This window comes from Nonomuraea mangrovi (assembly GCF_042681425.1).
GTDB classification, from domain to species: Bacteria; Actinomycetota; Actinomycetes; order Streptosporangiales; family Streptosporangiaceae; genus Nonomuraea; species Nonomuraea mangrovi.
The window spans coordinates 1-56,113 of sequence record NZ_JBHUFV010000024.1; the positions used below are offsets into that span (position 1 = coordinate 1).

51 protein-coding genes and 1 pseudogene are annotated in these 56,113 nt (G+C 69.2%); 28 read left to right on the forward strand and 24 right to left on the reverse strand.

Annotation, left to right across the window (positions count from 1 at the left end):
- Positions 1–532: 532 nt before the first annotated feature.
- Positions 533–1,186 (reverse strand): dihydrofolate reductase family protein, encoded by a 654-nt coding sequence (locus tag ACFSKW_RS16530; protein ID WP_379573128.1) that lies wholly within the window; start codon positions 1,184–1,186, stop codon positions 533–535.
- 755 nt (positions 1,187–1,941) lie between these two features.
- On the opposite strand from ACFSKW_RS16530, the gene ACFSKW_RS16535 reads away from it, so the two are divergent.
- From ACFSKW_RS16535 to ACFSKW_RS16555, 5 genes are all read left to right on the forward strand, one after another.
- Positions 1,942–4,296 (forward strand): ATP-binding protein, encoded by a 2,355-nt coding sequence (locus ACFSKW_RS16535; RefSeq protein ID WP_379573129.1) that lies wholly within the window; start codon positions 1,942–1,944, stop codon positions 4,294–4,296.
- A gap of 184 nt (positions 4,297–4,480) precedes the next feature.
- Positions 4,481–4,987 (forward strand): hypothetical protein, encoded by a 507-nt coding sequence (locus ACFSKW_RS16540; RefSeq protein WP_379573130.1) that lies wholly within the window; start codon positions 4,481–4,483, stop codon positions 4,985–4,987.
- 242 nt (positions 4,988–5,229) lie between these two features.
- Entirely contained in the window at positions 5,230–5,637 is a 408-nt protein-coding gene (locus ACFSKW_RS16545) for a hypothetical protein (protein WP_379573131.1), read from the forward strand.
- A gap of 56 nt (positions 5,638–5,693) precedes the next feature.
- Positions 5,694–6,794, forward strand: coding sequence for a serine hydrolase domain-containing protein (locus ACFSKW_RS16550; RefSeq protein ID WP_379573132.1), 1,101 nt, complete (start codon positions 5,694–5,696; stop codon positions 6,792–6,794).
- 113 nt (positions 6,795–6,907) lie between these two features.
- Positions 6,908–8,218, forward strand: coding sequence for a serine hydrolase domain-containing protein (locus tag ACFSKW_RS16555; RefSeq protein ID WP_379573133.1), 1,311 nt, complete (start codon positions 6,908–6,910; stop codon positions 8,216–8,218).
- Positions 8,219–8,418: 200 nt separating this feature from the next.
- On the opposite strand, the gene ACFSKW_RS16560 is transcribed toward ACFSKW_RS16555, so the two are convergent.
- The gene (locus tag ACFSKW_RS16560) at positions 8,419–8,973 is read right to left on the reverse strand and encodes a dihydrofolate reductase family protein (RefSeq protein ID WP_379573134.1); all 555 of its coding nucleotides are present in this window, start codon (positions 8,971–8,973) and stop codon (positions 8,419–8,421) included.
- 118 nt (positions 8,974–9,091) lie between these two features.
- Here ACFSKW_RS16560 and ACFSKW_RS16565 point away from each other — a divergent pair, with 118 nt between their 5' ends.
- Positions 9,092–10,072, forward strand: coding sequence for a LysR family transcriptional regulator (locus ACFSKW_RS16565; RefSeq protein WP_379573135.1), 981 nt, complete (start codon positions 9,092–9,094; stop codon positions 10,070–10,072).
- A 121-nt stretch (positions 10,073–10,193) separates the two neighbouring features.
- On the opposite strand, the gene ACFSKW_RS16570 is transcribed toward ACFSKW_RS16565, so the two are convergent.
- A complete protein-coding gene (locus ACFSKW_RS16570) occupies positions 10,194–10,676 on the reverse strand; it encodes a GNAT family N-acetyltransferase (RefSeq protein WP_379573136.1) in 483 nt (160 codons plus the stop codon).
- 264 nt (positions 10,677–10,940) lie between these two features.
- Between ACFSKW_RS16570 and ACFSKW_RS16575 the strand changes: the two genes are divergently transcribed.
- The 6 genes from ACFSKW_RS16575 to ACFSKW_RS16600 all read left to right on the forward strand — a co-directional run bounded on the left by ACFSKW_RS16575 (position 10,941) and on the right by ACFSKW_RS16600 (position 17,524).
- The gene (locus ACFSKW_RS16575; protein ID WP_379573137.1) at positions 10,941–11,654 is read left to right on the forward strand and encodes an ABC transporter ATP-binding protein; all 714 of its coding nucleotides are present in this window, start codon (positions 10,941–10,943) and stop codon (positions 11,652–11,654) included.
- Complete coding sequence (locus ACFSKW_RS16580) at positions 11,651–12,340, forward strand: ABC transporter permease (RefSeq protein ID WP_379573138.1); 690 nt, start codon at positions 11,651–11,653, stop codon at positions 12,338–12,340. The genes ACFSKW_RS16575 and ACFSKW_RS16580 overlap by 4 nt, the downstream gene beginning before the upstream one ends.
- A gap of 4 nt (positions 12,341–12,344) precedes the next feature.
- On the forward strand, positions 12,345–13,430 hold the full coding sequence (locus ACFSKW_RS16585) for a sensor histidine kinase (protein ID WP_379573139.1): 1,086 nt from the start codon (positions 12,345–12,347) through the stop codon (positions 13,428–13,430).
- Entirely contained in the window at positions 13,430–14,026 is a 597-nt protein-coding gene (locus ACFSKW_RS16590; RefSeq protein ID WP_379573223.1) for a response regulator, read from the forward strand. Before ACFSKW_RS16585 ends, ACFSKW_RS16590 begins: the two co-directional genes overlap by 1 nt.
- Before the next feature lie 120 nt (positions 14,027–14,146).
- A complete protein-coding gene (locus ACFSKW_RS16595; RefSeq protein ID WP_379573140.1) occupies positions 14,147–14,497 on the forward strand; it encodes an Mth938-like domain-containing protein in 351 nt (116 codons plus the stop codon).
- Positions 14,498–14,806: 309 nt separating this feature from the next.
- Positions 14,807–17,524 (forward strand): AfsR/SARP family transcriptional regulator, encoded by a 2,718-nt coding sequence (locus ACFSKW_RS16600; protein ID WP_379573141.1) that lies wholly within the window; start codon positions 14,807–14,809, stop codon positions 17,522–17,524.
- Positions 17,525–17,538: 14 nt separating this feature from the next.
- On the opposite strand, the gene ACFSKW_RS16605 is transcribed toward ACFSKW_RS16600, so the two are convergent.
- The 6 genes from ACFSKW_RS16605 to ACFSKW_RS16630 form a co-directional block, all read right to left on the reverse strand.
- Complete coding sequence (locus ACFSKW_RS16605; protein WP_379573142.1) at positions 17,539–20,370, reverse strand: AfsR/SARP family transcriptional regulator; 2,832 nt, start codon at positions 20,368–20,370, stop codon at positions 17,539–17,541.
- A gap of 17 nt (positions 20,371–20,387) precedes the next feature.
- Positions 20,388–22,205, reverse strand: coding sequence for a CASTOR/POLLUX-related putative ion channel (locus ACFSKW_RS16610; protein ID WP_379573143.1), 1,818 nt, complete (start codon positions 22,203–22,205; stop codon positions 20,388–20,390).
- Positions 22,206–22,207: 2 nt separating this feature from the next.
- Positions 22,208–23,065 carry a hypothetical protein gene (locus tag ACFSKW_RS16615; protein WP_379573144.1) on the reverse strand — a complete coding sequence of 286 codons (858 nt, stop codon included), beginning with the start codon at positions 23,063–23,065 and terminating at the stop codon, positions 22,208–22,210.
- Positions 23,066–23,550: 485 nt separating this feature from the next.
- The gene (locus tag ACFSKW_RS16620; protein ID WP_379573145.1) at positions 23,551–25,005 is read right to left on the reverse strand and encodes an FAD-binding oxidoreductase; all 1,455 of its coding nucleotides are present in this window, start codon (positions 25,003–25,005) and stop codon (positions 23,551–23,553) included.
- A gap of 9 nt (positions 25,006–25,014) precedes the next feature.
- Complete coding sequence (locus ACFSKW_RS16625) at positions 25,015–25,392, reverse strand: hypothetical protein (protein WP_379573146.1); 378 nt, start codon at positions 25,390–25,392, stop codon at positions 25,015–25,017.
- Positions 25,393–25,485: 93 nt separating this feature from the next.
- Positions 25,486–27,402 carry an NB-ARC domain-containing protein gene (locus ACFSKW_RS16630; protein ID WP_379573147.1) on the reverse strand — a complete coding sequence of 639 codons (1,917 nt, stop codon included), beginning with the start codon at positions 27,400–27,402 and terminating at the stop codon, positions 25,486–25,488.
- Between the two features lie 129 nt (positions 27,403–27,531).
- Here ACFSKW_RS16630 and ACFSKW_RS16635 point away from each other — a divergent pair, with 129 nt between their 5' ends.
- Both ACFSKW_RS16635 and ACFSKW_RS16640 read left to right on the forward strand, forming a co-directional pair.
- Positions 27,532–29,313, forward strand: coding sequence for an AfsR/SARP family transcriptional regulator (locus ACFSKW_RS16635; RefSeq protein WP_379573148.1), 1,782 nt, complete (start codon positions 27,532–27,534; stop codon positions 29,311–29,313).
- A gap of 138 nt (positions 29,314–29,451) precedes the next feature.
- Positions 29,452–30,276 carry a DUF4344 domain-containing metallopeptidase gene (locus tag ACFSKW_RS16640; protein WP_379573149.1) on the forward strand — a complete coding sequence of 275 codons (825 nt, stop codon included), beginning with the start codon at positions 29,452–29,454 and terminating at the stop codon, positions 30,274–30,276.
- On the opposite strand, the gene ACFSKW_RS16645 is transcribed toward ACFSKW_RS16640, so the two are convergent.
- The gene (locus ACFSKW_RS16645; protein ID WP_379573150.1) at positions 30,266–32,077 is read right to left on the reverse strand and encodes a BTAD domain-containing putative transcriptional regulator; all 1,812 of its coding nucleotides are present in this window, start codon (positions 32,075–32,077) and stop codon (positions 30,266–30,268) included. The two genes, ACFSKW_RS16640 and ACFSKW_RS16645, sit on opposite strands and share 11 nt — an antisense overlap.
- 388 nt (positions 32,078–32,465) lie before the next feature.
- On the opposite strand from ACFSKW_RS16645, the gene ACFSKW_RS16650 reads away from it, so the two are divergent.
- From ACFSKW_RS16650 to ACFSKW_RS16665, 4 genes are all read left to right on the forward strand, one after another.
- A complete protein-coding gene (locus tag ACFSKW_RS16650; protein WP_379573151.1) occupies positions 32,466–32,612 on the forward strand; it encodes a hypothetical protein in 147 nt (48 codons plus the stop codon).
- Between the two features lie 130 nt (positions 32,613–32,742).
- Positions 32,743–32,913 carry a hypothetical protein gene (locus ACFSKW_RS16655; protein WP_379573152.1) on the forward strand — a complete coding sequence of 57 codons (171 nt, stop codon included), beginning with the start codon at positions 32,743–32,745 and terminating at the stop codon, positions 32,911–32,913.
- Entirely contained in the window at positions 32,910–35,051 is a 2,142-nt protein-coding gene (locus ACFSKW_RS16660; RefSeq protein ID WP_379573153.1) for a peptidase domain-containing ABC transporter, read from the forward strand. The genes ACFSKW_RS16655 and ACFSKW_RS16660 overlap by 4 nt, the downstream gene beginning before the upstream one ends.
- 139 nt (positions 35,052–35,190) lie before the next feature.
- Positions 35,191–35,964 carry an alpha/beta fold hydrolase gene (locus ACFSKW_RS16665; RefSeq protein WP_379573154.1) on the forward strand — a complete coding sequence of 258 codons (774 nt, stop codon included), beginning with the start codon at positions 35,191–35,193 and terminating at the stop codon, positions 35,962–35,964.
- 143 nt (positions 35,965–36,107) lie between these two features.
- On the opposite strand, the gene ACFSKW_RS16670 is transcribed toward ACFSKW_RS16665, so the two are convergent.
- The 5 genes from ACFSKW_RS16670 to ACFSKW_RS16690 form a co-directional block, all read right to left on the reverse strand.
- Positions 36,108–37,256, reverse strand: coding sequence for a MalY/PatB family protein (locus tag ACFSKW_RS16670; protein ID WP_379573155.1), 1,149 nt, complete (start codon positions 37,254–37,256; stop codon positions 36,108–36,110).
- 426 nt (positions 37,257–37,682) lie between these two features.
- Positions 37,683–38,126 carry a hypothetical protein gene (locus ACFSKW_RS16675; RefSeq protein ID WP_379573156.1) on the reverse strand — a complete coding sequence of 148 codons (444 nt, stop codon included), beginning with the start codon at positions 38,124–38,126 and terminating at the stop codon, positions 37,683–37,685.
- Between the two features lie 11 nt (positions 38,127–38,137).
- On the reverse strand, positions 38,138–39,349 hold the full coding sequence (locus tag ACFSKW_RS16680) for a phage baseplate protein (protein WP_379573157.1): 1,212 nt from the start codon (positions 39,347–39,349) through the stop codon (positions 38,138–38,140).
- A gap of 23 nt (positions 39,350–39,372) precedes the next feature.
- Positions 39,373–40,050, reverse strand: coding sequence for a hypothetical protein (locus ACFSKW_RS16685; RefSeq protein ID WP_379573158.1), 678 nt, complete (start codon positions 40,048–40,050; stop codon positions 39,373–39,375).
- A gap of 240 nt (positions 40,051–40,290) precedes the next feature.
- Positions 40,291–40,830: a hypothetical protein gene (locus ACFSKW_RS16690; protein ID WP_379573159.1), complete on the reverse strand. Its 540-nt coding sequence runs from the start codon at positions 40,828–40,830 to the stop codon at positions 40,291–40,293.
- Positions 40,831–40,977: 147 nt separating this feature from the next.
- Here ACFSKW_RS16690 and ACFSKW_RS16695 point away from each other — a divergent pair, with 147 nt between their 5' ends.
- From ACFSKW_RS16695 to ACFSKW_RS16715, 5 genes are all read left to right on the forward strand, one after another.
- Positions 40,978–42,225 carry a hypothetical protein gene (locus ACFSKW_RS16695; RefSeq protein ID WP_379573160.1) on the forward strand — a complete coding sequence of 416 codons (1,248 nt, stop codon included), beginning with the start codon at positions 40,978–40,980 and terminating at the stop codon, positions 42,223–42,225.
- A gap of 644 nt (positions 42,226–42,869) precedes the next feature.
- Positions 42,870–43,274: a YbaB/EbfC family nucleoid-associated protein gene (locus tag ACFSKW_RS16700; protein WP_379573161.1), complete on the forward strand. Its 405-nt coding sequence runs from the start codon at positions 42,870–42,872 to the stop codon at positions 43,272–43,274.
- Positions 43,267–43,755 carry a hypothetical protein gene (locus tag ACFSKW_RS16705; protein ID WP_379573162.1) on the forward strand — a complete coding sequence of 163 codons (489 nt, stop codon included), beginning with the start codon at positions 43,267–43,269 and terminating at the stop codon, positions 43,753–43,755. The genes ACFSKW_RS16700 and ACFSKW_RS16705 overlap by 8 nt, the downstream gene beginning before the upstream one ends.
- A complete protein-coding gene (locus ACFSKW_RS16710) occupies positions 43,652–46,450 on the forward strand; it encodes an ADP-ribosyltransferase (RefSeq protein ID WP_465264725.1) in 2,799 nt (932 codons plus the stop codon). The genes ACFSKW_RS16705 and ACFSKW_RS16710 overlap by 104 nt, the downstream gene beginning before the upstream one ends.
- 16 nt (positions 46,451–46,466) lie before the next feature.
- Positions 46,467–46,838 (forward strand): hypothetical protein, encoded by a 372-nt coding sequence (locus ACFSKW_RS16715; protein WP_379573164.1) that lies wholly within the window; start codon positions 46,467–46,469, stop codon positions 46,836–46,838.
- A 182-nt stretch (positions 46,839–47,020) separates the two neighbouring features.
- Here the strand turns inward: ACFSKW_RS16715 and ACFSKW_RS16720 are convergent, their stop codons facing one another.
- From ACFSKW_RS16720 to ACFSKW_RS16730, 3 genes are all read right to left on the reverse strand, one after another.
- Positions 47,021–47,362 (reverse strand): hypothetical protein, encoded by a 342-nt coding sequence (locus ACFSKW_RS16720; protein WP_379573165.1) that lies wholly within the window; start codon positions 47,360–47,362, stop codon positions 47,021–47,023.
- A gap of 355 nt (positions 47,363–47,717) precedes the next feature.
- Positions 47,718–48,773, reverse strand: a complete 1,056-nt coding sequence (locus ACFSKW_RS16725) for a hypothetical protein (RefSeq protein ID WP_379573166.1) — start codon at positions 48,771–48,773, stop codon at positions 47,718–47,720.
- A 565-nt stretch (positions 48,774–49,338) separates the two neighbouring features.
- Entirely contained in the window at positions 49,339–49,995 is a 657-nt protein-coding gene (locus tag ACFSKW_RS16730) for a DUF4386 domain-containing protein (protein ID WP_379573167.1), read from the reverse strand.
- Positions 49,996–50,311: 316 nt separating this feature from the next.
- Between ACFSKW_RS16730 and ACFSKW_RS16735 the strand changes: the two genes are divergently transcribed.
- Positions 50,312–50,893 (forward strand): P-loop nucleotide/nucleoside kinase family protein, encoded by a 582-nt coding sequence (locus ACFSKW_RS16735; protein ID WP_379573168.1) that lies wholly within the window; start codon positions 50,312–50,314, stop codon positions 50,891–50,893.
- A gap of 76 nt (positions 50,894–50,969) precedes the next feature.
- Here ACFSKW_RS16735 and ACFSKW_RS16740 read toward each other — a convergent pair whose 3' ends face one another.
- Complete coding sequence (locus ACFSKW_RS16740; RefSeq protein WP_379573169.1) at positions 50,970–51,326, reverse strand: VOC family protein; 357 nt, start codon at positions 51,324–51,326, stop codon at positions 50,970–50,972.
- Positions 51,327–51,407: 81 nt separating this feature from the next.
- Between ACFSKW_RS16740 and ACFSKW_RS16745 the strand changes: the two genes are divergently transcribed.
- Both ACFSKW_RS16745 and ACFSKW_RS16750 read left to right on the forward strand, forming a co-directional pair.
- Positions 51,408–51,845: a MarR family winged helix-turn-helix transcriptional regulator gene (locus ACFSKW_RS16745; protein ID WP_379573170.1), complete on the forward strand. Its 438-nt coding sequence runs from the start codon at positions 51,408–51,410 to the stop codon at positions 51,843–51,845.
- Positions 51,846–51,902: 57 nt separating this feature from the next.
- Complete coding sequence (locus ACFSKW_RS16750) at positions 51,903–52,046, forward strand: hypothetical protein (RefSeq protein ID WP_379573224.1); 144 nt, start codon at positions 51,903–51,905, stop codon at positions 52,044–52,046.
- Positions 52,047–52,114: 68 nt separating this feature from the next.
- Here ACFSKW_RS16750 and ACFSKW_RS16755 read toward each other — a convergent pair.
- Together ACFSKW_RS16755 and ACFSKW_RS16760 are read right to left on the reverse strand one after the other, a co-directional pair.
- Positions 52,115–52,381, reverse strand: a pseudogene (locus ACFSKW_RS16755) (hypothetical protein); the annotation flags it as partial.
- Positions 52,264–52,662, reverse strand: coding sequence for a nuclear transport factor 2 family protein (locus ACFSKW_RS16760; protein ID WP_379573171.1), 399 nt, complete (start codon positions 52,660–52,662; stop codon positions 52,264–52,266). The gene ACFSKW_RS16760 and the pseudogene ACFSKW_RS16755, both read right to left, overlap by 118 nt.
- An 88-nt stretch (positions 52,663–52,750) precedes the next feature.
- On the opposite strand from ACFSKW_RS16760, the gene ACFSKW_RS16765 reads away from it, so the two are divergent.
- Positions 52,751–53,371 (forward strand): TetR/AcrR family transcriptional regulator, encoded by a 621-nt coding sequence (locus ACFSKW_RS16765; RefSeq protein ID WP_379573172.1) that lies wholly within the window; start codon positions 52,751–52,753, stop codon positions 53,369–53,371.
- A 127-nt stretch (positions 53,372–53,498) separates the two neighbouring features.
- Positions 53,499–54,443, forward strand: coding sequence for an NAD-dependent epimerase/dehydratase family protein (locus ACFSKW_RS16770; RefSeq protein ID WP_379573173.1), 945 nt, complete (start codon positions 53,499–53,501; stop codon positions 54,441–54,443).
- A 149-nt stretch (positions 54,444–54,592) separates the two neighbouring features.
- Here ACFSKW_RS16770 and ACFSKW_RS16775 read toward each other — a convergent pair whose 3' ends face one another.
- The 3 genes from ACFSKW_RS16775 to ACFSKW_RS16785 are packed head-to-tail and all read right to left on the reverse strand — an operon-like array spanning position 54,593 to position 56,024.
- Positions 54,593–55,114, reverse strand: a complete 522-nt coding sequence (locus ACFSKW_RS16775; protein ID WP_379573174.1) for a YbaK/prolyl-tRNA synthetase associated domain-containing protein — start codon at positions 55,112–55,114, stop codon at positions 54,593–54,595.
- Entirely contained in the window at positions 55,104–55,406 is a 303-nt protein-coding gene (locus ACFSKW_RS16780) for an ArsR/SmtB family transcription factor (RefSeq protein WP_379573175.1), read from the reverse strand. Before ACFSKW_RS16780 ends, ACFSKW_RS16775 begins: the two co-directional genes overlap by 11 nt.
- 42 nt (positions 55,407–55,448) lie before the next feature.
- A complete protein-coding gene (locus tag ACFSKW_RS16785; RefSeq protein ID WP_379573176.1) occupies positions 55,449–56,024 on the reverse strand; it encodes a TetR/AcrR family transcriptional regulator in 576 nt (191 codons plus the stop codon).
- Positions 56,025–56,113 lie beyond the last annotated feature (89 nt).

Consider the following 56,113-nt stretch of genomic DNA (forward strand, 5'->3'; position numbering starts at 1 on the left):
GGCGTCACCATCGCTTCCCTCATGCTGTGGCTCCGCCAAACCGAATTATCAGACAGGCCTTAGTGCGGTGACCGTTCGCTTTCGAGTGTTATGCCGCTGGGCTGGGTCGGCCCCAGCGGTGTCCGCGTTCGCTCCGGATGCGGGCGCGTTCGTGGCGTTGGGCGCCCGGTACGTCGGGGTGGCAGGCCCAGGACGGCCCCAGGGCGCTCCACGAACCGGAAGCGGGCGGCCCGCCATGACCTGGGGAAAGTCCTCAAACGCCCAGAACAAGCCAAGTCGCCGCACCCATCGGGAAATCGTGTAGTGCGTCAAAACTCGCATGCACCTCCGCGGATGAGCGCAAGAGCGGTCGGCGACCGCCATCACCCTCTGGCAGGAAAAGGCAAACAGCACCCTGCGGGAGCGCGACTCCGCGCCCCGCACGAGCCTGGCCGAGAGCCCCAGCGCAGGAGAAGGCCAACATGGCGAAATATGGACAGATCGAACAGTCAAGAGCGCGCCCGCGTGCCGACCATCTGTCACCTCGCCGTGCTCAGGCGATGACTTCCTGGCCGTCGTGCACCACGAACTCGCCGGTGCCGGTGGTGCCGAACTCGGCCTGGCGCAGGGTGAGCGAGACCGCGCCCGCGCCCCCCTTCAGCACCTCCGACTCGGTGATCCGGTAGGTCGCCGGTGTGGCACCGTCGGCGAACAGGCGCTTGCCGTCACCGACGACGACGGGGAACTGGAGCACCCTGTAGGTGTCGACGAGTCCGGCGTCGTGCAGGGTGCGCACCAGTTGCCAACTGCCGTGCACCTGCAGCTCACCACCCGGCTGCTCCTTGAGCCGGCGGACCTGCTCGACGATGTCACCGCGCAGCACCGTGGTGTTGCCCCAGGCGGCGTCAGCGTCGGAGAGAGTGTTGCTGACGACGTACTTCTGCCAGGTGTTGAGGGCGGTGGCCACGATGTTGTCCGGATCGGTGACCTGCGACCAGTAGGTGCGCATCATCTCGAAGGTCTTGCGCCCCACGAGGATGGCGTCGGCCTGCCTGAACCATCCGTCGACGGGGTCGAGCTGGCCGTCGGCGGAGTGGGGCACGAGCCAGCCGCCGCGCTGGAAGTTGTTGCTGGGGTCCTCCTGGACTCCGCCGGGGCCCTGCATGACGCCGTCGAGGCTGACGAAGGTGTGAACGCTGATCTCCATTGGTCTTCTCTCCTTGAGCGAGGTCGCGTACCGGCGTGCGCCGGGTCGCGGCTAGATCAGGATGTAGTGCGGTAGAAGACGCAACAAGGGACGATATTGGAACGCCCTTTTAACCACCTTCAACGATGAGGAACGCGGTGCGGGCCGCAGCCGAGCGTCGAAGTGGAAATCGAGGTTCGCTTCAACACCAGCACCTCGGTCACGTGCGCCAGGGACCCAGGAGCTTGGCGAACAGCTCCGCCGCATCGCCCTCGGACAGGACGTCCGGCGAGATCGGCTGGGCCTGGTCCGGCTCGACCATCCGGCGGCGACTGGTGATGACGATGAGGCTCTGACCGGCGCCGGGAGCAGACCGTGCACGTGCGCGGCGTCGGCGGCGTTGTCCAGCAGCACGATCGCCCGCCTGGCGGCTCAGCTCGGCACGCCACAGGGCGGCCCGCTCCGCTTCGCCGCCGGGGACCCGGCCGGGTGCCACGCCGAGCGCCGCGAGCAGCAGCAGCAGCAGCCAAAGCCTCCGCTGCCTCGACCGGCACGCACCCCGGCGTGAAACCGTGCAGGCCAAGGTAGCGGGAGATCGTTACGGCCCGGCGCGGGCGCGGTGGCGGCCTGCGCGAGCGCGGTGGCGGCCGGCGCGGGCGGCCTGCGCGTTCCGGCCCGCACCGAACATCAGGCAGCCGCACCACGGTCTGACCGCGCTCTGGCCGTATGTGTAATTTGTCGCCCAAAGAGAACTTCTGACGAGGGATCGGAACCAGGTGAGCAACGAGCTGGCGGAGCGTCTGCGGCAGATCCGGGAGGCGTCCGGACGTAGTCTGCGCGAGCTCGAACGCGCCATCCATGTGAGCAGTTCCTCGTTGTCCCGATACCTGTCGGGGCAGTCGGTGCCGCCTTGGCCGGTGGTTGTCGCGCTGTGCCAGGTGGCGGGCCGCGATCCTCGGCCGCTGCGGCCGTTGTGGGAGCGCGCCAAGCGTGCCCCCGTGACACCTCGGCCGTCGGCGTCACGCCCGGCGGCTTCGGCGGCTTCGGCGGGACGCAACGACCTGCCGTACGACATCAGCGCCTTCACCGGCCGCAGGGAGGAGCTGGCGGCGCTGCTGGAGGCCGCCCGCACGAGCCGGATGGTGGCGATCGACGGCATGGCGGGCGTGGGCAAGACCGCCTTGGCCGTGCGCGCCGCTCACCGGCTGGCCGCCGACTTCCCTGACGGGCAGCTCTACGTCGACCTGCACGGGTTCACTCCAGGCCGGGAGCCGGTCGAGCCCGCTGAGGCGCTGCGTGTGCTGTTGTCCGCGCTCGACGTGGCTTCGGCCCGCATTCCCGAGGCCACGTCGGAGCGGGCCGCACTCTGGAGGGCCGAGCTGGCGCGGCGCCGGGCCGTGATCGTTCTCGACAACGCCGTCGACGCGGACCAGGTCCGGCTACTCCTTCCGGGTGCGGGGGCGAGCCTCGCCCTGGTGACGAGCCGCCGGCGGATGGTCGAGTTGGACACCGTCCGTCCGATCACGCTCGAGGTCCTCCCGGCGGTGGACGCGGCCGAGCTGTTCGTGACCGCCTCGGGCGGCGCGAGATCGTCGGGTGATCCCGAGGCCGCGGCGGAGGTGCTCCGGTTGTGCGGCTATCTACCTCTGGCCATCCGGGTGGCGGCGGCCCGGCTGCGGCACCGTCCCGCGTGGACGGTCGCCACGCTCGCCGAACGGCTGCGAAGCGGCGAACTGGACGTCTCGAACGTCCTCGCGATGTCCCTGAGGCAGCTCGATCCGGCGCAACGGCGGATGTTCCGGCTGCTGGGACTGGTGCCGGGTGAGGGCGTCGACGCCTGGGCCGCGGCGGCGCTGGCCGACGTCCCCTTCGGCAACGCGCGGTCCCTGCTGGAGGATCTGGTGGACGCGCACCTGTTGCAGGAGTCCGCGGCCGGCCGCTATCGGATGCATGACCTGTTGCGGCAGGTGGCCGTCGCCGAGGCGTCGCCGGACCGGAGTCCGGCGATCGCGCGGCTGCTCGACTACTACCTGAGCGGCATGCTCGCCGCGGACGCCGCGATGTCCCATGAGACGGCGGGGGCGCCGATCACCGTGTCCTATCCGCCCACCGCTCTTCCGGCTTTCGACGGCCACGACGAGGCGCTCGCCTGGCTGGACGCGGAGGTGCCCGACATCGTCACAGCGTTCGAGCTGGCGGTGGAGCTCGGCCTCGACACGGCTACGGCCGGGCTCGCCCAGGTCATGGGCGTCTACTTCGGCAGACGTGGCGGAATGGAGCGGTGGGGCCGGGTACTGGACGCCGCGCTCCCCGCCGCCGAACGTCTGGGCGACCGGCGGGCGGCGGCCTGGCTGACCTACCGGCGCGGCATCGCCCGGCAGTTCTCGGGCCGCGCGGCCGAGGCGAGCGCCGACTACCGGGCCGCTCGGGCCCTCATGGCGGAGGCCGGCGACCGGGACGGGGAAGGAATGGCGTTGCAGCGGCTCGCCGAACGGCAGATGGACGACGGATGCTTCGAGGAGGCCATCGACCTTCTGCGGCAGGCCGCCGATCTGCAGCCGGAAGCAACCACCACGCAGGGCCATGTGGTGACGCGTGCGCGGATCGGTCACGCGCTGGTTCAACTCGGCCGGTTCGCAGAGGCTCACGAGGCGGCCACCGAAGCGGTCAAGGTGGCTCGGGACATCGACAACCTGCATCTGGAGACGATGGCGCTGCGAGTGCACGGCGCGGTGGCGCTCGAGACGGGTGACGCCTCGGGCGCATTGGAGCTCTTCCGTACGGCACTGGCCCAGACCCGGGCGACGGGCCACCGGATCGCGGAGGCGCTGAGCCTGACCGACATCGCGATGGCCGCCCGCGCCCTTGGCCGGGTCGTGGAGGCGCTGGATCATCACGCGGAAGCCCTGCGGATCATCCACGAGACCGGTGAACGACTGCGCGCCGCCCCGATCCTCATACCGTACGGCGAGACCTGCCTCGCGGCCGGCGATCGCGGCGAGGCCGCGCGTCACCTGCGACAGGCCTTCGACCTGGCCACGGCCCTCGGTCTTCGCCATCTGGAGGCCGAGGCCCGCCGCGTGCTCGCCGCGATGAATCTCGAACCGGGAGCGGACCCCGCGGACAGGTGAGCGGCGGCGTCCCACCTGGGACACATCTGGGACAGCTGGGCATCGCCACATAACCGCAGGTCAGCGGAGTGTTTCAGTGTTGCGTGTCCCATCGGGAGGCTGTCGCCCTCCCGGGGGCGGGGGCGCGGGTGCCAGTCTCGGCGACGTGACCGGCACCCGCCCCTCTCCCCGGAAGGCGATCCCGATGAACTTCCTGCTCTCCGCGCTGACCGCGCTTCCCATCCGATGGGAGGTGGCCGGCACGGTCGACGCCCCTGCCGACGCGGTCGCCGACCTGCTGCTGGCCGTCAAGCCCGGCCGGGTGGGCGACGACAACCTGCTCGTCCTGGCCGGCATGTCCGCCGCGCGACGCGGCGCGATGACCGTGCTCGCCGGTGACCTCACAGGCTCGTACCGAGCCGTGGTCGCCGGGACGGACGGTCAGGTCGACATCGCGGTCGATCCGGGTCTTCGGGCCGTCGCCGTACAGAGCTGGTACGGCGGCGTGCACACGGTGACATCGGCCGAAGACGGCATCAGCCGGGTCTCGCACCGGGTGCACACCGTGCTGCCCGGCCATGATCGATTCTCCACGCCCGGCGACATGGAGTCTCGGCTGTGGAGCGGGCTTGAGCGGGTGTTGTGCGTCATCGGCGACCGCCTCGGCCGCCCCGCGGGAGACCCGGTGATCGTTCGGGCCACGTCTCACTGATCTGACCAGCTGAACCCCCTCGACGAACTCTGCTCCTGCTGCGCGGACGCAAGACCGGCGCGCATGCCGCCGGCGAGACCCGGACCCTCGTCACCGCATAGAGGGCCCTGCCGTCGACCCCGCGAGGTCGTGTCAGCGGCCGTGTCAGCCCGGCGACGACCCCGTATCAGGGCGGTTGGCAATGCTCTGACCACAAGCAACACCGACACCTCCCCGACAACGGACTCCCGAAGGAGCACACCATGTCCGTCACCCTGACCGCCCAGGACAAGGCCACCCTGCGCACCGCCGCCTACGGCGCCGTCTCGCTGCTGTCCGCCGCCGACGCCGCAGGCTCTCCGCACAAGGCCGCCACTCACGGCTCCATCGCTCTGTCCTCCGCGACCGGCCTGGTCGGACACGTCCTCGCCGCGAAGAGCAAGGACATCGACCTGTACGGCAAGAGCGTGGCCGAACTCGCCGACCAGGTGCTGCCGGCCCTGACCGCATCCATGAACCTGCTCAACAAGCAGGACCCGGCAGAAGCCGGCAACTTCCGCAACACCGTCATCGTCGCCATCGAGGCAGCCGCCCGCACCCACCAGGGCCGGCCCAGCCCCACCACGGCCGACATGATCCGCAAGATCACCGCCGCCCTCGACGCCGCCTGACGGCACGCCGCCATCCGCCCGTTCGACCGAAGCACCAGATTCGAAGGAGCACCACCATGACCACCACCGACCAGGCCCGCCCGGAGCTGCAGAAGGCCATCCAGGAGTTCGTCGACTCCGGTCTGGCAGCCGGGGTCCAGGTGCGCGTGCACGACGAACAGGGCGAGTGGGCCGGCAGCGCCGGGGTGCGCGAGCTGGGCCAGAGCGCCAAACCGGCGACGAACGGCCACTTCCGGATCGGCAGCACCACCAAGACCTTCACCGCGACCCTGGTGCTGCAACTGGTGGCCGACGGCACGATCGAACTGGACGACCCGGTGGCCGACCACCTGCCCGAGTACGGGCTGGACCGGCGCATCACCGCGCGGATGCTGCTGCAGCACACCAGCGGATTGTTCAACTTCACCGGCGAGTACTACCCCGACGGCACGTTCGCGCCGGGGATCCCCGGACTGGGCAAGGAGTGGGTGACCGACAACCGGTTCCACACCTACCAGCCGGAGGAACTGGTGCGGCTGGCGCTGTCCAAGCCGGCGCGGTTCGAGCCGGGGACCGGCTGGAGCTACTCCAACACCAACTACGTGCTGGCCAGACTCCTGGTCGAGAAGGTCACCGGCCGCGCGTACGCCGAGGAGATGCAGGCGCGGATCCTGCGCCCGCTCGGCCTGACGGGCACGGTGGTGCCGGACGCCTCGCCGGACATCCCCGAGCCGCACGCCCACGGCTACTACCGCTACCAGGACGCCGAGGAGTGGAAGACGGTCGACACCACCCGCTTCAACCCCTCCTGGATCTCCGCCGCCGGTGACATGATCTCGACCACCGAGGATCTGCACACGTTCTTCTCCGCGCTGAACTCCGGCAGGCTCCTGCCCGCCCCGCTGCTGGCCGAGATGCGCAAGCCCGACCCCACGATCGGCTACGGCCTGGGGGTGTTCGTGGAGGACACCGAGGGAGGCGGCACCCTCCTGCACCACAACGGCGGCTTCTGGGGCTGGGCGGCGCTGATGTACAGCACGCCCGACGGCAGCAAGACCCTGACCGCCTCGGTGACCACCGGGGAAGCCGAGCTCGACATGGTCGCCATGTCCGAGGCGTTCGAGAAGGTGAAGCAGAAGCTCGTCACGGCGGTGTTCCACGACGAGCGGACCGGCTGACGAAGCCGAGCCGGCTCAGCAGACGACACGGCTGAGCACCCCAGACCGTTCGATCAACCCCGAGCTGCTCGGCGAGCCTTTCGCCCGAGCGCGACACCAGAGACGAAGGAACCATGAAGATCCCCTCCCCCTCAGCGATCACGGCGACCGGGCCGCGTGTCCACGGCGTGCACCGGCCCCCAGTGCTCGGCAAGGTCTTCCGCCGAGTGACGGTCACGGCGCTGGCGGCCGCGCTGCTGGCCGGGGCGGCTGTGGCCGCACCCGCGGTAGCCGCCGCGGACAGCGGGGCCGTGCAGAAGGCCTCCGCCGGGCAGGATCGCCCGGAGCTGCAGAAGGCCATGCAGGCATTCGTCGACGCCGGTTTCGCCGGGGTGCAGGTACGCGTGCACGACCAGCGGAGCGAGTGGACCGGCAGCGCCGGGGTGCGCAAGCTGGGCCAGAGCGCGAAGCCGCCGACGAACGGGCGGTTCTGGACGGGCAGCGTCATCAAGCCCTTCACCGCGACCCTGGTGTTGCAGCTGGTGGCCGAGGGCAAGATCGGGCTGGACGACCCGGTGTCCGGCTTCCTGCCCAAGCTCGGGCTGGACGAGCGGATCACGGTGCGGATGCTGCTGCAGCACACCAGCGGGGTGTTCAACTACACCGGCGAGTACTACGACGACGGGAGGTTCGTGCCGGGCATTCCCGCCACCGGTGACGCGTGGCTGGCCAACCGGTTCAAGACCTACCGGCCGCAGAAGCTGGTACGGCTGGCGCTGTCCAAGCCGGCGCGGTTCGAGCCGGGCACGGACCAGAACTACTCCAACACCAACTACACCCTGGCCCTGCTGCTGATCGAGAAGATCACCGGCCGCTCCTACGCCGAGGAACTGCAGCGGCGGATCCTGCGCCCCCTCGGGATGCGGGACACCATGGTGCCGGGCAACCGGACACAGCTGCCCGGCCCGCACGCCCACGGCTACTACCGCTACCAGGACGCCGCCGGCCGGCAGAAGACGGTCGACATCTCCCGCCAGAACCTCTCCCTGCTGGCCGGCGCCGGGGACCTGATCTCGACCACCCAGGACCTCCACACGTTCATCTCCGCCCTGAACGGCGGCAAGCTCCTGCCGGCCGAGATGCTGGCCGAGATGCGCAAGCCGTACGGAAAGCTCGGCTACGGCCTCGGGCTGTTCGTGCAGGACCTGGGCCCGAACTGCGGCACGGTCTACCAGCACAACGGCGCTCCCCCGCACGGCTACGGCGCGCTGATGTACAGCTCACCCGACGGCAGCAAGACCCTGACCGCCTCGGTGAACTACGTGGACGACGCGGCAAGGTCCCTGACAGGGAAGTTTCCTGAGCCGTTGAACAAGCTCGTCAAGCAGGTGTTCTGCGGCGGCCAGGCCGGACCTGCCGACAAGGCGGCCGATCCGGCTCAGTAGACAGAACTGAGCGAGCCGTACGCCCTGAGGGTGGACTCCTTACGGTCGGGCAACGGCAGAGCGCGAACCGGGCCACGCCGAACTCGCTGCGTTCGGCGTGGCCCGACCACCGGCCAGGTCCTTCATGTACGGCGCGCACAGGGCGCGGCCACGAACCGAATACGTGGGTGAGAGAGAAGGAGGACAGAGTGGAACCAGTCCTAGATGAGCCGCTGACCGGCCGCCGGGCGGTACTCCAGGACGATGGTGCCAGAGCCGAAGGTGGAGGTGGCGGCGAGTGTCCAGGTCGTGCTGTCGACGCCGTCAGGAAACAGGCGCTTGCCTGGGCCCACGACGACGGGATGGACAAGCAGCTTGAGCTCGTCGACGAGACCGTGCTTGATCAGGTAGTTGACCAGATCGGCGCTGCCGTACACCAGGAGGTCCCGGCCGGGCTCGCGCTTGAGCTTGGTGACCTGTTCCGCGACGTCACCCTTGATCACGACCGCGTTCCAGCCGGCTCTCCGCAGGGTCGTGGACGCCACGTACTTGGGGATGGAGTCCATCCGGGCGGCGAAATCGCTCTCGCGCGCCATCGCCGGCCACATCTTGGACAGGCTGTCGAAGGTCCTGCGGCCCAGCAGCAGCGCGCGGCTGGCGAACAGGTGGCCGCTGTGGAACCTGGCGTGCTCGTCGTTCCAGAACGGCCCGGCCCACGTGGGTTCCTCCACGACGCCGTCCATGGAGACGACGATGACCACGACGACCTTGCTCATCGTTGTTCTCCGTTTCCTGCCGCCGGACCGTCCTTTCCAGCGTGCAGTACGGCGAAAGAGCGAACAACGAGCCAAAGCGAAACGATCGTTTACCGGGGCTCAACGACCTGGAGGGCTCGTGCTCGAACGACTTGAGCTGGAAGCGTTCCTGGTCCTGGCCGAGGAGCTCCATTTCGGGCGCACCGCCGAGCGGCTGCATGTGACCACCGGCCGGATCAGCCAGACCATCAAGAAACTGGAGCGCCAGGTCGGGGCGCCGCTGTTTGAACGCACCAGCCGCGCGGTGCGGCTCACCGAGTTGGGGCAGCGGCTGCGTGCCGATCTGCGCCCCGCCTACGAACAGATCGGGACCGGACTCGAACAGGCCATCATCGCCGCCCGCGGCATCACGGGCACCCTGAAGGTCGGCTTCTCCGCCCTGTGGTCCGGCGACCTCGTCGTCACAGCCGCCGACCTCTTCCGCGTCCGCTACCCCGACTGTGAGGTCCACATTCAGGAGGTGCAACTGGGCGATCCCCTCGGACCGCTGCGCGCCGGCGAACTCGACCTCCAGCTCACCGAATTCCCCATCGACGAGCCGGACATCACCGCTGGTCCCGTCATCTTCTCCGAGCCCCGCGCCCTCATGGTCCCCGACCGGCATCCCCTCGCCCGGCGGGAGACCGTCTCCCTCGAGGACCTCGCCGACGTCATCCTCCTGCCGATGACCGGCAACATCCCCGACTACTGGCTGGACTACCACTATCCACAGCGAACTCCCGCGGGCCGTCCCATCCCGCACGGCCCGCCCATCACCTACTGGCAGGAGGTGCTCTCCCACATCCACGTCGGCAAAGGCGTCTCCGTGGTAGCCGCGCGCGGCGCCCGCTACTATGCCAGGCCTGGCGTCGCCTTCGTGCCCTTCAGCGACGCGCCGCCCATCGAGTACGGCCTCCTCTGGCGCAAGACCGGCGAGAACACCCGGATCCGTGCGTTCATCCAGATCATCCACGAGATCCGCCGAAGCGTGCCCAGAGAAGACGAGGTCAGAAGGCACAAGAGCCGGATGGCAGGCCGAAGGCCGCCACGCCCGGACGAGGGCCGCAGACCGACGTCCTGACGGACGGTTTGAGCGGTGCGTACAGCGAACAACCGTCGACTCCGACGAGGCGTTCCTCGAGGAGCTCAACAAGCGGGTGAAGGTGGCCTTCGAGATCGAGCCCGGCGAGCGACCTCACCGGTCAGCCGCGCGCCCGCTCCCACAGCCGCTCGCCGTCGTCGAACCGGTCGGTGGGGGTGAGCCCTGCCCGTGCGGCGACGGCGGCGGAGGCGGCGTTGCCGGGGTGGATGTGCGCCACGACGCGGTCGACGTCCCTGGCGAAGAGCCGGGCGATCATCGCCTGGGTGGCTTCGGTGGCGTATCCCCTCCGCTGCCAGCCGACGCCGACCACCCAGGCGATCTCGGCTCTGCGGCCCTGTTCAGTGATCGTCGCCTGCACGTAGCCGACCGCCTGCCCGTCGGCTTCCCTGCGGATGATCCAGTTGTGCCATTCCTCCTGCCCATCGGGAGAACGGCCGGCGACCTGCCGCGTGTAGCGGGCGCGCAGGCCGTCCAGTGTGGGGGCCGAGCCGCCGATGAAGGCGTAGAGATCGTCACCGCTCAGGACGTCCACCATCTCGTCGGCGTCGGCCACGGTCAGCGGTGTGAGCGAGACCTGGGTCATGCTCCCATTCTCCCGGCTCCGCGCCTGGCGTCGACGGCGGCCGATCACCTCGTACTTGCCGGCGTCGTCGGCGGCGATGAGCCCTGCGCCTGCGCGGCCGGCCGCTGCTTCGACCTGGCGGGCTCACGCTGACGGCCGCCGGCTCATCGGCTCCACCGCTCCAGTCGACCACATCGCCCCGGCAGACGGCATCCCTCGGATGGAGGATGCCGGGCGACGTGATGGGCGATGCCGTACGGCTCGCCGTCGCACGACGCTTTGAGCATGGAAGCCATCGAAGTGAGGGACCTCCGCAAGACATACGGAGGCACGCACGCCGTGGACGGTGTCACGTTCACGGTACGGACCGGCGAGACGTTCGGGCTCGTCGGCCACAACGGGGCGGGCAAGACCACGACCGTCGAGTGCCTGATCGGGCTCAGGCGGCCCGACGGGGGCACGGTCCGGGTGCTCGGCGAGGACCCGGCGCGCAGGCGGCGGGGGCCGGCGCAGCGGGTCGGGGCGCAGTTGCAGGAGAGCTCGCTGCCGGAGCGGATCAAGGTGGCCGAGGCGCTGCGCATGTTCGGCTCCTTCTACCAGAGGGCGGCCGACTGGCGGCAGGTGATGGAACGCTGGGGGCTCGGGCCGCTGGCGCGGAAGGCGTTCGGCGACCTGTCCGGTGGCCAGAAGCAGCGGCTGATGCTCGCGCTCGCCCTGGTCGGCGACCCCGAGGTGGTCGTGCTCGACGAGCTGACCACGGGCCTCGACCCGATCGCGCGCAGGGAAACCTGGCGGCTGGTCAAGGATCTCAAGACGACCGGCACCACCGTCGTGCTGGTCAGCCACTACTTCGACGAGACCGAGGCGCTCTGCGACCGGGTCGCCGTCCTCGCCCGCGGCCAGGTCAGGGCCATGGGCAGCCCGAGCGAGATCATCGCTGGGACCGGCACCGCCTCCCTGGAAGAGGCCTACTTCGCGCTGGAGGGTGCGGACCGATGAAAGCGTTCACCTCTCTCACAGCCACCGAGCTGCGGCTGCTGTTTCGCGACCCCGCGTCGATGTTCTTCATGATGGCGTTCCCGCTCATGCTGCTGGTGCTGAAGCGCGGCGAGAGCGGCACCGTACCCGGGTACATCGCGATGATCGCCGCCATCGGCGGGATGGGCGCGCTGCCCGGCATCGTGGCCTCCTACCGCGAACGCAAGGTGCTCAAGCGGCTGGCCGCCACGCCGATCTCCCCCGTCCTGCTGCTCGCCGGCCAGCTGGTGGCGCAGGTCGTCGCGACGCTGGCGGGGGCGGTGGTGCTGGTGGTCGTCTCGATCGTGGTGTTCGACGTCGAGGCACCGAGGAACGTGCCCCTGCTGGCCGCCGCCTTCCTGCTGTGCTCGGTGATGGTCTGCTCGCTCGGGTTCGTGATCGCGGCGGTCGTCCGCAACACCAGGGGCGCGAGCCTGATCGGGATGCTGGTCATGTTCCCGATGATCTTCCTGGCCGGCGCGGCCGTGCCCAGGAAGGCGCTGCCGGACTCGCTGCGCCAGATCGGCGACTTCCTGCCGCTGACCCCGGGCGTGCAGGCACTGAGCGACGGGTGGTCCGGCACCGCCGCGGTCTTCCCGATGATGATCCTCACCGGGATAATCGTGGCCGGCACGGCCGTCGCCGCCGCGCTGTTCCGATGGGAGTGACGACATGAGCATCTGGGAGGCGCGCTGGTCGCGTGCCTTCCATTGGCTCTTCTACGCCTGCCTGGCCCTCGGGTCGATCCTGTCGATCGGCGAGAACGGCGGCCCCGAGCCGCTGACGCTGGGCATCGTCGCGCTGATGGCCCTCTGGCACTGGTTCTTCGTCGTGCGGCGGCCGGAGCTGATCGGGCGGCTCAACCCGATGGCGTTCCACCTGGTCGTGATCTGCGGGCTCTACGTCGCCCTGGTGGTCGGCGACCGCGCCTTCGACGTGGTGATCTTCGGTCTGATGCCCCAGCCGTACCTCATGCTGGCCGCCCCCTGGTCCTACGCGGGGGCGGTGGCGACGGTCCTGTGCACCTTCGCCGCCCGGGGCAGGCTGGACGACCCCGGCGCCCTGTGGGAGCTCGCCGGAGCCGCCGGCCTGGTGGTGGCGATCGGGCTGTTCGTGGACTACGTGTCCAAGCAGAGCGCGCAGAACAGAACGGTCGGGGTCCTGGAGGAGCGGGCGAGGCTGGCAAGGGAGATCCACGACACCATCGCCCAGGGACTGAGCGGGATCATCACCCAGCTGGAGGCGGCCGAGCAGGCGATGCCCGACCTGCCCGCCGTGCAGAAGCGGATCTCGCTGGCCAAGGAGCTGGCGCGCGACAACCTGCGGGAGGCACGGCGTTCCGTGGACGCGCTGCGACCGGGGCCGCTGGCCGACGCCCAGCTCGACGCGGCGCTCACGGAGGTGGCCGGCCGGTGGTCGCGGACGTCGGGGCTGACGGCGACCGTGTCGGTGGAGGGCACGCCCAGGCCGCTGGCGGGCGAGGTGGGGGCAACGCTGCTCCGGGCGGCGCAGGAAGGGCTGTCCAACGTCGCCAAGCACGCGCGGGCGGGCAGGGTGGCGATCACGCTGACCTACATGGACGACGAGGTGACGCTCGACGTGTTCGACGACGGGGCGGGGTTCGACCCGGCCGCGCGGAGCCAGGGGTACGGGCTGGCCGCCATGCGCGAGCGGGCCGGCGGGGTGGGCGGCACGCTGACGGTGGAGTCCGCTCCGGGGGAAGGGACGGCGCTGTGCCTGCGCATCCCCTCAAGCTGATGATCGTCGACGACCATCCGGTGGTCCGTGACGGGCTGCGCGGCATGTTCGACCACGTGGCCGACATCGAGGTCGTGGCGGAGGCGTCCGACGGGTTCGAGGCGCTGGCCATGGCCAGGCGGGCAAGCCCGGACGTGGTGCTCATGGACCTGCGCATGCCCGGACTCGACGGGGTGGGCGCGATCGAGCGGCTGCACGCCGACCATCCGGAGATCAAGGTGATCGTCCTGACCACGTACGACACGGACGCGGACGTGATGCGGGCCATGGCCGCCGGGGTCGCGGGCTACCTGCTGAAGGACGCGCCACGGGAGGAGCTGCACCGGGCGGTCCGCACGGCCGCCGCCGGAGGAGCGGTCCTGGCCCCGTCGATCGCGTCCGCCATCATCGGCAGGCCCCCTGTGCAGGAGCCGAGCCCGCGGGAGCTGGAGGTGCTCCGCCTGGTGGCGCGCGGCGCGGCGAACAAGGAGATCGCCAGGACGCTGCTGATCAGCGAGACGACGGTGAAGACGCATCTCAAGCACGTCTTCGCCAAGCTCGGCGTCGACAGCAGGGCCGCGGCGGTCGTCGTGGCCATGGAACGCGGGCTTCTGTGACGTGGTTGAGGCCGCGCTCCTTCCTCTCCCCCGTGTCGCAGAACTGGCGGCCACTCCTGCTGCGACCGATCAGGCGCGACGCGAGGCGAGTAATCTCGGCGTATGGAGCGTCGATCACCTTTGATCACACATATCTCCTGGGGCCGGATGGTGGTCGAGGGCCTCGGAGAAGGCAAGGATTTCAAGCTCTACCCCGGTGGAGGACGCCCCTGGGACTGGAACGAGACCGGCACGCGGCACACTCCTGGCATCCAGCCTGCCGACGTACAGGAGTTGCTCGACAACGGCAGCCAGGTGATCGTTCTCTCCCGCGGCATGCGGATGCTCCTGCAGACGTGCCCCGAGACGCTGGACCTCTTGATGGACAAAGGCATCGAGATCTATGTGGAGGAGACGACAGCCGCCGTCCAGCGGTACAACGCCATGGTGGAGACCGCTCCCGTGGGTGGATTGATCCACTCCACGTGTTGATCAGGCCCCTTCACCGAGATCCGCCATTTCCCGCCGTGCCCGCACTTCCCCGTCCCCTCTGAACATCCGTCCGCACCCGCGTGGCGGCACCCCCGGGATCAGCCGGGCGAAGCGCGGCAAGAATGTGGGCCGACCAGTCGCTGCGCTATCGGCCTTCGGGGAGAATCGGACCGGATTTCGGCGGTAGGAAAGCGATCTTGATCACGATTCGGTCGCGCGCGTTCACCTATAGTTCTTGGCTCGGGGGTGTTTGTGGCGGTACGGGTGGCTGTGCTGGGGCCGGTGCGGGGCTGGCGTGACGGTGCTGAGGTGCGGCTCGGGCCGCCGAAGCAGCGGGAGCTGCTGGCGGTGCTGGTGCTGGCCGGTGAGCGTACGGTGCCGATCGAGGGAATCATCGACGCCCTCTGGGACGACGAGCCCCCGGCTTCGGCGCTCTCGATCGTGCGCACCTACGTGTCGCTGCTGCGCAAGGCGATAGGCCATGAGCACCTGGTGTCGCGGGGACGCGGGTACGCGCTCGCCGGCGTCGGCACGGATCTGGCCGACTTCGAGAGGCTGACCCGCCAGGGCGCCTACCGCGAGGCGTTGGAGTTATGGACGGGTGAGCCTGCCGGCCTGCGCGGACCTCACCTGCGCCGTCTGGAAGAGGTCAGGCTCGTGGCCATCGAATCGGCCTGTGCCCAGGAGCTGGACAGCGGGCAGGCGCCCGGTCAGGTCCTGGCAGAGCTGGCCGAGCTTTCGGCGCGGTATCCGCTGAGGGAGCGGTTGCGGGCCTTGCTGATGCGAGCCCTGGCCGCCGGCGGACGCCGCCCTGAGGCGCTGGCGGTCTTCGCCGACCTACGGCAGACGCTCGCCGACGAGCTGGGCATCGATCCCGGCCCCGAGGTGGCCGAGCTGTTTCAGCACCTGCTGAGCGTTGACAGTGCTCCTGCACCCGCCCTGATGCAGGTCCCTGCGCAGTTGCCGCCCGGCCCGGCCGACTTCACCGGCCGCGCCGAGCTGGTCGAAGGCCTGGTGGCGGCGTTGGCGGCCCGAGCCGGTCAGGCGCCCATGGTCACGGTCATGACCGGCATCGGCGGTGTCGGCAAGACCACGCTGGCCGTGCGGGCGGCGCATGCCGTACGGGAACACTTCCCGGACGGGCAGCTCTTCGCCGACCTGCAGGGCGCCGGCGCCGCGCCGGCCGATCCTGCGGTTGTGCTGGCCGCCTTCCTGCGGGCGCTGGGCGTCGCCGACGAGCGCCTGCCCGAAACGCTGGAGGAGCGCGCGGCGCTGTTCCGCTCCACGGTGGCCGATCGGCGCGTGCTGGTGGTTCTCGACAACGCGCGCGATCACGCACAGGTGTTGCCGCTGCTGCCGGGCTCGTCCTCCTGCCGGGTGCTGGTGACCAGCAGGGCACGCCCCTCCCTCCTGCCGAGCGCCCGCCTCGTCGAGGTGGACGTGCCGCCCGCCGCCGAGGCCCTGGGACTGCTGGAGCGGATCGTCGGCACCCCGCGGGTGTCCGCGGAGACGGCGGACGCCGAGCATCTGGTCGAGCTGTGCGGACGCCTGCCGCTGGCGGTGCGGGTGGCCGGCGCCCGGCTCGCCACCCGCCACGGCTGGCCGATCCGTGTGATGGTCGACAAGCTGGCCGACGAGAGCAAGCGGCTGGCCGCCCTGCGGACCTCTGACGTGGCGGTGAGTGCCGCCTTCGAGCTGTCGTATCGCCAGCTCGATCCTTCCCAGGCCCGAGCCTTCAGGCTGCTCGCGCTGTCGGAGGGGCCGGACCTCCCGCTGGCGGCCGCTGCCGCGATGGTGGACCTGAGCGAGGTCGAGACCGAGGCTCTGGTGGAGTCGCTGGTGGATCTCAGCCTGCTGGAATCCCCCGCCCCCGGCCGGTACCGCTACCACGACCTGCTGCGCGCCTACGCACGCTCGCTGGCCGAGCCGGACCGGCCGGCACTCGCCCGGCTGCTGGAGCATTACCTTGCCACGGCACGCAACGCCTTCAACACCCTCAATCCAGGCGATCCCTCGGCCGTCTCAGTGACGGCTGAGGGAGGGCTCACCTTCGACACGATGGAGGCGGCCACCGCGTGGGTCGCCTGTGAGCTGGAATGCCTCATCCGGGTACAAGCGGTGGATCTCTCGAGCGAGCTGCAGATCCTCGACCTGATCCTGCTGTTCGCCTATGAATCCAACAGGCTGGTCCCCAGGTTCCACGACCTTGCCGCCCGCGCCGCCGCCGCGGGCGAGGTCTTCGTCGAGGGGCGCGCCCGCGCCTCCCTCGCCCATGTCCTGCGCGACGCCGGCCGCCTGGACGATGCGATCGCCGAGTGCGCCGCGGCCATGGAGGTCACCCTGCGCGCGGGCGACATGAACCACCATTGGGTGGCCCTGTCGACCATGGGCGTGATCCAGGCCGATCGTCACGACCGCCAGGACGTGGCGCTCGACTGTTATCGGCAGGCCGCGGCAGGCTTTCACGAGCTCGGCGAGCGCTATCAGGAGGCGGCCATGCTCTATGGCGTCGGCCAGCGGCTGGCCTCCCTCGAACGCTACGACGAGGCGATCGAGACCCTCCATGAGGCCGAGACCGTCATGCGGGCCCACCTGGGCGACGACGTCCGCGACCCGTACGCCGTGGTCGCGATGGCCAAGGTGTTCACTCGCGCCGGACGCCACCATGAGGCGCTCCCCCTGTTGCAGGAGGCGCTGGCGTTGTTCCGGCAGCGGCGCAATCTCACGTGGGAGCAGTCCACACTGATCTACCTGGTCCGCGTGCTGCTCGCGCTGGATCGCGCCGCCGAGGCTCTGCCCCATGCCGAGGCGGCCGTCGTGCTGGCCGAGGAACGCCGCGGCGGCGGCTGGGCCGACGGCGCGGCCTGGAGCGAGCTGGGCGAGACTCTGCACGCCCTGCGCCAGCACAGCAGGGCGCACTCGTGCTGGGAACGGGCACTGGAGCTGTACGAATCCTTCCCTGCCAAGGCCGCAGAAGTCAGAGCGCTGCTGGAAAAGGCCCGTCCCGAGGTGGCCCGCCCGAGGTGAGCGACGGCCATCCCTCAGGCTTCAACCGCATCGAGCAGCAGGCGGACGTCGGCGGCCTCCGGCAGCGAGAGCCGATCGAAGATCTCCAGGGCCTCGCGCAGACAGGCCCGCGACCGTCCCGGCTGGCCCAACTCGCCCAGCGCCCGACCGAGCGCGGTCAACGCCATACCTTGCCCCCACTCGTCACCCGCCTCCGCAAGGATCGCGAGCGCGTCCTCGGCGTGGTCGAGCGCGCGCTCGGACGCGTTCGCGGCCAGGTGCGTCTCGGCCATCCGGAAAAGCACCGCACCCTCCCACGTCCGCTGCTTGAGCCTGCGGTATTCCGCCAGTGCGATCTCGAGCTTGACCAGAGCCTCACCCGGGTAGCCGGCTTCACGCAGCACTATTCCCAGCTGGTAGGCCGCGCTCGGGTCCGGCCGGCCGTCGCCGAGACCGAGGGAGATCTGTTCGGCCTCCTGCGCCGCGGCGATGGCCTCGCTCACCCGGCCGAGGTCGATCAACGCCCGTGCCAGATTCCCCAGTCCGAGCGCAAGGTCGGCCTTGTCGTCCAGTGAGCGCCACACTTCGACGGCTTGGAAGTACCAGTCGACCGCCTCGGTCATCTGTCGCCTGCTCATCGCGCTCAGAGCGAGGAGGTTCAGCGACTCGGCATAGGTGTCCAGGTCGCCCAGTTGCAGACTGAGCTCCCGGCTTGCCAGGCCGTCCTCGGTGGCGGCGTCCAGACGGCTCCTGCTCACCCGGGTCAGCCCGCGCAGGCAACGGGCTTGCGCTTCCCAGGCCCTTTCCGCCGACTCGACGGCTGCTGACACGACCAGGTCGCCGAGTTGTTCGTATCGTGCGGGGTCTGACTCATACCCGAGCGCGTCCGCCGCCATGTCCAGCAGCTGGACGACCTGATGCACGTGAGTGCCCGTGGTCCTGGCGGCCTGCTCGATGCACCCGAGCAAGCTCTGCTCCTCCTGGTCCGCCCACTCGACCGCAGCTGTCGCGTCGGCGAAGTACAGCCCAGCCAGGCGGGTTCGCACCTTGGCGGGCCGACGGTCGCCGGGATACAACTGCCGGAACGCCGAGGCGATGGACGCCAGGTAGAAGTCGAGCAACCGGCCGAGCGCCGACCGCTGTACCTCGTGATCCTCGGACCGGGATCGGGCGTAGATCTTGAGCAGGTCATGAAAGCGGTAGCGCCCGGGTGACGGCGACTCGAGCATGCTCACGTCGACCAGACTCTCGCATACTGCCTCAGCTTCAGTTTCAGGAAGGTCGAGCAGCGCGGCCGCCGCGTGCAACGAGACGCCGGCAGCATCTGGCACGGCCAGCAGCCGAAAGGCCCGCGAGTGCGCCGTGTCGAGCTGCTCATAGCCCAGCGAGAAGGTGGCCTCGATGGCCAGGTCGCCTGCCCGCAGCTCGGCCAGTCGGCGGCGTTCGTCTGACAGCCGGTCACGCATGGTGGCGACGCTCCAGTTCGGCCTGGCCGCCAGCCTGGCGGCTGCGATCCTGATCGCCAGAGGGAGGAAGCCACAGGCCGCGACGAGGTCCAAGGCGGCGCCGCGCTCGAGGGCCACGCGATGCTCGCCCACGATCCTGGTGAACAGCTCCAGCGCGTCGATGGGGCCGAGCACCTCGAGGTCCACTTGGCGGGCGCCGGTGAGCCCGGTCAGCCTGGCTCTACTGGTGATGAGCACGCCGCAGCGTGGCGAGCCTGGCAAAAGCGGTCGTACCTGGCCGACGTCGGACGCGTTGTCGAGAACCACGAGTATGCGACGATCGGCGAGAACGGAACGGTAGAGCGCGGCTCGTTCCGCCGGTTCCTCCGGTAGGTCATCCTGCCCGAGCGCCCGGAGGAACGAGCCGAGGACCGTGGTGGGCTCGACCGGTTTGGCGCCGGCACCACGCAGGTCAACGAAGAGTTGCCCGTCCGGGTAATCGCCGGTCAGCTGGTGTGCGACGTGAACGGCCAGGGTCGTCTTGCCGACTCCGCCTACGCCGGCGACGGCCGAGACCACCAGGGCCGAGGTCTCGCCGGCGCGCAGCGCGGCCGCGATGCCCTCGACTTCCTTCTCCCTGCCGGTGAAGTCGGCGACATCGGCGGGCAGTTGTCTGGGCGTGTGCTTCGGCACCGCCGTGTGCGCCGCAGGCCGTACCGTCCGGCCGAGTACTGGGTCGGCGCTGATGATCTGCTGGTAGAGCACGGTCAGCTCCCGGGACGGATCCACCCCGAGCTCGTCGGCGAGCAGTTCACGCGTGTCGATGTAGACGCCGATGGCCTCCGCCTGGCGGCCCGACCGGTAGAGCGCCAGCATCAGCAGCGCCCGCAGTCGCTCCCTGGTCGGGTGGCTCGCGCACAGCACGGTGAGCTCGGAGATGACCTCCGCGTGGCGGCCATCCCCAAGGTCCTGGTCGAGGCGGCGTTCGAGTAGGGTCAGCTGCCGCTCGACCAGCCTGACACGCTGGGCCTGCGCGTAGAAGCCCTCAAGCCCGGCGAGCGGCTCGCCCTGCCAGAGCGCGAGCGCCTCGGTGTATCGCATCTCACTGTGGAGTCGCTCCACCTCCGAGACGTCACGCAGGCCGCCGTGCAGTGCGTAGCCGTCTCCGAAGGAGAACACGACACCGTCACCGAGCACCCGGCGCAGCCTTGAGATGTAGGTGCGCAGAGTGCTGAGTGCGGTGCGCGGCTGTTCTTTGCCCCAGACGGCGTCCACGAGTCGGTCATTGCCGACCGCGCGACCTTCGGCCAGCAGGAGCATGGCCAGGACCAGGCGCTGTTGCGGCGAGCCCAGATCCAGCTCCTGACCGCCGCGCCAGGCGCGCACCGGGCCGAGCAGGGAGAATCTCAGGTCCTCCGCCATGTCGTCCTCTCCTTTGGTCAGTCCTCGGAGAGGACGATCACTCTGTCGCCCGGCTGGAACGCCAGCGGGGCTGATTTGTCGGGGTTGAGGGTGACCCCGTGCTGAGGCTCCTGGCTGGCGGAGGTGGTCAGGCGGTAGCCGATCGCGGTTTCGCCGCGGCGCCTGGCCGCCTCGATCACGGTGGCGAACGTGGCGGTGGCGCCGGGGACGATGTAGTCGCTCGCCGGCTTGAGGTAGATCTCCGAGCCCTCGTGGGAGAAGAGCTGGTCGAAGACCTGGCCCAGGTGCCGGTTTTCGGCCAGCTGGGTGAGCAGCAGGCTGACCAGCTTGCCGCCGACCACGAAGTCGTCGGCCTCGGCGATCTCGGCGAGCTTCCGGTTGCGCTCGTCGTTCATCTCGCTGACGATCGCCACGCCGGTCCGCATGTCTCGCAGGTGCAGCAGGGTCACCAGGGTCCTGGCATCGGCCTTCTGAGCATCGTAGGCACCATCGGAGAGCACGATCGCATGGTCGTAGCCGCCGATGCCGAGCGACTCCAGCGCGGTGCGGCTGGTGACGTCGACTTCCTTGGCGGAGACGAGCACGCCCGGTGGAAGTGGGAGGTCAGCGACGATGGGCCCGGCGAGGTGGATCTCGGAACCGGTCAGCAGGTAGGGCGCCAGGTCGCGCAGAATCCTGGACCGTCGGTGATTCGAGCCCATGATCAAGGTCTTGGTCGGCTCCCGCTGTGGGACACCGGGGCGAGCGATCGCCTCCTGTCGCACCACGGCCGGCGCCGTCGCCAGCCGGATGACGGAGTCATCGGGGGCGATGAGGATGAGCTGATCGCCCTGCCGGATCACGCTCTCGCTTGGCGGGTTGAGCACCACGGAACCGTCGTCGCGGCGCACGCCGATCGGCGCCGCGCTGTCGTAGGCGAACAGCGCCTCGCCGTACATCCTGCCGACGAGGGCGGGCTCGGCCCGTATGTAGATCTCTTCGCCGTCGAAGTCCAGCAGGTCGCTGTAGACGGCGGACAGTCCAGGTTGACGGCATGACTGCGCGACCAAGCGGGCGCCGACGTCCTGCGAGTCGATGATCTCGACGTGCGACCCGCCCGCCAGACGGGCAGCAGGGAGATTGTCGCTTTCGGTCACGGCGGCCACGATCGGCGGCCGCCTGCCGGTCCACGGGCGGTGGCCCAGCGCGAGCAGGGTCTTGATCAGCTCAGCGTCATCGGTAGGCAGTACGAGGATCGAGTGAGCCGTGTCCGGGCTCACCAGATCCAAGGCCGTCGGCTCCGCGGGATCGCCGCTGCGCGCCACGATGCGGGTACGCCCTACATCACCGAGCCGGTCGCGCAGTTCTTCCTCCATCTCGACCTTGTCCCGGTCTGCCAAGATGGCCACGACCGGGCGCTTCTCGCTCTCCTTGGCCTTGGCCAGCTCGGAGACGATCGCGAAGACCTCCTCCGACCAGCCGAGCACGACGCTGTGCCCGCTCTCGACCACGCGCGACCGGCCTTTGCGCAGGTTCTCCAGCTTCGAGTCCAGGCCCGCGGTGAGCACGCCGACCAGGGAGCTGACGATGAAGATTCCGCCGATGGTGACGAAGAGCATCATGAAGACGAAGAACGGGCTGCCCTCGTCGCTGCCCATGGTGCCCGGATCGAGGGTGCGGAGCAGGCTCATCCAGGCGACATTCCACCAGGACCCGTTCTCGCCCGCGATCGGGGCGGCGATCGCGGTGACAACGCCGACGAGCACCGCCGATGCCACCGCCAGCCAACCGATCAGGGCGGGCGTTCCCTTCGACATCGTGTTGTCGAACCAGTAGCGCAGCCGCTCGCGGGACACGGCTACTGCTCCCCGGTCCCGGAATCCTGCGCCTCCAGCGCGTAGCCGCAGGCCTTGACCTCGCCGGTCTCGGGATCGGAGAAGTCCGGATCGAACTCGATCCTGCCTAGTGTGGTGCCCTCGATGGAGCGGCGGAAGGTTTCCTGCTTGCCGCAGTCGTAGAGCACGTAGGCGCCCTCCTTCTCGCCCAGGAGCAGGAACAGCTCGTCCGGGTTGTCCTTGTTCAGCGGCTTGCCGTCGCCGTCGCCTACGGTGGCCCACTGATTCTGGAAGCCGACAGTCTGCAGCAGGGCGTTGCCGTTGCCGTTGGCGGCGATGTCGGCGGCGCCGTGGACCATCTGGGCGACCAGGATCAGTCCCAGCCCGATGCCGAACAGCGCACCGGTGAGCACCTTCATGCCGGCCCGGCCTGTGTTGTGCCTCCGCATCAGGCGAAACGGCACCAGCAGTCCGAAGACCGCGACCAGCGCGACGGCCACCAGGAGAGTGCCGCCGGACAGTTCCCACAGCGTGCCGAAATAGGCCCAGTAGGCGACGACCGAGATGAGAGCGCCTACCGTGGCCGCGATCCACGGTTGCTCGCGGAGCCTGTGCACCAGCCGGCCGACCGATCCGCGGGTGGCCAGGTTGAGTAGCCAGCCCAGCGCGATGAGCAACCCCACTCCAGGCAAGGCGACCAGGAAGAGCTCGATCAGCGTGCCGATGAGCCGGCCGAAGATCGTCGCCTGGTCCAGGCCGGCCTGCTCGGGGGTGATGCCGAAAACCACGTAGACCTGGGCCAACCCCAGGTACAGCATGGCGTACATGCCGACGGCGACCGGCACGGCGACCGACCCGATCTTCTCGAAGACCTCAAGCACGCTGCCCTTGGCCGTTTCCCGCTCCGGCTCGGGGGCTGCCGGAGGTTCCGAAAGCGGAGGAACCAGGGCCTGTTCTGGAGGAAAAGGCTGATAAGTCATGACAGCAGAGAATGGGTCGTGTGCATTTACACCTGGTTGACGGGTGATAAACGTCGCCGTCTCCGGGCGTCCACGCGGGTGGGATACGAGATCGGACCTCTCGGGAAGACCTGATGTGAGCGGCCTCCGCTTCGCCGTACTCGGATTCCCACCGCACGAATCGGCCGCTGGCGGGGCAGACAGCCGAGCTCAAGACGGTGCTGATCGCTGAAGGGTCCACGCCGAGGACCGCGCAGGATCACGCGCGGAAAGGCGGCCGAGCCGACCGGCAGCCGCTGTCCGGGGACGTGGGCGCCGCCCTGATGGCCTGCCCGCTGCGGGCCGCGTGCCGCCGGTCTCGGTGTACTACCGGGCCGTTCCTGGAGGTAAGGATGCCGTGACGGCCGTCACGCCGGCCTGATGTTGTGGTTGACGCGGAACAGGTTGCGTGGGTCGTGGACCCGCTTGAGCCGCGTCAGACGCGCGTAGTCGGCCGGCGTGTAGGCCGCGCGGACCTGCTCGGGGGCGAGGTCGGCGCTGCTCATGAAGTTGGCCGACATGCCTCCCGTGAGGTGCGGCTCGAGGCCGTCCATCAGCTGCTGTTGCTGCTTCCTCACCGCTCCGGCCTGTGCCGCGGGCGCCGGGGTCGCCATGAAGAGCAGGGCCTCGGCGTCCCTGTGTCCTATGGCGTTGGGCACCGCGGCCGGACGGGCGAGGGCGCCGCCCAGCTGCCGGAGCTCGATCACCCCGAAGGGCAGCTTGACGCCGGGGCCGGCCAGGGCCAGCAGCCGCTCCACGGCGGCGGCGTCCAGAGAGCGGAGCAGCCCGGTGCGCTCGAAGACAGGCAGGGGCGCCACGGACGGATCATTGGAGATCGTCCCGATCTTCTCGTACGGCAGCGCACGCATGGTGTCGAGCTCCGGCCCGGCGGCCAGCATCGGCGCCAGCAGCCGCCTGCCCTCTTGGTCCCGCCCGAGGTATGCGGCGGTCAGGCGCACCGCCACCCGCTCCTGAAGGGGCGGGGGCACGGAGGGCGCCTTGGGCAGCCGCATGAACGCCAGCGTGGTCGTCATCTCCTCGGGCAGCCCGGCCGCCCAGGCGGGGTAGGCGCGCACCGCCCGCTGGACCGCCTCTCCGAGGAAGAAGAGCGCGCCGCCGTACAGGGTCGCCGCCTCGACCAGGTCGATCTCCATACCGGTGACCACCCCGAAGTTGCTCTTGCCGCCTCGAACCGCCCAGAACAGGTCCGCGTGCCTGTCCGGCGACAGGCGAAGCGGGCGGCCGCCCGGTGTGACCAGGTCGACGGCCCGCACATGGTCGGCGGCGTAGCCGTACTTGCGGCCGAGCGGGCCGAGCCCTCCGCCCAGCGTGTAGCCCACCACGCCCACGTCGAGCGAGGAGCCGTTGATCGTCGCCAGGCCGTGCGCCGCTGCGGCCTCGACGAGCGTCCGCATCCTGGTGCCGGCCGCGACCTTGGCGACACGTTTGACCGGGTCTATCGTCACCGAGGCCAGCCGCCGGGTGTTGATCAGGATCCCGCCATCGGCGGCGGCGCTGATGCCGTGGCCGGTGGCCTGCACGGCGACGGGCAGCCCGAGAAGGCCGGCCAAGCGGACGGCGGTGCGGATGTCGCCGGCGTCGGCGGGCACCACGACCGCCTTGGGGGCGTGCCGGACGACGGGGTTGTATCCAGCGTGTTCCGCCGCGAAGCCGGGGTCGCGAGGGAACAGTACGGTGCCCTTCACCGCTGACCTGAGCCTGGTCGCGAGGCGGTCGCCGGGATCGTGGGCGGCGTGGGCCGCCGGCGCGCTCCCCACGACCGCGGCTCCCGCGCCCTTGATGACGGATCGTCTGCTCAACATCGTCTTCCCTCAGGCGGTGCAGGCGGAGTTCAGCTTCGACACGGTCGCGCTGGCCTTGTCGGTGTACTGGTCCGCCTCTTCTGGCGCGCTGATCCCCGCCAGCTCCTCGTAAAGAGAGACAATCGCGCCCTGGGCCTCCTTGACCTTCTCGTCGACGTCCAGCGCCTTGATCTTCTGTGCGTTGTCGCTGTAGAGCTGTTTCATCGCCTCGAGGTCCCCGGCCCTGCTCTGGAGCTCGGTCACCGCGGCCCCCATGATGGCTTGCATCTCCTTGCACCCCTTGGTGTCGGCCACGGCGGCGGTCTCGCCTCCCGAGCCGCAGGCCGCCGTCCCCAGGGTCAGGAAAGTGAGAACGGAGACGCTCAGGGCGAGTTTGTTCCAGGACATGTCTTTTCCTTCGTGCTGTCGCTATGGGTCCACGACAGCTTTCACCGAGGCCATGGACAGCCGATCACCAACCGGTGAACGCTCGTCCTGCCGTCAGGCGATCCCGAGATGGCGGCGAACGGCGCGCCCCTCGGCCATGTCGTAGGGGCCGAGGATCACGTCGGCCTCCTTCCAGCAGCGCAGGGCCCGTTCCGGTTCTCCGAGGTCGGTCCACGCCTGTCCGAGGCGGCTCAGGATCCTGCCGGTGAGCAAGGGGTCGTTCATCGACTGGTAGAGCGGCAGCGCCTCCTCGCCGACCTTCACCGCCTCTTCTGGGCGACCCAGGGCGCGGTAGGCGTCCATGAGGCGATGGGACGCCCACGCCGCCCTGAGCGGCAGCCCGCCTTCGCGGTAGGCCTGAGCGCTCTTGAGCAGGCTGTCGATGGCCTCCTCCATGTCGCCCGACCGGAACGCCGCCGCTGCGGCGCCCAGGTGGTTGACCCCGATCCCCTGGGTGTCGCCGATCTCGTGCGCCAGGCGGAGCCCCTGTTCCACGTGGGCCCTGGCCTCGCCGACGAAGCCGGCGTCACCCAGCGCCATGGCCAGCAGGCCGTGGGCGCTGGCCGCCAGACGAGGGCTGTGCTGCGCCTCCGCGACGGCCAGCGCCGCCGACAACAGGCTGATCGCCTCGTCGACGCCGCGCACCCGGAGCGCGCCCAGCCCCAGAGCGTGCAGGACGGCGCCGAGGATGAGCCGGTCGTCGATCTCAGCCAAACCCGTCACCTCTGCCAGCAGCGGCACCTCTTCTGAGAGGACGCGGGTTCCCGAACGCCCCGCCTGCTCGACCGCCGCGCTGACGTTGACCTGCTCCGCGCGTACCCAGGCGCGGGCCGCGGGCGCGTCGGCGAAGGTCAGCTCAGGGCCCTGGTGCCCGGCCTGATGGACGAACCCGGGGAGCGAGACCCTGCAGACTCCTCTGATTCCCGCGAGGTAGTGGTCGAGCAGCCGGTCGAGCGCGGCCGTCCGTTCGTTCGCCGGGTCCGCCTGCTCGGCGAGCCCTCTGGCGTACAGGCGGACCAGATCGTGGTAGCGGTAGCGGGCGGGCCCTCGCGACTCCAGCAGGCTCAGATCGACGAGCGACTCGCAGAGGTCCTCGGCTTCTGCCTGGCCCACATCCAGGACGGCCGCCGCGGCGGCGACGGACAGGTCAGGCCCGTCCATCAGCGCCAGCAGCCGGAACGCCCTGGCGTGATCGGCGTCGAGCGGCTCGTAACCGAGTGCGAAGCACGACTCCACCGCATCGCGGCCGATCTTGAGCTCGGCGAGCCTGCGCCGCTCGTCGGCGAGCCGCCTCGCCAGCACCTCCACGCTCATGCCCGGCCGCGCGGCCAGTCGCGCCGCCACGATCCGTACGGCCAGCGGCAGCAGGCCGCAGGACTCGACCAGCTTGACCGCTTCCGTGGGCTGGGCGGCGACCCGCTCCGTCCCCGCGACGCGAGCCAGCAACTCCAACGCCTCTCCCCGGCGGAACAGGCCGAGCCCCTCCTGGTGGGCGCCTGGCAGGTCGCCCAGCCACGACCTGCTGGTCACCAGCACCGCGCAGGTGGCGGCGCCGGGCATCAGGGGCGCGACCTGACCGGAGTCCGTGGCGTCGTCGAGCAGGATCAGCACCCGCCGTCCCGACAGCGCCGACCGCAGCCTCGCGGTCCGCTCGTGGACCCCCGAGGGGATCTCCCTGGCGCTGAGGCCGAGCGCTCGCAGGAAGTCGGCGAGCACGTCCTCGGGCCGCAGGGGTGCGGCTCCTGCACCGCGCAGGCTCGCGTAGAGCTGCCCGTCCGGGAACGCGGCTCGCACGGCATGCGCCACGTGGAGCGCCACCGTGGTCTTGCCGGTCCCGCCCGCCCCCGAGACGGCCACCACGGTCAGCGCGTTGCCCGGGCTGATGGTGAGCCGCTCCGCCAGCTGGGCGATCAGCTCCTTTCTGCCGGTGAAGTCAGGGATGTCAGCCGGTAACTGTGCTGGCCGCAACACCGTGAAACCCACCCCAAACCTGATCCACAACGAGTCGCCGAACAGAGCAAATAGCTATCATTCGTACGAATATTCCGAAGGCGCGGTATGGAACGATCTCATAGGTTGTACTTCTCGGTACTAGGTCCAGTGCGGGCCTGGCAGGGCGACAAGGAGCTCAACCTCGGCTCGCCACAGCAGCGTGCGGTGCTCGGCGCCCTCCTTCTCCACGAGGGCAGGGCGATCACCTGCGACGCGCTCATCGCCGCGATCTGGGGACAGGATCCGCCGTTGCGCGCCCTCAGCACCCTGCGGACCTACGCCTACCGGCTGCGGAAGGTGCTGGAAGCCGACAGGTCGAGGCCCGGCGTGGTCGTCTCCGTGGGCACCGGCTACGCCATGTCCGTCCCCAAGGGCGCGCTGGACGTATCGGTCTTCGAAGAGAGGTACGCCGAGGCCGAGAAAGCCCGCGCGGAGGGCGACCTCACTCGCGCCCGCGCGCTGCTCGCAGCGGCCCTCGGGCTGTGGCAGGGCGACGCCATGGACGGCACGGCCGGGCCGTACGCCGAAGCTCAGCGCGACAGGCTCGGCGACCGCCGCCTGAGCGCCCTGCAGCTCAAGCTCGAACTGGACATCGAGCTCGGGCGGGCCACGGAGGCCGTGGCAGACCTGGTCGTGCTGTCTGCCGCGCACCCCCTGCGGGAGTCGCTGAGCGGTCTGCTGATGCTGGCTCTGTACCGTTGCGGACGGCAGGCGGAAGCGCTGGAGGTCTTCGACCGCACCAGGCGACTGCTCGCCGAGGAACTCGGCATCGCCCCGGGAGGCGAGCTCAGGGAACTGCATCGACGCATCCTCACGTCGGACCCCGAACTGCTGCCCGCCCGGCTCGACCTCGGATCCGACCCGGGGCCGTCGCCGGTCCGCCACGAAGAAGGGGCACTCCCGCGGGTGGCCCAGCTGCCCGCCGACCTGTACGACTTCACCGGCAGGGACGAGGAAGTCGCCCTCCTCACCGAGGTGCTGAAGTCCGGCTCCGGGCAGGCGACCACCGTGGTGAGTCTCTCCGGCAAGGGCGGCGTGGGCAAGACGGCCCTGGCGATCCACGTCGCTCACCTGCTCAGCGACGCGTTCCCGGACGGCCAGCTCTACATCGACCTGTGCGGAACCGGAGTCCGGCCCGTCGAACCCACCGCGGCGCTGCGCGAGTTCCTGTGCGCGCTCGGCCATCCTGATCCGGACATCCCCGAGGACCCGACACAGCGGGCGGCGCTCTTCCGCAGCCTCATGGTGAACCGCAGAATGCTCGTCATCCTGGACAACGCCGTGGACGACACGCAGGTCAGGCCCCTCCTTCCGGGGACGGGAGGCTGCGCCGTCCTGGTGACGAGCAGGGCCAAGCCCGCCGGGCTGCCGACCACGCGCAGAGTCGACCTCGACGTGCTCAAATCCCGCGACGCCGTGCGGCTGTTCACCAGGATCGTGGGGGAAGAGCGGGTCCTCGCCGAGCCGGAGGCGGCAGAGTACGCGGTCGTCCTGTGCGGGTTCCTGCCGCTCGCGGTGCGCATCGCGGCCTCCCGGCTGGTCTCCAGGCCGCTGTGGACGATCTCCTCCCTGGCCGGGAGGCTGGCCGACGAGCGAAGACGCCTGTCTGAGCTGCGGTTCGGCACCATGACCGTCGAGGCGACCTTCCAGCTCGGCTACGAGCGGCTCGGCGCGGCGCAGGCGCGCGCCTTCAGACTGCTCACGAACCTCGAGACCGCCTCGTTCTCGCTGCCTGTCGCGGCGGCCGCCCTCGACCTTGAGGTGCTCGACGCGGAGGAGATCGTCGAGAGCCTCGTCGACCTGGGCATGCTCGACTCGCCCAGCCCGAGCCGCTATCGCTTCCACGAGCTGCTGCGGCTCTACGGGCGAAACCTCGCCGAACAGTCATAGCATCCTCGCCGACACCCGATTGACGGCACATTGACGGAGCCGCCGGTCATCCACGCGGATTCCGGAGACCGTCCGTCCATCAATCATCAAGATCGTGGCTACAGGATCCAACGGTCACCTTCGACCTGGAGACTCCTGATGAAGTGGAATCAGCTCACGATGGGCGCCGGCGTACTGCTCCTCGCCACCATGCTGTCCGCCTGTGGCAGCACGGACAAGCCGGCGGCGGCGGCCAAAGAAAAACAAGACGCCCCCAAGGCGACCGAATCCGAGGGAAAGTTCATCGCCAAGTACGGCAAGGCGGACACCGACGTAGCCTCCGAGGGACTGGAGCTGCTGAAGCCGGGCAAGGTGCTCGAAGGCTTCGCCGCCAGCCTCAACGAACTGCTCATCCTGCCGCACGACGTCACGCTGGCCGGTGAGCAGTGCGACGCGGTGAACGCCTACTACAGCCCGGACGAGAAGAAGATCACCATGTGCTACGAGCTCGTGGCCGACGGCTTCACCCGGTACCGCGACAAGGCCGAGTCGGAGGAGGAGAACGACGAGCACGGCCAGGCCAACCTCGTCGACACGCTGTACCACGAACTCGGCCACGCCGTGATCGACATCTACGACCTGCCGGCCCTCGGCAAGGAGGACGACGCGGCCGACCAGTTGTCCGCGTTGATCATGGCCCAGAACAAGGACGACGACTCCTCGAGCGTCCAGACGATCAACTACTACTTCGCGTCGGCCGGCGACCAGGACCGGGCCGCGCTCCCGTTCTATGACGAGCACTCGATGGACGAGCAGCGGGCGTTCAACTACATGTGCTGGATCTACGGCTCCGACCCCAAGACCTACGCCGACTGGGTCGGGCCGGACGGGCTGCCGGAGGAGCGGGCCGCGAAGTGCCCTGGCGAGTACGAGAAACTCGCCAGCTCCTGGTCGAAGCTACTGGAGCCGCACATCAAGGGCTGAGGGCGAACTGCGGAACTCCGGCCTGCACGCCTTCGAGTACGGCCTGCCGTACGACAGGCTGGTTGAACCGCAGCGGCGACTCGTCACACAGGATTTCCATGCCGACCAGCGCCGACAGGGCGGCGGCCGCCTGGCTGTCCGGCAGACCGGCCAGGTCGGCCACAGCGTGGAACTCGGCCGCGTGGTCGAGCGTCGCGACCGCCCTCGCCAGCGCGGCGGCCCCGGGACCCGCGTGGCGCAGCTGGCCGGCCACCCACCGCTCGATGGAGGTGGACCGCTTCCCCGCGCCCTGCGCCTTCATGCGCTCGGTGAGCAGAAACGTGTTGCCGCCCGTCTCGCGCAGGCACGAGGCGATGAACGCGGGCTCCGGTTCCGCGCCGAGCAGCTCGGCGGCGAGGGCCGCCGCCGCCTCGCCGGGCAGACCACCCAGGCGCACGAGGCCGAAGAGCGAGCAAAGCGACTCGAGCAGCTGATCGTCGCCGGCCGGGACGCCGGTCGCCCTGGTCGCGGCGACCAGGAGGGGTACCCGCTCGATGCGCCTGGTCAGGTAGGCCAGCCAGCGCAACGAGCCGGGGTCGCACCACTGCAGGTCATCGATGGCGATCAGCAGCGGTACACGCTCCGCGAGCCGCACGGCAAGCCGGTACAGCGCGTGCAGCGCGTCAGGACCACCCGACGACGGCCGGTTGTGCCAGACGATGTCGGCCGCGGGCTCGACCGTCCCGCTGAGCAGTTGCTGCCGCTCCTGCGCCGGCAGACAGTACAGGATCGGCTCGAAGATCTGCCGGGCCACGCCGTAGTCGTACTCGCGCTCAAGCGGATGCGCCTGCGCCCAAGCCACCTGGAATCCGCGCATGTCAGCCAGTGCCTCCACCCCCCTCAGCAGCTGGGTCTTGCCGGCACCCGGCACGCCGTCGAAGAGCAGGCTGCCACCGGTGCCGGACTCGGCGGCGGCCATGGCCGCTCCAGCGGCCGCGAGCTGATCGTCCCGGCCGAGGCAGCGCAGGCGGGTGACCGGCTTCCTGGTCTCCACCGGTGCCGGCGGCAGGTCGAGCTCGGAGGTCTGCGAGAGGATGTCCGCCTCGAGTTTGCGCAGCTCAGGCCCGGGATCGACACCCAGCTCCTCGGCCAGATAGCGACGTGCCTCGCCCAGTGCGGCAAGGGCGTCGCCCTGCCTGGACGAGCGATAGAGGCCCAGAGCGAGCAGCCGCCAGCCCTCCTCGCGGGTGGGTTGGGCGCGCGCGTGCGCTTCCAGCTCGGGTACGGCCTCGGCGTGCCGGCCCAGGGCGAGCAGGGTGTCGAGTCTGCGTTCCGTCGCCCCGAGCTGGAGTTCCTGCAGCCTGGTCACCTCTCCCCGCGCCCACAGGGTGTGCGCGAACTCGGCGTAGGCCGGACCGCGCCATAGGCTGAGCGCCTCGTCGACCAGACCGAGGGCGGCACGTGGATCGGCGGCCACTCTCGCCTGCTGCAACAGCCGTTCGAACATGGCCGAGTCGAGTGCCGCCTCGTCCACACGCAGGACGTAGCCGCGCGGCTCGGTGATCAGCACGGACGGCCGGCCAGGTTCCCGGGTCAGCGGCTCGACCACGCGACGTAGCCGGCAGATGAACGTACGCAATGAGGACAGCGCCTGCGGTGGCGGGCAACCCTCCCAAAGATCGTCTATCAGCCGGTCGACGGGAATGACCCTCCCGGGCGACAGCAGTAGCCGGGCGAGAACCGCCCTGTTGCGTGGCGTGCCCACATCCAGGCGATCATCCCCTCGCCACACCTCGACAGTTCCGAGCACGCCGAAACGCATCGGCCGCATCGTTGACCCCCCAACGGTTCCGATCTGAACGGAGGCCATGGTGAGGGGGGCCGGTAGACATTTCATAGACGAAGAGTCAACGATCCGTCTATCACCCGGCGCCTCACGGCGCCCGGGTGCTGAAAAGCTCCGCACGGGCTGGGTGGCCCGCGTGGTGGGTGGGAGGGCACCTGGGGTGTGTTTCCACGCTCCGGGGGCAAGGCCCGTCTGGTCATCCAGGTGAACGCGGTCTCACCGCGAATCAGGACACCCTGCTCATGGCTTCAACGAGGAGTGACGGTACGCCGGGGTTGATCTTGTCAATGGTCCGGTCACCGACTGTCAATGCCGTCCTGCGAGGCTCCTGCCCGTCCGTTGAGAACAACCTCAAGGAGAACCGATGAGCAGAGAGATCGAGTTGACCGACGCCGAACTCGCGTCCGTCGCTGGTGGTGTGTGGCCGGAACTGGACTTCAGCCTGCCGGACTACATCGAGATCGGCCACGGCAGGGGATGCCTCTGCCCGGGTCGGCCGAATCTCTACTAAGCGGTACGAGGAGACCCGGGTGAGGGGCTCGGGTCAGCGTTGAGAGGCTCCACCCCTGTTTGACCCCAAGGGCTGGAAAGAGTGCCGCCGGGACAACCCGGCGGCACTCGTCATGCGAGGAGTCAGTGGCATGCGACACGTGTACCGCAAGGAAGCGCTACGACATCGCCGGCGAGCGCAAGCCCAAGGGCCTTCATCCAGCGAGATTCCCCGAAAGTGGATCGGCGCCCTGTGGGCGGTGATCGCCGCGCTGATCCTTGCCCTGGTCGTCATGAGCCTGCGGGTGGCGGGGCAGCTGTGAGAAAGGTTCGGCTGGTCCAGCAGAGCACGGCGGTGGACTGCGCGGCCGCCTGCCTGGCCATGGTCCTCAACTACCACGGCCACGGGGTGTCCCTGCGCGATGTGCGGGACAGGACGGGGGTCGGCAGGGACGGGCTCTCGGCGCGTGATGTCATGCGCGCCGCCCGAGGTTATGGGCTCAAGACGAAGGGTTTCTCGCTGGAACCGCAGGCGATAGCCGGCAAGCCGCTCCCAGCCATCGCGCACTGGCGGTTCGAGCACTTCGTGGTGGTGGAAGCGTGGACCCCGCGCAAGGTGACCATCATGGACCCGGCGGCGGGAAGGATGGCGCTCAGCAGGAGGGAGTTCGCCAGGGACTTCACCGGTGTGCTGCTGACTTTCGAACCAGGACCTGGTTTCACCAGGAAGGCCCAGGCTCGCGGGTGGTGGCGCTCGCCCGTGGTGCGGGAGACCGTACGCGGCAAGAAAGGGCTGTTCGCGCAGATCGTCGCCGCATCAGCGCTGCTGCAGGTGATCGGGCTGCTGCTGCCTGCGGCCTCCGGCGTGATCATCGATCGGGTGTTGCCGAGAGGCGATGGAGGGTTGCTGGCGTTTCTCGGAGTCATGCTCGCGGTCGGAGTGCTCACCCATCTGGCTGTGGGGCAGTTGAGGACGTTGCTGCTCGCGATGTTGCGCACCCGCATCGACGGGGAGATGACCGAGGGGATCGTCGCCCATCTGCTGGCGCTGCCGTACCGGTTCTTCGCCCTGCGGGGAGCGGGGGACCTGGTGACCCGTACCTCCAGTATTGCTCAGGTCCGCGCCCTGCTCAGCGGGCAGATCGTCGCGGCGATGCTGGACGGGCCCATGGCCGTCGGCTATCTCGTCATCGTGCTGGCGATGGAACCGAGCTTCGGTCTCGGCCTGATCGCGATCGCCGGCCTGGAGATCCTCGCGCTGGTGCTCACCCAGCGCCGGGTCAGCGAGCTCATCACCCGCGAGCAGATCGCCCAGGCCGACGCGCAGACCAAGCTGATCGAATCCATCAAGGGCATGGAGAACCTCAAGGCGGCCGGCGCCGAGCCGCGCGCGCTGAGCCGGTGGCGGGAGGCGTTCGCTCGTCAGCTCGCCGCCGCACAGCTCGGCGGGCTGACAGCAGGTACGGTCACCTCGGCCACGGCGACAGTGCGGTTCGCGGCCCCGGCCGCGTTCTTCTGGATGGGTGCATGGCAGGTCCTGTCCGGGAGCCTGAGCCTGGGACAGGTCCTGGCGCTGAACGCGATCGCCCTGGCGGCGCTCACCCCGCTGGGGTCGTTGATGGGCAGCCTGCACCAACTCCAGGCCGTGGGTGCGCACGTAGAGCGGCTTGACGACATCGTCACCACCCCGCGCGAGACATTTCCGGCCGGGGCGGAACGGCCGGAGGCCGTGGGGTTCATCCGGCTGCGCGACGTCAGCTTCCGTTACGACCAGCGTTCCCCGTGGATCCTGCGCAGTATCTATCTGAGCATCAGCCCGGGAGAGAAGATCGCCCTGGTCGGCAGCTCCGGATCGGGCAAGAGCACGCTAGCCCGACTTCTGCTGGGCCTCTACCAGCCGGATGAAGGCGACATCTTCTACAACGGGCAGCTCGCCTCGCAGCTCGACCTCCGGCACCTGCGCAGCCGTTTCGGCATCGTCAATCAGGAGCCCGTCCTGTTCAGCGGGTCGATCAGGGAGAACATCTGCCTCAACGACCCTGACGCCTCCCACGAACGCATGGTACGAGCGGCCCGGCTGGCCCACATCCACGACACCGTCGAGGCCATGCCGATGAAGTACGAGACCATGCTCACCGACGGCGGGCTGATCTCCGGTGGACAACGGCAGCGCATCGCCCTGGCGCGAGCCCTGCTCACCGAACCGGACGTGCTGCTGCTGGACGAGGCGACCAGCCATCTGGACACCACGACCGAGGCCATCATCGAGCACCACCTCAGCCATCTGCCCATGACCCGCATCGTGATCGCGCACCGGCTGAGCACGGTCCGGGACGCCGCGCGGATCTTCGTGATCGACGAGGGCAGCGTCGTGGAGGTCGGCGACCACGCCCATCTCATGAGCCAGCGAGGTCGATACGCGGCGCTGGTCGGCCATGACGCCCCCGCCGGTCAGGCGTGAGCGCTTCGAGTGGCCTGCTGGGCCGCGCGGTGGAGCTTGAGCAGCTTGACGAATGGAGCGCTGGTTCCGCCCGCTTGCCGAGTAGGATCTCGCGCGCGCGGAATCCAGCCGGGCGCGCATCTGCACAGTGAGGAAGAACATGAAGGACGCGGTAGCCGGACCCGACGGCGCGAAGATCCGGTGGGTCGAGATCGGGGGCGACGAACCGGCGCGGGTGTGTGTTCACGGCGCCGGAGCCCAGGCGGCGGCGTACTTCACCCACGTGATGACCCTGCCATCTGTGGCCCGGCGGCGGACACTGATGATGGACCTGCTGGGGTTCGGGCTCAGCGACCGGCCTGCCGATTTCGGCTACCAGCTGGAGGATCACGCCGACGCGCTGGCCAGGGCGCTTGACGCCGCGGGCGTCAGCGGGGCCGAGGTCATCGGGCACAGCATGGGCGGCGCCGTGGCGATCGTGCTGGCCGCCCGGCGGCCGGATCTGGTGTCGCGGCTGGTCCTGGCCGAGGCCGTGTTGGATCCGGTGCCGCCGCCCGCGCCCGGCACGCTCGGCGTCACCAGCTTCACCGAGGCCGAGTTCGCCGAGGGCGGGATGGCGCAGATCCTTGAGAAGGTCGGGCCGTTGTGGGCCGCGACCATGCGGCTGGCCGATCCCGTCGCGCTGCACCGCAGCGCGTACGGCTTGCGCGCCGGGACCAGCCCGTCGGCCAGGAAGCTGCTGATGGAGCTGACGATCGCGCGCACGCTCCTGGTCGGGGCCTTGTCCCAGCCGCTGGAGGGAAGGGCGGAGTTGGAAGCGGCGGGTGTGCGGGTCGTCACCGTCGCCGACGCCGATCACAATGTCATGCTCGACAACCCGCAGGCGTTCGCGGCCACCCTCGACGGCTCGCAGGCGCCTGGATCTCGCGGATGATCTGGATGAACGTCCGTACCCGGGCGTTCTCCTCGCCTGCCCGCCACGACAACCCGTGTTCGATGGGAGGTGTGGCGGACGGCAGGCCACGATGATGACGTCGCCGCCCGGATCGTCCTGGACTACCGGCCCGCCGGATAGCCTCAGCCGACCGCTTCGCGCATACGCCGCAGGATCTCTTCGAGGATCGGACCGGACGTCGCAAAGTTTAGCCTGGCGAAGCCCTCGCCGCCGGGCCCGAAGCTGGGGCCGCTGCTCAGCATGACCTGCGCCCGCTGCAGGAAGAAGGCGCTCGGGTCCGTGCCGAGTGCGAGCTCGTTGCAGTCGAGCCAGGCCAGATAGGTCGCCTCGGGGGCGTAGGCGCGGATTCCCGCGGGCAGGGACTCGGCGAGCAGGCGGCGGTTGCGGGCGAGGGTGGCCCGAACCTCGTCGAGATAGGCGTCGCCGTCCTGCCAGGCGGCGAGGGTGGCCAGTACGCCGAGCGAGCTGACCTCCCCGAACAGCAGCGGCGGCTGGGCGGCCAGCGCCTTCTGGACGCGCGTGTCGCCGACGTGCGCGACCGAGCACCGTAGCCCCGCCAGGTTGAACGCCTTGCTGGCCGAGGTCAGCGTCACGGTGCGCGCCGCGACCTCGGGATCCAGCGAGGCGAAGGGGATGTGGGTGAAGGGGTCATGCGCGAGCTCCGCGTGGATCTCGTCGGAGATGACGAGGAGGTCGTGCCGGTCGGCGATCTCCGCCACGCCGGCCAGCTCGTCGCGGGTGAACACCCGGCCGGTCGGGTTGTGCGGGTTCACCAGGACAAGCACCCGGCAGCCCTGCCTGGCCACGTCCTCGGCCAGCCGGTCGAGGTCGAAGCCCCAGCCCGTGCCGTCGTCGAGCATGGGGATGGGGACGAGCCTGCGGTCCATGTCCGTCAGCGTCTTCAAGAACGGGGAGTAGGCCGGCGTGTGCATGGCCACCGCGTCACCCGGCTGGGTCATGACGTGAAGGACGACCTGGAGCGCCTGGATCAGCTCCGTGAAGACGTGGACCCGCGCCGGGTCGAGGGTGAAGGCGTAGCGCTGCCGCATCCGCTCGGCGAAGGCGTCCCTGAGCGGGTTCAGCGCGGGCTGGTCGTCCCAGACCGGATATCCCAGGTCCACCTCGATGGCGTGAGCGAGCGCGTCCCGGACGGCAGGCGGCACGGGGAAGTCCATGTCGGCGATCCACGTGGGCAGCACGCCCGGCCCGGCGGCGGCCCACTTCACTCCCGGACGCCTGCGCAGAGCGTCGAGGTCAAGGTTGTCGAACAAAGGAACGCTCCATTCCTTTACCCACGGTGACAATTGGTTGGATATTAGCCCATTGACGTCATCGAGCTCCGGCCGCGCTCGTGGGAGCCGCCGTGTGGCCGCCTATCGAGAAAGGTGTGCGCACCCCGTCGGCCTATCAGACCGCCCTGCGCTTGGAACGTGCCGAACTCCGGCAGGGCGCCACCACCGAGGTCGCTGCCCGGGAGGCCGGATTCGGGGATACCCGGATGCCGCGCAGGTCGCGGGCGTGGGCGGCGGCTTCGGCTCGCCCATGAATCGGGAGGCGCCCAGGGTCTTTCGTCAGACCCAGCGGAGTTGCGGGCGTCAGCCGTACGTTGCGGCTGTCGCGTGGAACAGCGCGGCGCCGACGATTTCCCTGGAACGCGCGCACGACCTGCCTTGGCCGCCTCCGTTCGGCGCCAGTGATCAGGACAGGACGGAGGAGAAGCCGTCGAGCCGTACCCACGTGATCTTGCTGGCACTGGTGCCGCCGAGCACGATGAGGGTGCCCCTGACATCGGCCTCCACCCGGCACACGCTCAGCCCGTTGTGGTTGTTGCGCGGGCACAGTCCGCGGGTCAGTTTCGGCACCGGCAGTCCGGCGGGCAGGGTGCCCAGCGGGCTGTCGCTGGTGTAGGAGACGTGGGCGCCGCCGCGTAGCTGCAGGAAGTCGGTGCCCGCGACGCGCACCACGCGCGCCTGGGGCGGTGCGTCGGCGAAGGGCTTGGCGGCGCCGGTGAGCGTGATGGGTTTCCAGGGGAACACGACCTCGACACCGGAGGCGGCCGCGTCGGCTGGAGCGGCGGCGAGGGTGACGGCTGGCAGGGCGACGGCCGCGGTGAGCAGGGTGCGGCGGGTAGGGGATCGCATGGGGTATCCCGTCACTTCCAGGGAGCGGTGAAGCTGTCGAGGTCGATCCAGGACAGCGGGTGGGCGGAGCCGGCGCCATAGACCCGGAGCTCGCCGGACGGGGTCGCCTCGACCTGGCAGGCGGCGTTGCCGTAACTCATGTTGCGCGGTACGGCGGCGCGCACCGGCAGGCTCGGGGTCAGCCAGGGCGGCAGGTCGGCGACGACGGACGGCCCGGTGAGGCCCGGGCAGCCGAGCGAGCCGCGCAGCTGGAGCTGGGTCAGTCCGCCGACGCTGATCAGCCGGGCCCTGGGCACCCGCGCGCCCGTGTGGCCCTCGAACCCGGGGGCCAGCGCGAGCTTGCTCCAGTCGGCCAGCACCTTCACGCCCTGCACCGGCGGATCGGAGGTGAAGGCGCACACGCTTGCCTGCCGTCCCGACGGGGCGTCGCCGCTGAAGCCGAACAGCAGACTCACCCGATCCCCCAGCGGCTCGACGGCCAGCCCCTCGGGTTCGCGGCGTGGGAGGCCGGGCAGCGCGGTGACGGGGGTGACGGCCGGGGTGCGGCCCGGGTCGCGCCAGGAGACGAGCGAGATGCGGGCGTTGCTGTTCTCGTAGGAGTCCGACGGGTCACCGTTGTAGAGGTAGAGCAGGTCGCCGACGGTGGCGAACCCCTGGAAGGTGCCCACGACAGAGGGCGGGTGCGCAATGGTGGCGGCGGGGGTTCCGGAGACCTTGCCGGTGGCCGGGTTGATGGGGTGGCGGCTGTAGAAGTAGCCGGAGGGGGTGCGGTAGCGGAGCGTGAGCCAGTTGCCGATCGGGTCGACGGCGGGGGCGCAGGTGAGGGTGTCAGGGTCGGGCGAGTAAGGCTTGGTCAGGACATCGGAGGTCATGTCGATGCTCTGGCCGGGCAGGTACGGGAAGCGGGTGACCCGGGTGCCGAAGCCCTTGCGGACCGGTCCGGCCTCGCACCACAGATGGGTGCGGCCGCCGATGTGCTGGGCGCCGATCTGGTAGCCGTGTCCGAAGCCGTCCAGGTGCATCCAGTCCAGCACCTTTCCGGTGGTGCGGGAGACCCGGTTGACGCAGAGGTTGCCCAGCTCGTCGGCGGTGTTGGCGTCGCGTAACTGGACGAGGTACAGCTCGTGGGTGACCGGGTCCACGGCCGGCGACTGCATGGCGGGCCCGTGATGCAGCCTCGTGTCCGCCAGCACGCGGGTCCAGGGGCCGGATAAGTCGAACATGCGGGAGATCGTACAAGGGATGATCAAGGCGGAGGCGGCGGGATCGTGTGGCTGAGCCGTACCGCCTCGGCGCAATCGGCCGCCCCCTCCTTGGCCGCCATCGCGGACTTGGCCTGCTCGGTCATGTACGGCTCATCGCAGATCCTCGGCATGGAGTCGCCGCCCATCAGCCCGAGGAACGCCTGCGCCTGCTCGACCTCCTCCGGCAGACCGCCTCCGGAGAACTGGTCCACGGTGGTCAGCGCCGTGGCCAGGCACATGAACCAGACGACTCCCAGGACCGCCAGCTTGACCCCGCGCAGCGTTCCCTTCCGATAGAGAACGAACCCGACGACCGGCAGGGCCACCGCTCCGACAAAGCTGCCGATGGTGAACAGGAACACCATGGCGGCCAGTCCGGCCAGGATCGCTACGAACCCGCCCGTCCCCATCCCGCCCAGCGCCTGCTGCACCGCCCCTGCGCCCTGATCGCCCCAGACCTGGCGGTTCTTTTCCGCCAGCTCATCGATGACGCTCGACCCGCCGCCAGGTGGAGGGGCGGTGTTGGGCAGCCTGGGGGCGGACATCTGGGGCGGGGTGCTGGGGATGTGGTGGTCGCGGTAGACGCCACCGGACGCGTCGCGTACGTGGTCTCTCCATTGACCGTTCTCGCTCCACCGGGTCTTGCCCTGAGGGTCTTGGCGCCAGCCGGGTTCATACATGTCGGTCCTCTTCAGGGGCGGTGTGGGGACAGGCGTGTCGGTGGGGGGTGCGCGTCGTCTCTCGTGGACGCGGACATCGTGCGTGTTCGGGGTGGCCGGCCGGTTCGCACCCGCGCCAGGAGGGGGTGCGAGCCCCGCGTCGTTCCCTGTGCGGGCCGTCGGGGGCGGTCAGGCCGAGGAACGCCCCGTCGAGCCATGCGACCGCATGACCGATGGATCGCCCCTGACGGGGCGGGAGGGTCAGCGGGTGGCTTCGGTGGCCTCCCTCGTGGCGGCTTCGGTGGCCTCCCTCGTGGCCTCTTCGACGTCGCGCTGGGCGACACGGGCGCTGCTCACCCTGGCGATCGCCCGTGACTGGTTGATCCCGTAGTTGTCGTTCCACCAGATCCGGCCGACGCCCATGATGTAGCCGTCCGTGATCCGCAGGGTGACCTTGTCACTGCGTCCCTTGCTCCACCCGCCGACCGCCGTCGACTGCAACTGACCGTCGCACACGCCGCGCGTCTGGCTGGGCCGCTGGCAGTGCTTGAGCTGGATGGTCATGTGCTTGGAGTAACCCCATGTCTGGTTGCTGGAGTTGAGGTACGCGCAGGCGACGGCCGTCCGCGAGTCGTAGAAGACGTGGACGTACGCGGCGGTGTCCCCGCTCTGGATGCGCACGGGCGTGTGCAGGATCCGAACGCCCTCACAGCTCGGCGCCGCCTGCGCCGTCTGGGCCGAGGCCGCCGCCGGTGAGGCCAGCAGTCCGGCGGTGAGCAGACCTATGAACGCGGCACGCATGAGCCCTCCTCGTTTCGTTGGCATGCCTGACAGGTTGGCCACGAAACGACAGGGATGGAAGGATCTTGAGACTTGAACTTTCTCACCGCTGATACAGCGCCCTGAGCTGCTGTTTCAGCGGACTGCAACAGTTACACGGGGTACTGGATGAACGTAGATGAAACGGCCGACGCGCTCGGCCGCGCCCTGGATCAGGCCGCCACGGGCTTACGCGAAGCGCTGGAATCCGCAGGGAAACAGCAGAAGTACCTGGTGAATCACGTCAGGAACACCACACCCTCGATGGTGTCGAACTGGTTGTCCGGTCACCGCCAGCTCACCAAGGGCACCAGGCTGCCGGGTGTCGAGGACATGCGCGATGTCGCCACCGCGCTGGGAGTGTCCGGCGATCGTGCCGACCGCCTGCGGGCCATCGGCGAGCGGATCGACGTACTGCGCGGCACCCTGGAGAAGACCGGACGTGGATGGCGCCAGAACGCTGCCACTCGCATCGCCGCCACCGCCTCGACGGAGACTTCGCCGCCCCTGCCCCTTGAGCCGGAGCCCCCTATCGTGGTCGCGCCGGACGTCCTGGATTCGACGCCAGGTGCCGGTGCCGCCGTATCCGACTTCCCCGATGCTTCAGGGGGCTCGCCGTCGAGCGCCGGCGCTGCCACCGCGTCGTTCGCGGGCGCACCGGTGCCCTCTGGCACACCGCTGCCTGCTTCGCCGGAGTCCACGACGACAACGGTCGGCTCCCCCATGCCTCCGCCCGTTGCGGGGCCGGTCCCCGCGTCGCGGAACGGCACCGCGGCATCGGTGACGGCGTCGGCCACGACCGCACCAGCCCGCGCTGCCGAGACGTCGCCGCCAGACGTCGGGCACGCGCATGCCGTAGCCGCGCGAGGAGCCGAGCCCGAGCGTGAACCCGGAGGCGCGGTCGGTGCCCGGGGCAGGGGCCGCCGGACGGTGCCGCTGACACACGCCGCGCTGGCCGCCGCCGTACTGGCGGGGCTGGCGTTCTACGGCGGCACGGTCTTCGGCGGGACCGACCGCCGCGCCGGCGAGGGCACGGAACGCTGCGGCGAGTGGACGCCCGCCGGTCAGGGTGTGCAGCTGCAGGCCTGCATCAAGGTCAGCGACGAGACCCTGATGGTACGGACGCGGCTGCGGGGGCCCGTCGGGATCAAGACCGACATGGCCGTCCAGCTGTACGACCCGATGACCGAGTTGCCGGTCTCCCAGCAGCTCAAGTGCCACAAGATGTACATCACCGTGCCGGGGCAGGTGCAGTCATGCGGGTACTTCGCCGTCCGGACGCTCTCGGGGCGTGACTACGCCGCGAGGAGCTCCTGGAAGATCGAGGACGGCCCGGGCTTCATCGGCGAGGTCCTCAGCCCCACGCTGCGCTGGTGATGGACCGCACCTCCTGACGGGGCCGTCCACACCCTGGAGGCTCCGTGGAACGCCAGGCCGAACGCCTGGTCGGCTGCCCCCCGGACAAGACGTCTACGGGCCACCTGGATCGGCCGCCGGTCCCGAACCGCAGCGATCTGATCAAGCCATCGCGAGTGCTGATCCGAACCCCGCGATGAAGCATGGGGAGCTGCTTCCGGGGTCAACGGCGACGAGGATGCCGGTGGTCTGCCCCGCGACGGCCCCGACAAGCGCAACAATGGAGATCAGCAGCCTCCGAGGCACCGGCTCGGCGGCGTCCTCCACGAGTACTCATATGCGGTTTGAACCGCATGGATGGAGTTTCGGCAGGTGCACCGGTCATCGACCGCCTGCCGGTGGACATCGGCATCGCCATGCTGGTCCACGCCCCAGTCGCCGGCACGGTGCAGGGCTGACCCGCCCCTGCCGATCCGGGCGGGCAGGGCACCGCCGGGGACGCCCTCCCCGGCGCCTAGCCACCCTCCGAGGCCGGGCTCCGGCGCCTTGGCAGACGTGAACATTGGGTTTTTCCGCCCTCAGAGGGATTTAGTACGGTATATCGTCCACGTTACAGCAGTGACGAAAAGCAACTTATGGTGCTGTCGGAACGAGAGGTACGCTGCTTGAACGACGAGTTCCATCTGGCCATCGAAGCGCTGGCCAAGGAGTACAACCGGCAGGCTGGCGAGCTGCGAGCGGCGTACGGCAAGCTGTCCGAGCTGACGGGGACCGCCGAGTCCGACGACGGCATGGTGAGCGTGACGGTGGGGCCGCGTGGTCAGGTGCAGGACATCAAACTCGACCCCCGGGTGTACCGCAAGCTCTCGCCGTCGGAGCTCGCCCACGCGATCATGGAACAGATCGGCGCCGCCACGGAACAGGTGGCCGGCCAGACGAAGGAGCTCATGGCGCCGTTCATGCCGGAAGGGCTGCCTCTGGAGGAAGTACTGGGCGAGGGGGCGAGCATTGAGGCGTTCCTGCCACAGCCGGTGAAGCTGCCGGCCGAGGAGGGGGGCGCGCGTGGGTAGCGCTCGCGCCCAGGGGTACGAGGCCGTCTTCAGCGGCCTGCGGACGCGTTCCTCGCAGGCCGACTACACCGTCAATTTCCTCTGGGGCCTACGCGACCGGTTGAACGCGACCTTCTACCAGGAGGGCAACCCACTGGGGAACGACCAGTACGGCGCGGAGCTGGAGAAGAACCGTTACACGATCGAGGACGCCGTCTTTGGCGCCTTCGACAACTACATCCGGGAGATGGAGGACCTGCGCGACGGATTGCGGGGCAACACGAGGAACTACCAGGACGCCGAAGGTTACGGCGACTCCGGCTACGGAGACTCCGGCTACGGGGACCCTGGCTACGGCGATTCCGGCTACGGAGACTCCGGCTACGGGGACCCCGGATATGAGAACCCCGGCGGCTACGGCGGCACCCAGGACCTACCGGACGTGTCCCTGGACAACCTGGGAAGCGCCAACGGCGATCCGGCCCCCCCGCAGGGTTGGTGAGCTTACTTTGGGGTTCGACGGTTTCCTCGTGCCCGATTGGGCCAAACCCTTTGTCGGCTATGCCGTCGGCATGGACTGGCCCGAAGGCGACGAGGACGGCTGTTTCCGGCTCGCCGACGCGTGCGCGGCCACCGCGCAGGACATCCTGGACGAGCGGGGCATGTCGGTCTTCACCCGGGTGGGCGACGACTGGGACGGCGACGCGCTGAAGGAGTTCGTCAAGCGGGTCCAGGACGTATCCGATCCGGCGCTGGCGAAGCTCATCGAGGAGCTCGTCTCAGCTGCTTTTCATTACAACGATCTCGGCGTCCAGGTCCAGTACACCAAGCGGATGATCGAGGTCTCGGTCTGGTTCCTGATCTTCCAGATCATCTGGTTGCTGGCCGCTGCCGTCGGCCCCTGGGGCCCGGCGGCCACGGCCATGGTCGGCGCAAGGGTGCAGCTGACCCGGCTGGCCATCGCCCAGCTCGGCAAGCGGTTGCTGATCAACATCGGCCTGTTCGGCGGCCTGATGGGCGGCATGGACCTGGCGGTGCAGGCCTCCCAGTCCCGGCGCGATCACCTCGACTGGGAACAGATCATGACGTCGGCCGGCACGGGAGCCGTCCTGGGCGCCTTCCTGACGGGCTTCACCGGGATCGTGCCCGCCAGGTCCATGCTTGGGCTGATGGGCCGGTCGGGCATGGCCAGCGTGGCCACGGACCTGACCGTGCAGCTCTCCAGCGGACAGCCGATCGACTGGGACAGGCTGGTCAAGAGCTTCACCTCGGGCGTGGTGGGCGGCGCGGACGCGCACTGGGCGAGCTGGAGCCCGTTCGCGCACGGCAAGTCAAGCGCGGGCCCGGCCGGCGACAACCCTAACCCCGCCCACGGCTCCTACTCCTGGTCCTCGCACTCCTCCTCGTCCTCGCACTCCTCCTCGTCCTCGCACTCCTCCTCGTCCTCGCATTCCTCCTCTTCCTCCATTTCCTCGCACTCCTCGTCTCATACGGCGGACGGCTCGGGCGGCCTTCCGTCCGGGCATTTCCCGCAAAACTCCGCCGCGCAGTTCCTCAACCATGCGGGCGGCGACAGCACCACGCTCGCCGGCGCCGCGGCCAAGCAGGACCTGTCCTTCAAAAGCGCACTCGGCGTCGACGCCCTGATCAACGGCTCGCATCACGTGGATCTGCCCGGCTCCGCCCACACGGGCGACGGCGCGCTGCCCGGCCCGGCCCACACCGGGGACAGCGCGTTGCCCGGCCCATCCCGTGCGGGCGACGGCCCCGTGCACGCCGGCGCGAAGCCGGCCGGCCTCGGCCCCGCTTCCCTGGCCGGTCAGTCCCCCGGCCCGTTTCGGATCCTGGAAAATCCCGGCAAGTCGGGCGACGGTTACGTGAGCGGGGGCCTCTGGGGCAAGTACGGCGCGGCAGGCGTACTGATCAGGGGCATCGACGAGCACGGCCAGCCGCGCTACCTGCTCATGCAGCAGAGCCAGTACGTCTCCAACGCCGGCAAGTGGCAACTGCCTGGCGGAGCCCTCGACAGCCTCGAAAGCCCCGTGCACGGCGCCGCCCGCGAGCTCAGCGAGGAACTGGGCGTCAACCAGACCTACCTCAACACCCTGAAGCTCAAGGGCGAGCACGCGGTGGAGGTTGGGGGCGGCGGCTGGAAATACACCAACCTGGCCGCCGAGGGGCCGATGTTCGCCCCGAAGCTCGACACGTTCGAGACCAGCGGCGCCAGTTGGCTCACGCTGAAGGAGCTCAGCTCCATGGCGAACAACGGCCAACTGCATCCCGCCCTGGCCAAGGCCCTGCCGGACTTGCTGGCCCTGTATCACAAGGACGCGAGCACGGACCTCGCCGCCACGCCCGCGACCCCGCCGAAGGACCATTACACCGCGTCGGGAACAACGCGCCAGCTCAAGCCCCCGGTAGATTTCGGCACACACGCCGTATCCGGCGATGGCGTTCCCACCCCCTGGCAGACGCCCCACGGCAAGCCGGCGACCTCGCCCCCCGCCTACTCCGGGCTCACCAGCGACGGGCCGAGCCCGTCGCTTGGGCAGACCATCCGCCGCACAGAGTCGGGCCTGTACTACACCGCGGCCGCCCCGCATGTCCCCCTGGACGCGCCCTTCGGCGCCCGCCTCGTCGCTCCCACGTTCGGGAAAGCGATCTGGACAGGGGTCTTCAACGACATGTCGCGGTCCGAGCAGGCGGCGGCCGACCATTACTCCGGAAGCGGATATAAGGAGATGAACGGTTACCTGCGCAAGGGCGACTCCGCCCTCTACGGCGAGACGTCGCGCGAGATCGCGAAGAGCAAGCAACGCGTCATCGCGCAGATCGAGGCCCTGAACGGGGTCCTACACCGCCAGCCGGTCCCCGAGACGATCGACGTGTTCCGGAATCTGCGGCTCACCTCGGACCTGTTCACCGTGCCCGTCCACGAGCTTCCGGGAACCGTGCAACGCGACCCGGGCTTCTTCTCGACGAACCTCGGCGACAAGCCGGTGTTCTACGGCGATGTCACCCTGCACCTGCGCGTGCCCGAGGGCACCCCGGCCTTCTATCTGGAGCTGATCAGCCACCTGGGTGAGCGGGAACTACTGTTGGGCACCGGCATATCATGGTTCGCGGAGGATGTGAAACGGCAGGACGGCAAGTGGCACGTCTACGGCTGGGTGCTGCCCGAGGAGTCCGGCGGCTGATGAAGGAGACGAAGAATTGTCGTTGAAAGACCAGCCCGCCTTCCAGACCGTCCAGGCTCCGGACGCCTACCCGCGCACGACGTCCGCCTCGGTCCGCTACGTCCCGATCGTCAAGGACGGCACCGTCATCGGTTACCTGTGGGCCGCGACCACGGACGACGCGGCGCAGTACGTGCCGCGCGAGCAGGCCGGTGACGCCGCCTTCGACGCCGCCGTCGCCTGGACGCAGCGCCTGCGCTGGGCCAAGGCCAACGGCATCACCCCGCTACAGGCGCTGCGACACTGGGCCGGCGAGATCGAGGACGCCCGAGCGGGCGAGGTTCCGACAGGAGCGCCTTTCGAGCTGCCGTCCCTGGGCATGCTGGTGGAGCTGGCCGCCGCTGAGTGACGTGGGCGGCAATTCACGCCGCACTGTGCCGGTAGCGGAGGCGCTTGATCTGCCAGAAGGCCCGGATGACGCGCTTGTCCAGATCGACGTACATCCATCGCATACCCAGCGGCTCTGACTGCCGAAGACCGAGGGGGAGCGCCACGGACCACCGGGTGCCGTTCCGGTGGCCCTGGACCACATCAAGGGCGGCGCTCCGCGCCATCCCGCTGCTCGTGCACGCCCGGGTAGTGCCCGTAGTGGCGTTGACGCCGGCGCTCGAAGTAGTCCAGGCCCATGGACCACATCCCACCGCCGATCGCAATGCCGAGGCAACAGAGCAAGGCGGACGGCGTGAAGGGCACGTCCAATATCACCAGTAGGACGGCGAACAGGCCACCGTAGACAGGGCCGACGATCAGCGCACCGCGCACAGGATGAGCCGCAACAAGCCGTCGGCCGGCATCCGGCTCGGCACTGCCGCCCAAGAACGCATCCACTCGCCAGAACCAGCCCGCAAGGAGTCTCAACACCTGCACGGACAACCCCCGTTCATGTCTCCGGCGGGGCGCACTCCGGCTGCGAGTGATCGCCGCGCCGAGTGTGTGGGCCGTAGACGATTGAGGTGGAAACCTGATCATCCCGCCCGCCATCGACCCGGGACAAGCCGAGCAGACCAGGGCCCGTTCTCCCTGCGGGCGGGACGACGGCGGACACTCGCTGCACGGGGTGTGCAACCGTGAGCCTTCCACCCGCGTATGGGGTCGAGCGCGAGGCGGCCAGTGTCGCCGCTGAAACCTCCACCCGCATCTCGTGCAGGAGGCGGGGGCGCCGTGCTTCGCGCGGCATGGCGCACGAAGCACGGCGCGTGTACTGCGGCGCCGTCACCTTTTGGCAGGTTCAGCCTTTGTAATCGGTGGTGTGGGTCTCGGAACCGGTCGGCCACAGATATTTGCCGTGGTCCGCGGCCGAATAGTTGCTGTTGCCGTCTCCGGGACGGGCTTGGATGAGATTGCGGCGCCAGGTGGAGCCGCGGGACGATCCGCTCCAGAAATTGCCGTACAGGAAGCCGTACAACTGCTCGAGTTCCGCCGAGAAGACGTTGTCGGTCACGGTGATGTTCCTGGCGTTGTTGGTGACACCGATGCTGACGGCGTATCCCCAGCCGGAGACGTAGTTGTTCGTGAACTTGATGTTCTGGTACATGCCGTTGCCCTGCAGGGCCAGGGCGTTGGTGTTGCCCACCGAGGCCAGGGTGTTGTGGTGGACGGTCATGGGACCGCCGTCGCCTTCGCTCTGCGGGCCGATGCCGTCGTGGTGGTAGACGTCGCGAGCCGTGTCGGCCATGTCATGGATGTAGTTGTTCGTCCAGGTCGACGGGCGGCCGGGGAAACCCGTCACCATTTGCATGCCCGCGTTGCCCCAGATGTCGTTGTGGTCCATGACGGCCACGGCTTCCTTCATCGTCGTGGCGTACTGCCAGGACTTCTTGAAGGGAGTACCGGGCTTGGAGTGAGCCGACGAGACGGTGCCGTTGTTGCCCGGCGGCCTCGAGTAGGAACTCGGCTTGAACGTCGAGTACAGGAACTTGATGCTGGTGTCCGAGTAGATCTGGATGAGGTTGTCGTCGGGGTTGGTGCCCTCGAAAAGACAGCCGACGAACGTGAGATTGTCGCCGTAGATATAGACCTTCAACGCGCGGAACCGCTTGAAGGAGATGACGCTGTTGTCGGGGAACCTGAGCGTCAGCGGTTTGGTGTCGCTCATCTTCGGCGCGTGGTCGGTGAGCTTGCCCGGGTACTTGCCCAGGCCCAGACCTCCGGCGTTGGCCGGTGTGTTGGCGTAGCCGGTGTTCGAGAAGTCCGGCCAGGTCCCGGAACCGTCGTTGGGCCGGGCGTCGATGCCCGGAACCGGCTTCGCCGGCTCGCCGTCCGCGACGGCGCTCGCGGGCAGCACGGGCGCGACGGCGCTCGCGGGCAGGGCGGGCGCGAGGAACGCTAGAGCGGCGACGGCGGCGAGGCCGCTCCGGGTGAACGCGCGGACGAGCGGAGAGCGGAGGCGGTCGTACGCGCCTCGGCGGGATAATCTCTTGATCTTGTACTCCGGTACAGTCGGTTGTGAGCGTTACTGGTGAGGTCGAGGCCCCTGCGCGGTCCGGGAGAGCCCATCTCCTTCAGCCCAGAGGTCCCCTCGACACCAGGAAGTCCTCTGAGGTCGCCGGAAGTTACAGGTGATTTCTCATGACCCACACGCCGCAGGACGCAGCTCGCTCGGCGGGGTTCGCGCTCGCAGCCGGATTCGCCCGCCCTCGTCCGCTCCATCCTCCGTGACCAGCGGCGATGATCACGAAACACTACACCAACAAGATCGTTGACACCATGTACAACAATCTGTGACGCCATGAGGACGCGGCGGCCGGCATGCCCTGGGGTGGCCCACGGGCGCTGCTTGGCCCCGCTACCCGGCCAGTGGCCGGACCTCACCATGCAGGCCGTCGCGACAGGGTGGGACGGCGTGCACGTCAGCCGCGCCGGTGACCCGTTGTCGATGTCTTTGTATCGAAGCCTCTTGTGATCAGCCACATGGCCAGGACCAGGCTTTGTACGGCCAGCGGTGCATTCATGGTCAGGTAGAGCGGTGTGACGACATCAGTCACACCAAACAGCACCAAGAAGCTCGCCAACATGGCCGATCCGGCCCCAAGAAGTCCCCACACGGACAGCCAACGAGGGACGAGTCTCGACCGATAGAGAACGCAGAACAACAGGAGATCTCCGAGGCTCAGCGAGATGATCAATGCGACGTGGTTGACCAGGTCGCGAGCCGTCCGCAACAACTCACCCAAGACCTCGAGGTGGGGTGCGCCCGAGGTTCCGGCTTGGGAGAACTCCCGACCCAGCACGAGAAACAAAGGCAGGAGAATCACGCCCGTGAAATGGAACATCGCTGCTATCAGCCTGAATCCGAGGAAGCCCAGACTGAGCGCTTCGTTCTCCACCCTCAATGCCGGATACAGGTAGAGCGCGAACCCGACATAGGCGGGGATCATGATGAACTGAGCGACTGCGCCGACGATGACCTGGCCCTCATGTGCGGAAATGAGGACGAGATAGTGCGGCTCCTCGAGGGCGGGCACGACACTTAACACGCCTGCGATCACGCCCACGATGACCAGCACGCCCGCACCTGCGGTTGCTCGCCTGTTGGTATTCATAACACGGTCCCCGTATATGTCAGCGCGGACTTTCCGCACCCGTCCTTACACCCGTAAGGACGCGCTGCCGACGCTACCCTTACATGCGTAAGGCCGCAAGGGTTCTACTGCAGAAGGAGGTCCGGGTGTCCGAGCGTCGACACCCGGCCCACCGCTCAGCCCGCAGCGCGTGATCGAGGCAGCGGTGGCCGCCGCGCGTGCGGCCTGGGGCCGTTCTCGTGCGCACCCGCCACACGGACCGTGAGACACGGGAGCCCATGATCAGGTCTAGCATTGGCCGATGCTCGTGGTGCTCGTGAACGGCCTACCTGGGGCAGGCAAGACCACTCTCGCCAAGCCGCTCGCCGACGAGCTCGACCTCCCCCTGCTCAGCAAGGACCGGATCAAGGAAACCCTCGCCGACACACTCGGCGTGACACCACCGGCAGGCCTCACCGCCCGCGCATGGAGCCAGAAACTCGGTGTCGCAGCAGGCGAGACCTTGTGGGCACTGCTCTGCGACGCCGGCCAGGGAGCCGTACTCGAAAGCTTCTGGCTCCGGAACCTACGCCCGGTCGTCACCGCAGGACTCCATCGCGCGGGAGCCGGGACGGCACACGAAGTCAGGTGCGTGCTCCCGCTCCGTGTCGCGCGCCAACGCTACGAGGAACGAGAAGCACGCAGACACGCGATCCACCTCGGCGCCATCGTGGGCGATCTCCAGTGGAAAGAACTCGAACGCCAAGCCCAACCGCTCGATCTTGGCCACACGTACGACGTGGACACCACCCGACCCGTGGACATCCCTCGACTGGCGAAGCAGATCCGCCAAAGAGCCGGCCGGAAGAACGCCTCCGACGGGGCCACTCCAGCTCCGAACTGAGCAGGCAGGGTCGGCGGTGGCCAGCAGGCCGACAGCCATTCGGTTTCAATGACTGTCGGCGAGGGGTCGCAGGGAATCACGCCGCCCGGTCGTGGACGGTGACGGCGTAGCCATCCGGATCGGCGAAGGTGAACGTACGGCCGAACGGTCCGTCGAAGGGCTCGACGAGGATCGGCACTCCGGCGGCCGCCATCTTGTCGTGGAGAGGCTGGGAGTCCTCGGCCTTGATCCAGATCGCGACTCCCCAGCCGAGGCGATCGACGGCGTCGAGGTCGACGAGCGGCTCGCGGACGGCGAAGGGGATGGGCTCGGTGTCGAACACGACGGCGTGCGGCGGGCTGACCGGCGCCCGCTCCAGCCCGAGGTAGGCCGCATAGAAGTCGGCAGAGGCCTCCAGGTCGCGAACCTGGACGGCGATGAAGTCGGGACCCATGGTGTCCTCCTGGGACGGTATCGTTGTATCAGTCTTCCTGAGACTATATCAGGCAGCCTGATACTTGCAAAGGAGAACGCGGTGGCGGATCGGCCGGGATATCTGATCAAGCGCGCCCAAGCGGTGCTTCACCAGGCCATGCTGGACGCCCTCGCCCCGCACGGGCTCACAGTCTCGCAGTACGCGGTGCTCGCCGCCCTGGGCCAGGACCCCGGCCGGTCCAACGCCGACCTGGCCCGTCAGGCGTTCGTGACGCCGCAGAGCATGAACACCGTGCTGCGCGAACTCGAGGACCGCGAACTACTGAGCCGCCGGCCGCATCCCCAGCACCGCAGAGTCCTCCAAGCCGAGCTCACCGCCACCGGCACTCGACTCCTGGCCGACGCCGCAGCCGCCGTCGACCTCGTCGAGGCGCGCATGCTCTCCAGCCTCTCCCCTCAGGCCCGGACGGAGCTTGCGGACGCACTCACGGCCTGTGTCGACGCCCTGACCTCCGGGGCGACGACCGGCTCCGACTGAACGTCACGGCGGGCCCGCACCAGCCCGTGCGCGCGCGCCACCGCGTTGAACACCTCGGTGTTCAACCTGGCCATCGCGCTCGGCGCCCTGTTCGGAGGCATCGTCGCCGACAACGTGGCCATCGCGGGGGTTCTGTGGTTCGGGGCGGTCCTCGCCGTTCTCACCTCCCTGGCCGTCGCCCGCGTGCGCGAGTCCGGCTGACGACGAATGCCGGAGTGAGCCCGGACCTTGCGCCTGGTTCGGGCGCAAGGTCCGGGTCGGACGAATCCGACGCAGGCGACATGGCCTCCTATCGCCACGGCCTTGAGCGACTGCTCCAGCAGTCCGGCGACGTCGATGACGCGGTCGGCGCCCTGCCCGCCGGTCAACTCCCGAACCCTGGCGGGCCAGTCGGGCGTGGCCCGGTAGGCGCACGGACTCAGCCGTCGATGCCGGACTCGGCGGCCAGCGGGACCTCGCCTGCGGTCTTGCTGAAGCCGAGAGCCTCGACGATCAGGCCGTCGCGCACCCGCATGACGTTCACGCCGCTGACCCAGTCGGCGTCGCCGGGGCCGAAACGGTAGTGCCAAAGGATCGTCGCCCGGTCTCCGGCGACCACGACCTCTTGAGGCTGGAACTGGGTCGTGCGGTCCTCCACGAGCGCCCGCCACCAGGCCAGGCAGGCCTCGCGGCCCTCGACGCGCTCCCCTGTGGGGGCCGGCTGGACGGACTCCATCACGCAGTCCTCGGCGAGCAGGTCGGTGAGCAGATCGGGGTCGTGCTCGACGAAGGCCCGGTTGAAGCGGTCCATGACCTCGGCCGTTGTGCGGTGCATCATGCGAGAATCCTAAAGGGATAGAACGTTCGGTCTAAACAATGTATATAGACTGGTTGATCTACTCGTCAAGTGATGAGAGGCTGGGACCATGAGCACACGCGCCACGCCCGGCCCGCGGGAACGCCTGCTTGACGCCGCCCGAGAGCTGACTTACAGCCACGGCATGGGCGTCGGCGTCGACACGTTGCTGAAGGCCGCGAACGTGGCCCGGCGCTCGCTGTACGACCACTTCGGCGGGAAAGACGGGCTGATCGCGGAGGTGCTACGGCGAACCACCGCCGAGGACGAAGCCCTCTACATGGAGATCATGCAGGCCGCGGGCGAGGACCCACGCGACCGCCTCCTGGCCGTCTTCGACAACCTGGCCCAGGTCATCGCCGAGCCGGACTTCTGCGGCTGCCGCTACCAGGCCGCCGATCTCGCGCTGACCGACCCCGACCATCCCGCGCACGCCATCACCCACGACTACCGCGTGCGCCTGCACCGGCTCTTCGAACACGAACTCGTCAAGCTCGGACATCCGCAGCCCGCGCACGCTGCCGCCCAATACCTTCTGCTCATCGCAGGGACGCTGGCAACCGGTGCCACCCAGGCCGACGAACACCCCGCGGCGTTGGCTCGCGAACTCGCCGAGCAGATCCTCGACCTCCGGCACCACGCGGCACCGGTGACGCCCGATGGGGGAGCACAGCGACGATCAAGGCGATGACGTCACGGCGCCACGAGCACGATCACCGCGCGGTGCGGCCTTGACCGGTTTCCTCTGAGCCCTTCGTGATTCGCTCTTGGTAGTGTCGCCGGCCGTGCGGATTCTTGTTCTTGGCGGTACGTCTTTCGTGGGTCGCGCCATCGTGGAGGAGGCCCTGCGTGCCGACGCCGAGGTGACCCTGTTCGGCCGAGGCAGGACCGGGACCGACTTGTTCCCCCAGCTGACCCGACTCATCGGCGACCGTGACACCGGTGACTACGCAGCACTGCGCGATGGCACATGGGACGCGGTGGTAGACGTCAGCGGCTACGTTCCGCGCCACGTCGCGCAGTCGATGGACGCACTGGAGGACCGGGTCGGCCGGTACCTGTTCATCTCAAGCCACGCGGTGTACCAGCGCACTGGCGTGGGGCCTGGCTCGGATGAGGACGCACCGCGTCGGCCGGTGGTGCGCGACACCGAGGAGCTCGATGACGACACCTACGGTCCGCTCAAGGTGGCATGTGAGGACGACGTGGTGGCCCGGTACGGCTCGCGGGCGACGATCGTGCGGCCGGGAAAGGTGGCCGGGCCACACGACCCGTCGGACACGTTCACGTATTGGGTACGGCGAGCCTCGTACGGCGGGCCGGTGGCGCTGCCCGCGGACCCCGAACAGCCGGTGCAGATCATCGACTCGCGCGACTTGGCCCGCCTGGTGGTGCGGTTGCTCCTTGACGAGCGCCCCGGCGCGTTCAACGCGGTGGGTCCTGCTGAGCCGACCACGCTCGGAGCACTCATCGAGACCTGCGCGCGGGTGGCGGGCACTGAAGTCGAGATCGTGTCGGTGTCACCCGACGTGGTGCCACCGCTGTTCCCGCTGGTGCGGGCGAACTGGCCGACGCAGCAGCGCAGCTCGGCCCGGGCCCGCGCGGCGGGCATGCCCGCGACCCCGCTGGAGGTGACGGCGGCCGACGTCTTGGCCTGGGACCGCGAGCGGGGCGAGCCACCCCTGCTGAAAGGTTTCTCTCCGAAGGAGGAGCAGGCTCTACTGGCGCACCGGGGACGGCGCTGGCCTCAGGGCCCGGGGTGATCACGACAGGCTCAGGAGTTCAGCGGCTGAGCCGATGATCTTCCCGCCATCGCCCGGGGTAAGCCGAGCGGACGGCTCCCTGATGGGTGGAGCGACGGCGACGATCTGGGACTCCCTTCCGGCGCCGGGCGCGCACGCCGGCGGAGGTTTCAGGATGCGGTGGTGATGGGGGCGAGGCGGGGCGCGGCCAGGCGCACGTAGTCGTCGGTGGCCAGGGCGATCGAGCGGTCCAGCCGGGCGGCGTTGAAGTACAGCTCAGGGACCCGCAGCAGCGCCGGGTCGGCGATGAGTTCGAGTTCCGGGTGATAGCTGAAGGGCAGCACGGTGCCGCTCACACTGCCCGCGAGCTCCTCGGCCTTCTCGCGGCCGGCGAAGGCGACATAGGAGCCCTCCAGCAGCTCCTTGACGGCCCGCAGGTCCAGGCGGGCGTCACCGGGCACCACCGCCAGCACGTACCTGGTGCGCTTCTTGCCTGTCTTGACCATGACGACCAGGCACTTGGCGGCCTCCGAGACGTCGTGCCCGCGCAGGGCGCAGACCAGCTCGGTACGGCCTTCCGGCTCGTGGTCGATCAGCCGGTAGCGGGCGCCGCCCGCCTCCAGGTCGTTGATCAGACGCTCGTAGAGCTTCACGTCGACGGCCTCATGAGCCGCGCTCACCTCACCACTCACCGCTCAGCAGCTCCTTCGCCTCGGCGATACGGTCCTCGTCGCGCTGATAGAACACCCACTGTTTGATCTTCTTGCCGCGTACCAGCCCCGCCTGGGCGAGCACCTTCATGTGCTCGCCGCAGGTCGGCTGGCTCACCCCCAGCTTCTGGGCGATGAACAGCGAGCAGACGCCGTCGCGGACCAGGTCACCGTCACGCTGTGGCGGGAAGTGCCCCTCCGGGTCGCGCAGCCACTCCAGGATCAGCAGGCGCTTGTCGTTGGCCAGCGCCTTCACCAGCTCCACGTCCAGCATTAAGCCATCATGGCAATTAGCTAATTGGCTGTCCAGCCCAGGTCATTCCCCGCGGGTGCCCGCGTGCAGCAGCATCTCCATCAATCGCTCGACGTAGCCGACGTCTCCGTACACATCGGGGGTGGCCCGGCGGGCCTGGCCGTGCCCGAGGTAGATCACGTGGAAGATCCGGGCGCGCACGTCGCACTCCTGCTCGCCGTACCCGAGATCGCCGAAGATCCGCCTCAGCAGGCGCAGGCGCGCCGACGTGATCCGCTGGAGCACCGGCGCCACCAGCGGATCGCCGGCCTTGGCGGCCAGCGCCGCCTCGATATCGGCCGCGATCGGGTGCGCGAAGGCCGTCACGAAGATCGTCCGGAGCCGTTCCGCCGGGTCCTCCACTGCCTGGAGGGCCGCCTCGACGTCGGTGACACCGTCCTTCTCCCACATCTCCAGTGCGGCGACCAGCAGATCCTGCCGATTCTTGAAATGCCAGTAGAAGCTGCCGCGCGTGGTGCCCAGCCGAGTGGCCAGGCGGTCGACCGCGACGGCGTCGATCCCGCCCTCTCCGATCGCCTCCAGGGCCGCGCGTGCCCAGTCGTCGCGCGTGAGAAGCCGTTCTCCGTTCCGCGTTGCCACCACCAAACCCTATGCAAGGAGAGCATGGGCAGGCACCCCCACCTTCAGTGCGGCTGAAGCTTTCGCTAAGCTTCAGCCAGCCTGAAGGT

What these genes read in the sequence shown, in the direction of transcription:
- ACFSKW_RS16560 (WP_379573134.1), bottom strand. Translation starts at nt 8,973, where the DNA reads ATGAGCAAGGTCGTCGTGGTCATCGTCGTCTCCATGGACGGCGTCGTG.
- ACFSKW_RS16690 (WP_379573159.1), bottom strand. Translation starts at nt 40,830, where the DNA reads ATGCGTGCCGCGTTCATAGGTCTGCTCACCGCCGGACTGCTGGCCTCA.
- ACFSKW_RS16540 (WP_379573130.1), top strand. Translation starts at nt 4,481, where the DNA reads ATGAACTTCCTGCTCTCCGCGCTGACCGCGCTTCCCATCCGATGGGAG.
- ACFSKW_RS16740 (WP_379573169.1), bottom strand. Translation starts at nt 51,326, where the DNA reads ATGGGTCCCGACTTCATCGCCGTCCAGGTTCGCGACCTGGAGGCCTCT.
- ACFSKW_RS16545 (WP_379573131.1), top strand. Translation starts at nt 5,230, where the DNA reads ATGTCCGTCACCCTGACCGCCCAGGACAAGGCCACCCTGCGCACCGCC.
- ACFSKW_RS16580 (WP_379573138.1), top strand. Translation starts at nt 11,651, where the DNA reads ATGAAAGCGTTCACCTCTCTCACAGCCACCGAGCTGCGGCTGCTGTTT.
- ACFSKW_RS16650 (WP_379573151.1), top strand. Translation starts at nt 32,466, where the DNA reads ATGAGCAGAGAGATCGAGTTGACCGACGCCGAACTCGCGTCCGTCGCT.
- ACFSKW_RS16695 (WP_379573160.1), top strand. Translation starts at nt 40,978, where the DNA reads ATGAACGTAGATGAAACGGCCGACGCGCTCGGCCGCGCCCTGGATCAG.
- ACFSKW_RS16680 (WP_379573157.1), bottom strand. Translation starts at nt 39,349, where the DNA reads ATGTTCGACTTATCCGGCCCCTGGACCCGCGTGCTGGCGGACACGAGG.
- ACFSKW_RS16530 (WP_379573128.1), bottom strand. Translation starts at nt 1,186, where the DNA reads ATGGAGATCAGCGTTCACACCTTCGTCAGCCTCGACGGCGTCATGCAG.
- ACFSKW_RS16590 (WP_379573223.1), top strand. Translation starts at nt 13,430, where the DNA reads ATGATCGTCGACGACCATCCGGTGGTCCGTGACGGGCTGCGCGGCATG.
- ACFSKW_RS16620 (WP_379573145.1), bottom strand. Translation starts at nt 25,005, where the DNA reads ATGTTGAGCAGACGATCCGTCATCAAGGGCGCGGGAGCCGCGGTCGTG.
- ACFSKW_RS16765 (WP_379573172.1), top strand. Translation starts at nt 52,751, where the DNA reads ATGAGCACACGCGCCACGCCCGGCCCGCGGGAACGCCTGCTTGACGCC.
- ACFSKW_RS16625 (WP_379573146.1), bottom strand. Translation starts at nt 25,392, where the DNA reads ATGTCCTGGAACAAACTCGCCCTGAGCGTCTCCGTTCTCACTTTCCTG.
- ACFSKW_RS16550 (WP_379573132.1), top strand. Translation starts at nt 5,694, where the DNA reads ATGACCACCACCGACCAGGCCCGCCCGGAGCTGCAGAAGGCCATCCAG.
- ACFSKW_RS16645 (WP_379573150.1), bottom strand. Translation starts at nt 32,077, where the DNA reads ATGCGTTTCGGCGTGCTCGGAACTGTCGAGGTGTGGCGAGGGGATGAT.
- ACFSKW_RS16780 (WP_379573175.1), bottom strand. Translation starts at nt 55,406, where the DNA reads ATGCTGGACGTGGAGCTGGTGAAGGCGCTGGCCAACGACAAGCGCCTG.
- ACFSKW_RS16605 (WP_379573142.1), bottom strand. Translation starts at nt 20,370, where the DNA reads ATGGCGGAGGACCTGAGATTCTCCCTGCTCGGCCCGGTGCGCGCCTGG.
- ACFSKW_RS16685 (WP_379573158.1), bottom strand. Translation starts at nt 40,050, where the DNA reads ATGTATGAACCCGGCTGGCGCCAAGACCCTCAGGGCAAGACCCGGTGG.
- ACFSKW_RS16710 (WP_465264725.1), top strand. Translation starts at nt 43,652, where the DNA reads ATGAGAACCCCGGCGGCTACGGCGGCACCCAGGACCTACCGGACGTGT.
- ACFSKW_RS16640 (WP_379573149.1), top strand. Translation starts at nt 29,452, where the DNA reads ATGAAGTGGAATCAGCTCACGATGGGCGCCGGCGTACTGCTCCTCGCC.
- ACFSKW_RS16675 (WP_379573156.1), bottom strand. Translation starts at nt 38,126, where the DNA reads ATGCGATCCCCTACCCGCCGCACCCTGCTCACCGCGGCCGTCGCCCTG.
- ACFSKW_RS16665 (WP_379573154.1), top strand. Translation starts at nt 35,191, where the DNA reads ATGAAGGACGCGGTAGCCGGACCCGACGGCGCGAAGATCCGGTGGGTC.
- ACFSKW_RS16760 (WP_379573171.1), bottom strand. Translation starts at nt 52,662, where the DNA reads ATGATGCACCGCACAACGGCCGAGGTCATGGACCGCTTCAACCGGGCC.
- ACFSKW_RS16570 (WP_379573136.1), bottom strand. Translation starts at nt 10,676, where the DNA reads ATGACCCAGGTCTCGCTCACACCGCTGACCGTGGCCGACGCCGACGAG.
- ACFSKW_RS16585 (WP_379573139.1), top strand. Translation starts at nt 12,345, where the DNA reads ATGAGCATCTGGGAGGCGCGCTGGTCGCGTGCCTTCCATTGGCTCTTC.
- ACFSKW_RS16655 (WP_379573152.1), top strand. Translation starts at nt 32,743, where the DNA reads ATGCGACACGTGTACCGCAAGGAAGCGCTACGACATCGCCGGCGAGCG.
- ACFSKW_RS16555 (WP_379573133.1), top strand. Translation starts at nt 6,908, where the DNA reads ATGAAGATCCCCTCCCCCTCAGCGATCACGGCGACCGGGCCGCGTGTC.
- ACFSKW_RS16575 (WP_379573137.1), top strand. Translation starts at nt 10,941, where the DNA reads ATGGAAGCCATCGAAGTGAGGGACCTCCGCAAGACATACGGAGGCACG.
- ACFSKW_RS16735 (WP_379573168.1), top strand. Translation starts at nt 50,312, where the DNA reads ATGCTCGTGGTGCTCGTGAACGGCCTACCTGGGGCAGGCAAGACCACT.